Source organism: Streptomyces sp. PH9007 (assembly GCF_059813725.1).
In genome coordinates, this window is sequence record NZ_CM187440.1 from 4,597,554 (window position 1) to 4,655,224 (window position 57,671).

Here is a 57,671-nt window from a genome sequence, read left to right on the forward strand (position 1 = left end):
TGCCTCACCGCGATCCTGTGCACGACACCACATCCGCGCGGTCGGCAGCGCACACCGCTGGCCCCTTCCGCGCTCACAGAACGCGGAAGGGGCCATGGCGTCGGGTCGCCGTACGGGCGCCGGCCGTTACAGCGCGACCAGGACCTTGCCGCGGTTGCCCTCCTGGCCGGTGTACAGGGAGCGGTACGCGTCCGGGAGGGCGTCGAAGCCCTGGTGGATGGTCTGGTGGTAGGCCAGCTCACCCTTGCGGATCAGCCCGCCCACCTCCTCGTGCAGCGCGTCGACCATCTCCTCCGTGTACCACTCGTCGGCGAAGATGCCCCGGATCGTGGTGCGCGGGAACATGATGTACGGCAGCAGCCGCGGCCCGGTCCACTCCCCGTTGACCGTGGTGGCCCACTGCCAGCACACCGCCACCTGGGAGTGCACGTTGAGCATCGTGAACACCGCGTCCGTCACGGTGCCGCCCAGGTTGTCGAAGTACTTGTCGACCCCGTTGGGCGCCGCCGCCGCCAGGGCCTCGCGCACCGTGTCCGTGTCGTCGCCCTGCCGGTAGTTCACCACCGCGTCGAAGCCCAGCTGCGTCAGGTACGCGGCCTTCCCCGGCGAGGAGGTGGTGCCCACCACCCGGGCCCCGGCCCGCTTGGCGAGCTGGCCCACCAGGGTGCCCACCGTCCCGGACGCCCCGCTGATCACCACCGTGTCCTCGGAGCCCACGGTCAGGAACGTCTTCATCGCGCCGAACGCGGTGATGCCCGGGGTGCCCATCACGCCCAGCGCAGTGGACAGCGGCAGCGCCTCGTCGTACCGCCGCGGGTCCAGCTTGCGGAACGGGGGCAACTGGACGGCGAACTCGGCGCCGTCGTCGTCCCACCCGCTGGGCCCCCCGGTGGACACCAGATGGCTGCACCAGCCGCCGTACCCCTGCACCAGGTCCCCGACCTGGAAGCGGGCGCGCGGCCCCGCCACGGCCACCTCCATGATCGAGTCACCGCGCACGGTGTCCCCGATCGGCGTCTGGAGCGAGAGCCCCACCAGATACGGGTCCACCGACACGTACCGGGTGCGCAGCAGCATCTGATCGTCCGCCAGCGAGGCGGGATCGAACTCCCGCGTCACCTTCCGGTAGATCCGGTCGGTGTCCGGGACCCCCGGGATGTGCTCGGCGATCACCCATGTGTGTACCTGCACTACACGCTCCTCGACGATGTGACGGTGTTGTTGGCGCCGGTGGCGGTGTCGCCGCCGGTGGTCTGGGCGGGGAACCCGGCCGCCAGATCCGGCACGCCCGGCTGCTTGCCCACCGCGATGGCGACCTGGGTGGGCGGCGGCGCGCTCTCGTCGACGCTGGCCGTGAACTCCCGCCCGTCGTCCCGGCAGATCACCTGCGTGACCTGCCGGCCCGAGGCCACCGCCCGGATCAGTCCGCCGACGGTGACCCACACCCCGGCCAGATAGAAGTTGGAGAGCCCCGGCAGCACCGGGCCGTTCTTGTTGATCTCCACCTCCACGGTCTCGCCGCCGTCCACGAACGGCTGCCAGCCGGGGAACCCGCCGTTGTAGGTGCCCGTGTAGCGCACCTGCGTCAGCGGCGTGGACACGTCCCGCACGGCGACCGCGTCCTTGAGACCGGGGAACCGCTCGTCCAGGAAGTTCTCGATGGTGATCCGCGCCTGCCGCTTGGCCTGGGTGTACGCCTTGCCGTGCTTCACCGGCAGGGTGTGCAGCACCTGACCGCGCCGCACCCGGCCCGCCTGCTCCGGCACGTCGTCGCGCAGCGCCCGCCACGGCTCGGCCTCCGAGAAGTACGTGGCGAAGATGACCGTGGTTTCGCGCGGCGACAGCTCCGGGTAGTGGCAGCTGCGGAACTGCACGTTCATGCTGGGATGCCGCATGCCGGTGAGCTTCGCCGCCATGCTGTCCTCCAGCACGTACGTCGTGCACGGCTCGCCCTCGGGGAACGGCCGGCGCAGCCCCAGGAACAGCGAGACATAGCCGGGGGAGATCGTGCCCACCTCGTTGATCGTCTCGGTGAGCAGCTTGCGCCAGGTGTCGTTGAGGTACCGGCCGCCGAGCATCTCCATGGCGGTGGTGTGCAGATCGGCCGCCGACACCACGATGTCCGCGCGGAACTCGCGGCCGTCGGTGAGCCGCACCCCCACCGCCTTGTCGTGCTCGACGAGGATCTTCTCCACCTTGGCGTTGTAGGTGATCTCCCCTCCGAGCCCCAGGTAGCGCCGCTCCACCGACCGGGCCAGCTCCAGCGAGCCGCCCTCGGGCACCCCCGCCGAGCCGTTGGCGTGCGAGGCCAGCTGGAACCAGAACGGCAGGACGGGGAAGTCGGCGTGCTTCTCGTACAGCACGTAGTTGAACGCCTCGCGCAGCACCGGGTGCTGGAACTTGTCGGCGTAGTCCGTCATCAGCTCGGTGATGGACTTGCGGATGGCGTTGAAGTACGGCAGGAACGAGGCCAGCATCTTCCACCGCTCCCACCGCCCCATCAGCCCCACCGGCTTGAGGAACGGATAGACCGACAGCGCCTTCTGGAAGGTGCGCACCCCCTCGCAGAAGTTCTTGATGCGGCGGGCGTCGGCCGGGGAGATCTCCAGCAGGTGCGCCTGGAGCCGGTCCGGGTCGGAGTAGAAGTACACCGGCTGGCCGCCGCGCACCCGCACGATGTTGAAGACGTCGAACTGGCGCATCTCCTTGCCCTGCAACGCCCCCAGTTCCATCCAGATCTGGTACATCTCGTTGCCGGGACCGCTGCCCAGCAGCCAGCTGACGCACCAGTCGAAGGTGAAGTCCCCGCGCTCCCAGGCGGTGCAGGAACCGCCCGGGATCTCGTGCATCTCGAAGACCCGCGTCGCGTAGCCGTTCATCTGCGCGTAGCAGCCGGTGGACAGGCCCCCCAGGCCGCCGCCGATGATGATCATCGACTGCCTGCCCGGGGTGCCGGAGGTGGTGGGGGATGACATGGCGCTGTGCTCCTTGGTGTCGACCGCCGGCTGAACGAAAGGCGTCATACCTCGCCATCACCGCCGGTGAGAATGCCGCGCGCCAGGCGCGCGTTGTGCTCGACCGTCCCCGGATCGAGCATGTCGGCGTGCCGGCCCACCCCGCGCAGCACGTCGGTTCCGGTACGGGAGGCGCCGTGCCAGCTGCCCTCGGCGCCGCTGTCGTACGCGGCCGCGTTCTCCTCGTCACTGATCACCGCGATCCGGGCACCGGTGGTGCCGGGGTTGGCGGTGCGGCCGGTGAACTCCAGGTAGTCCTTGGCCTGTTCGCGCGTCTTCTCCGCGACCAGTGCCGAGCCGGTGTGCTTGCGCAGATGCTCGGCCAGCTCGCGCTCGAAGACGGCCAGGTGCTCCGGACCCAGCTCGTAGGACTCCGTCACCCGAAGCGAGTCCATGATGACGATGTGGCGCACGGTGCGGCCGCGCCGCTCCAGCTCCTTGGCGACCTCGAAGGCGAGGTTGCCGCCCAGCGAGTAGCCGAGCAGGTCGATCTCGCCCTCCGGCCGGTGCCCGGCCACCAGGTCGGCGTACCCGCTCACCTTGTCCTCGCCCATCAGGTAGTTGAAGGCGAGGAACTCGAACTCCGGCAGCCGCGCCGCGAACTCCCGGTAGACCAGGCCGTGACCGCCGGCCGGCGGGAAGCAGAACACCGTGCCCGCCGCGGCGTTCTCGTTGAACCGCAGATACGGCAGCGACCCCTCGATCTCCCCGGTGACGATCCGCTCGACCGTCTTGGCCATGCCGTGCAGCGTCGTCACCTGGAACAGCCGGCTGACCGGGATGGAGATCCCGAACTCGGCCTGCAGGTGGTAGATCAGCTCGATCAGCCGGATGGAGCTGCCGCCGGTCTCGAAGAAGTCGTGGCCCAGACCGGGCCCGGGGGCCTCGATGCCCAGCAGCCGCTGCCAGTGCTCGGCCATCCGGGTCTCGTACAGCGTGACGGGGGGCTCGTACACCGGCCCGTCCGCGCCGTCGCCGGTGCGCGGGGCGGGCAGCGCCGCCACGTCCACCTTGCCGTTCGGGGTGAGCGGCAGGGCCGGCAGCTCGGTGAAGTGGGTGGGGATCATGAACGTCGGCAGATAGTCCGCCAGGCGCCGGCGCACCTCGCGCCACTCCAGCGTGGCGCCCGGTGCCGCCACCCCGTACGCGCACAGCACGTTCTCGCCGCCCGCGTCCGGCCGCACGGTGACCTGCGCCTGGGCCAGCTCGGGGCAGGCCGCCAGGTGCGACTCGATCTCCCCGATCTCGATGCGGTGCCCGCGCACCTTGATCTGCGAGTCGGCCCGGCCCAGCAGATGGACGGTGCCGGCCGCGTCCCAGCGCGCGAGGTCACCGGTGCGGTACAGCCGTACCGGAGCGTCGCCGGCCAGGGCGCGGGTGAGGAACCGCTCCCCGGTCAGCGCCTCGTCGCCGAGGTAGCCGAGCGCCACCCCGGTGCCGCCGATCCACAGTTCGCCGGGGACACCGGGCGGCACCGGCTCGCCGCGCGAGTCCAGGATGTACAGCGCGCTGCCCGGGAACGGCCGCCCGATGGGCACCATCCGGCCGCCCTCCAGGTCATCCGCGGGACCCTCGAACCAGGCGCTGTCGATGGTGGCCTCGGTGAGCCCGTACGAGTTCACCAGCCGCTGCGCGCCCAGCGCGCGCAGCCGCTCGTACTCCTCGGCCTTCCAGGAGTCCGAGCCCACGATCAGCAGCCGCAGGAAGTCCAGCCGGGCCCCGGTGTCCTCGCAGTGCCGCACCAGGGTGCGCACCACGGCGGGCACGAACTCGCCGCAGTCCACCTGTTCGGCGCGCATCGTCTCGTACAGCCGGGCCGTGTTGAACAGCAGCTCCCGGCCGACCAGCACCAGCGTGCCGCCCGAGCACAGGGCGCGGGTCAGGTCGCCGGTGAAGACGTCGAAGGAGGGGCTGGCCATCTGGAGATGGACCCGGATGCCGCCCTCCTCCAGACGGTAGGCGTCACGCCATCCGGCGTACACGGAGGCCAGGTTGCGGTGGCTGACCGCGACCGCCTTGGGACGCCCGGTGGAGCCCGAGGTGTAGATGACGTAGGCGGGGGAGTCGGGCCCCGGCTCGGCGTCCAGACCTGCTTCGCCGGCCTCGCCCGCGAGCAGTTCCTCCAGGGTGACCACGGTGCCCGGCAGCCCCTCGGCCGCGCCGCCCGTCCCGCCGATCACCAGCGTGGCCCCGGCGTTGCGCACCATGTACGCGAGCCGGTCGGCGGGATAGTCCGGGTCCAGCGGCAGATAGGCGCCGCCCGCCTTGAGGACCGCCAGCAGAGCGGTGATCAGCTCGGGCGACTTCTCCAGGCACAGCGCGACGACGGTGCCCTCGCGCACGCCGCGCGCCCGCAGCCGCCCGGCCAGTTCGCCGGCGCGCTCCTCCAGTTCGCCGTACGTCAGCCGGCGGGTCTCCCCGCTCTCGGCGGGCGCGGCCACCGCGATCGCCTGCGGGGTACGGTGCGCCGCCTCGGCGATCAGCCGGTGCACCGGCACCGGCGCGTCCTCCCCGCGCTGTCCTGCCCCGCTCCACTCGGTGAGGATCCGCTCCCGCTCGCCGCCCGACAGCATCCGCAGTCCACCGGTGGCGGCGTCGGCGGGCGCCGCGGTCAGCGACTTCAGCAGCTGGGTGTAGTGCCCGGCGAGCCGCCGGACCGTCTCCGCCTCGAAGAGGTCGGTGTTGTACTTGAAGACACAGTGGAACCGCCCGTCCGCCTCCTCCTCGTACGCGGACAGCGTCAGATCGAACTGGCCCTCCTCCTCGGGCAGCTCGATGTACTCCAGCTTGTAGCCGTACTTCTCGGTGGCTACCTTGTGGTGCAGCAGGATGAACATCGCCTGGAAGACCGCCGACCGGCTCGGGTCGTGGGCCAGCCCCAGCTGCTCCACCAGCAGCGTGAACGGGTACTCCTGGTGGTCCAGGCCGCCCAGCACCGTGGTGCGCACCTGGTCCAGCAACTCGGCGACCGTGGGGTCACCGGCCAGCGAGGCGTGCAGCGGCAGCGGGTTCACGAAGTACCCGTAGACGGAGCCGAACTCCTCCTGGGTGCGGCCGGTGACGGGGGAGCCGACGATGATGTCGTCCTGCCCCGAATAGCGGTGCAGCAGAAGGTAGTACGCGCTCAGCAGCACCATGAAGACGGTGACGTTGTGCTCCCGCGCCAGCGCGTGCACCCGGGCGCTCAACTCCGCGTCCAGCGCGAAGAACTCGGACGCCCCATTGTGGGTGAGCACCGCCGGGCGCGGTTTGTCGGTGGGCAGCGCCAGCACCGGCACCTCGTCCGGCAGCTGCCCCCGCCAGTACGCGAGCATCTTCTGCGCCTCGCGGCCGGCCAGGAACGCGTTCTGCCAGTTGAGGAAGTCCAGGTAGCGGGCGGACACCGGCGGCAGTTCGACGTCGTGGCCCTGCCGCAGCCCCTCGTACAGGGACAGCAGTTCCTCGATGAAGGTGAAGGTGGAGATGGCGTCCGAGATGATGTGGTGGACGGCCTTGGTGATGACCCAGCGGTCCGGGCCGCGCCGGAAGAGGCGGAACCGGATCAGCGGATCGGTCGCCAGGTCGTACGGCTTGCGGTACTCCTCGATGATCATCCGGTAGATGTCGTCCCACGCGCGGTCCTCGACATCGAAGAGCGCGATGTCCTCCTTGATCTCCGGGGAGATCCGCTGCACCGCCTGCCCCTCCACCAGCAGGAAGTTCGCCCGCAGCACGGGATGCCGGGCCAGCAGCCGGCGGAACGCCTCGAACATCAGGTCCGGGTCCAGCTCGACCCGCACCTCGACGGCGCCGCCGATGTTGTACGCGAAGCCGTCCGGGTTCAGCTGCTTCAGGAACCACAGCGCCTTCTGGTTCTGCGTCAGCGGGAACTCGGCCTCGTCCTCGAAGCGCTCCACCGCCGTCACCGCGGCGCCGCTGCCCTCCTCGGCCAGCAACTCCTCCAGGCCCTCGTGCAACTGGGTGATCAGGTCCCCGGCCGGCGCGCTGGACAGCAGCGCCACCACCGGCAGCGCGATGCCCACCTCGGCCACCACCCGGGCCCGCAGCTCCATCGCCAGCAGCGAGTCGAGCCCCAGCAGGTTCAGGCTGACCGCCGGATCCACCTGCTCGGCCCGCACCCGCAGCACACCCGCCACCAGCGTCGTGAACCGCTCGGTCAGCAGCAGCCGCCGCTTGTCCGCGGTCGCCTCCCGGAACGCGTCCAGGAAACTGCCGTCGCCCTCGGACCCCGGGCCCTGGGCGGTGGCCGCCAGCTCCGTGACCAGCCGCGGCGGCGCCGCGTACCAGGACATGAACACCGGCCAGTCCACGACCGTGGCCACCAGCAGCTGCGCCCGGTCCTGCCCGATGACCCGCTCCAGCACCGCCATGCCCGCCTCGGGCGCCAGCGAGGACATGCCCCGGCTGTTGCGGTAGTGGTCGATCAGGCCCAGTTCCTCGATCATGCCGGTCGCCCACGGGCCCCAGTCCAGCGCCAGCGCCGGCAGCCCCTGCGCGCGGCGGTGGTGCGCCAGCGCGTCCAGGAAGGCGTTCCCCGCCGCGTAGTTGGTCTGCCCGGCCGTCGTCAGCCAGGCCGCGACCGAGGCGAACAGCACGAAGTGCTCCAGCGGTTCGCCGCTCAGCTGCCGGTGCAGCAGCGCCGCGCCCACCACCTTTGGGTCGTGGACGGCGTCGAACACCTCCCGGTCCATCTCGGGCACCAGGGTGTCGCGCACCTGCCCGGCGAGATGGAACACCCCGCGGATCGGCGGCCCCTGGGCGCGCCGGTACCCGGCGAGCCAGCCGGCCAGCGCGTCCTCGTCGGTGATGTCCAGCGGCGCGAGAATCGGCTGCGCGCCCAGCGCCTCCAGCTCCTTGAGGAAGGCCACATGCCGCCCGGCGGGCGAGTGCGGGTCCTGGTCGGCCCAGCGCTCGCGCTCCGGCAGCCGGGTGCGGCCCACCAGGATCAGCCGCCGCGCCCCGCGCCTGACCAGCGTGCGGCACAGCAGCCTGCCGAGCGCGCCGAACGCGCCGGTCACCAGATAGCTGCCGTCCGGGCGCAGCCGCAGCGGCAGCGGCCTGCTCAGCCCCTCGGCGGCCACCAGCCGGCTGGTGTGCCGCTCCCCGGCGCGCAGCGCGATCTCGTCCTCGCGCTCGGCCGCGCCGGTGGGGTCGGCCAGCTCGCGCAGCAGCGCGTACGCGTCCTCCTCGACGCCGCCGTCGGGCGCCAGGTCGATCAGCTTGCCGCCGCGCCCGGCCAGTTCCTGCTGCCACAGCACCCGACCGATGCCCCAGGCGGGCGCGCCCAGCGGCTCCACCGGCTCACCGGGGACCACGCACTGGGCGGCTCTGGTGACGATGTGCACCGGGGTGCCGCCGTGCCGCTCCGGGTCGGCGAGCAGCGCCTGGGTGAGGGCGATCAGGGCGTACGCGCCGGTGGAGGCGATGTCCGCGAACCGTCCGCGCGGCGCGTCGGCCAGCGCCGGCCGGTCCAGGTTCCACAGGTGGACGACGCCGTCCACCCGGCCGAGATCGGTGAGCAACCGCCGCAGGTCATCCGCGGATCCGGGGACGACGGTGGCGGTCCTCGCCGTGCGGTCCAGGCCGTACGCGGCACCGGGCCGCACCAGATGGGCCTCGCCGCCGGCCTCGCCGATCAGCGCGGCCAGCCGCTGCGCGACCCCGCCCGCGTCGGCGAACAGTACGTGCCGCCCGGCCGCCGGCGCAGCGGACGCCGCTTCGGGCAGTGGGCACGGCACCCAGCTCGGTTCGGTGAGCCAGCTGTCGATGGTGGACAGCCCCACGGTGGTGGCGGCCTTCTCCACATCGGCGGCGCGGAAGCCGGCGACGCGGCCCAGCGGCGTACCGTCGGCGCCGTCGTACACGGCGATGTCACCGGTGAGTTCGTCCTCGTCGTCGCCGGTGACGGTGGCGTGCACCCACAGTTCGCGGTCGCCGACCGGGTCCAGCCGTACCTCGGCGATGGACAGCGGCAGTCGGATGCCGGTGCCTCCGGGCCCGGCGGGCGCGGTGAGCAACTGCGGGGTCAGCAGCGACTGGAAGCAGGAGTCGAGCAGCACCGGATGCATGTGGTGCGCCGCCGCGTCCGGGGCGAGCCCCTGCGGCGGCCGGATCCGGGCCAGGGCCTCGCCCTCGCCGATCCACACCTCCTCGATGCCCTGGAAGGCGGGGCCGTAGTGGTAGCCGAGGGCGGCCAGTTCGGCGTAGCAGTCGGGGCCGCTCAGGTGGCGGGCGGCGCGGGCCCGGACGGCGACGGTGTCCAGCGGCGCGGTCAGCCGGCGGCGCTGGGCGGCCCGTACCGTACCGGTGGCGTGCACGGTCGGCTCGGCGCCGGCGGCGCCCACGGTGGCGATGGAGAACGCGGCGGCGTCGGAGGAGAAGGACAACTGCACCGTCTGCGGCTCGCCGTCCGGCAGGAACAGCGCCTTGCGCAGCTCGATGCCGGCCAGCGCGGCGGTGCTGTGCTCACCACCGGTCAGCGAGCGCATGGCCTGCGCGGCCATCTCCAGATAGCCGGCGGCCGGGAACAGCACGGTGCCCTGGATGCGGTGGTCCTCCAGATACGGGGCGGCCTCCGCGTCCAGCTTCACCTCCCACACCGGCTCGGCGCTCGCGGTGCGGCGGCCCAGCAGCGGGTGGTCGCGGTGGCCGAGCCGGATCTGCGCGACCGGGGCCGGCTCGACCCAGTAGCGGTCGCGCCGGAACGGGTAGCGCGGCAGCTCGGCCGGGCGCCCGGCGGGGTGCAGGGCGTGCCAGTCCACGGCGAAGCCGAGGCTGTGCAGCGCGGCGAGCGACAGGGTGAGGCGTTCGCGCTCGTCGGCCTTGCGGCGGATGGAGGCCAGGGTCACGCTGTGCGCGTCGCGGGCCTCGCAGCACTCGCGCAGGGAGTGGGCGAGCACGGGGTGCGGGCCGATCTCCAGGAAGACGCCGTAGCCGTCGTCCAGCAGCCGGTCCACGGCGGCCCGGAAGTGCACGGCCTCGCGCACATTGCGCCACCAGTAGTCGGCGTCCAGCTCCGTGCCCTGCGCGACGGTGCCCGGCAGCGCGGTGAGGTACAGCGGCAACTTCGCCTGCTGCGGCTTGAGATCGGCGAGCGAGGTCAGCAGCTCGTCCTTGATCAGCTCCATGCGGGGGCTGTGGTACGGGACGCCGACCTCCAGGAAGCGGGCGAAGATGTCCTCGGCGCCCAGCTCGGCGGCGATCACCTCCAGCGCCTCGGTGTCCCCGGCCAGGGTGATGGAGGTGGGGCTGTTGACGGCGGCGATGGAGACCCGGTCGCCGTGCGGGCGCACCCGGCGGGCGGCCTCCGCCTCGGTGAGGCTGACGGCGAGCATGGAGCCGGTGCCGATGAGCTTCTGCTGGAGCCGGCTGCGGTGCACCACGATCTTCACGGCCTCGGGGAGGGTGTACACCCCGGCCTCGTAGAACGCGGCCACCTCACCGGTGCTGTGCCCGGTGACGGCGTCGGGCTGGATCCCCTTGCTGCGCCACAGGGCGGCCAGGGCGATCTGGACGGCGAAGTTGGCGGGCTGGGCGAGCCAGGTCTCGCTCATTCGGGAGTCGGCCTCGTCGGCGTTCAGCTCCTGGGTGAGGGACCAGCCGGTGAGCGCGGCGATCTCCTGGTCGCAGCGGTCGATGACCTCGCGGTAGACGGGCTCGCTCGCGTACAACTGGCGGCCCATGGCCCACCACTGCGGGCCCATTCCGGTGAAGACCCACACCAGCCTGCGGTCCAGGCCCTCGCGCTGGGTGCCGGCGACCGCACGCGGGTGGCTCTCGCCGCGGGCGACGGCGCCGAGCACCTCGTCGAGGGCCTCGGGGGAGTCGTACACGACGGACAGCCGCTGCTCCAGATGCTGCCGCCGGTGGGCGAGGGTGTAGGCGGCGTCGCCGAGCGGCAGGCCCTCGGCGAGCCGTTCGCGCAGGCCGGTGGCGATGGCGGGAAAGGCTTCGGGGTCGCGGGCGCTGAGCGGCAGTACGGAGTACCCGTCGGTGGCCGGTGGCGCGGGCTCCTCGACGGTCGGCGGTGCCTCCTGGAGCAGGACGTGGGCGTTGGTCCCGCCGAAGCCGAAGGAGTTGACGCCGGCCCGGGCCGGCCCGCTGTGCTCGGGCCAGGGGGTGGGCTCGCGGGGGATCTCGTACGGCAGGGACGCCTCGTCGATCTGCGGGTTGAGCTTCTCCAGGTTGATGTGCGGCGGGATGACCTTGTGCTTGAGGCTGAGCACCGTCTTGATCAGCCCGGCGATGCCGGCGGCGGACTCGGTGTGCCCGATGTTGGTCTTCACCGAGCCGACGTACGTCCTGGCGCCCGGCTCGCGGCCGATGGAGAGCGCGCGGCCGAGGGCGTTGGCCTCCAGCGGGTCGCCGACGGGGGTGGAGGTGCCGTGCGCCTCGACGTACTGCAGGCTGCCGGGGGTGACGCCGGCGGCGGCGCAGACCCGCTCGATCAGGGCGACCTGCGCGTCGGGGTTGGGCACGGTGATGCCGTTGGTGCGGCCGTCCTGGTTGACGCCGCTGCCGATGATGACGGCGTGGATGGGGTCGCCGTCGCGCTGCGCGTCCGTGAGGCGCTTGATGGCGACCATGCCGACGCCCTCGGCGCGTACATAGCCGTTGGCGGAGGCGTCCAGGGCGCGGGAGCGGCCGTCGGGGGAGAGGAACCCGCCCTTGGTCTCGGCGATGGTGTACTGCGGCGCCATGTGCAGCAGGGTGCCGCCGGCCAGGGCGACGGAGGTCTCGCCGCGGCGCAGGCTCTGGCAGGCGAGGTGGACGGCGACCAGGGAGCCGCTGCACGCGGTGTCGACGGAGACCGAGGGTCCGCGGAAGTCGAAGCAGTACGAGATCCGGTTGGACACCATCGTCATCATGGTGCCGGTGGCGGTGTGCGCGGCCAGGGTCTCGAAGCCGAGGTCGGCGAACTGCAGGATCTTGTAGTCGAGGGTGAACGCCCCGACGTACACCCCGACATCGGTGCCGGCCAGCTCGGCGGGCTTGAGGCCGCCGTCCTCCAGCGCCTCCCAGGCGACCTCCAGGAGCTTCCGCTGCTGGGGGTCCATGTGCTCGGCCTCGCGCGGGCTGATGCCGAAGAAGGCGGGGTCGAACTCGTCGAAGCCGTCGATGTATCCACCGCGTCCGCCGACCAGCCGGCCGGGCTTGGCCTTGTCGCCGCTGCCCAGGGTGTGGGTGTCGTAGCGGTCGGCGGGGGTGTCGGTGATGCAGTCCTTGCCGTCGAGGAGGTTGCGCCAGAAGGTCCGGTAGTCGCTGGCGCCGCCGGGCAGCCGGCAGCCGATGCCGACGATGGCGAACGCGTCGTCCTGGGACGGGACGGGCGCGGGGACTTCGGGTACGGGGACGGGGGCAGGGTGGTGCATGGAATCCATCGTGAGAATCCTTGGGTGATGGCGCGTGGGGGCGGATCAGGCGATTCGAGCGGGAATCCCGGTCAGCCCGTTGGGGGACAGCGCCGCGGTAAGGACAGAAAAATCTGAAGAACAGATATGCGAATGCCGATGACGAACGGCATGGTGGAACGCGGAACGAGAACCCCCCTTGTGGACAGGCGCAGGCCGATGACAGCCCCGTAGGTGTTTATGGGGATTGTGTGTTGCGGCTGCGCGGTTGAAGCCTGCCTTATGAAGATCGAATAGGCCAATAGGGTTACGCGGGGGGCGCGCGGAGCACCTTTGCGCGCTACCGGTCATACAAAAGGGGTGGGCGTTCCGGATTTCGGATCGCCCACCCCTCGGGTGCGAATATCAGTTCAGAAGTTCGGTCATCTGATCGATTTCAGCGGACTGGGAGGAGATGATGTCCTGCGCCATCTCCAGGGCGGGCGCGAAGGACCCGTGCTGCTCCAGCTCCCGCGCCATCTCGACCGCGCCCTCGTGGTGCACGATCATCAGGCGCAGGAAAGCGGCGTCGAATTCCGCGCCGGAGGAGCTTTCCAGCTCTCCCATGTCCTCTTCCGACATCATGCCGGTCATGTCGTGCCCACTGTGGTCCGCCGGCTCGGCGTCCCAGTCGGACAGCCAGGACCGGAGCGTGTCGATCTCCGGCCCCTGGGCCTGTTCGATGACGGCGGCGAGATCCCGCACCGCATCCGATCCGGCGCGCTCGGCGGCGAGTTCGGACATCTCGATGGCCTGCTCGTGGTGCGGGATCATGCCCTGGACGAAGGCGAGATCCGCCGCGTTGAAGGCGTCGGAGACCGGCGCGCCACCGTGCTGGGAATGTCCGCCCGGCTCATCGGAATCGCTCCCGCAGCCGGCGGTGAACAGCAAGGCGGAGGTGACGGCGGCGGCGCTGAGCGCCCGCGCCGCGAAACGGTACGAGGTCATGGTGGAGAAACAGCTTTCTGTGCAGTGCTGAGGTGTTGGACGCGTCGGTGCACGACGCGCCTATATGCGCAGCGACTGCAGAGAACTCAGGGAAGGCGGTGCCCCATTGGGCGGTCCGCGACCGGCTGTCGGCGGCGCGACGAAGACCGGGTGCACCATGGCTGCGCCGGCTGCTTCCGCCCCGGCGCCGACCGGGATCGGCGTCCCGCCGACCCCACCCGCCACACAGTCCGGGTCCGCGTGGTCGAGATGCGCCGCGCCACCGGCGTCGTGCGCGGGCGCGGCGGCCTCCGTGTGATGCGCGGGGGAGATGACGACCCCCGGCGCGAGCGCGTGCATGGCGAACACCCCGGCGAGTACCGCCAGGATCAGCAGCGCGCCACGGACCCGGTTCACGCCCGCCATCCTACAGGGGTACCCCCGGTGGGTACCCGAGGGGATCCGGCGGAGCGGTAAGGCGTCCCGCCCGCGGTGCCGCTATACACGGGACGTATAGTTGTTCGATCGTCCGGCAGGCCCGGGCGTGGGGGAGAAGACGACCGTTCCACCTGGGGGATTCCCGTTCCATGCGACTCAACAAGCCGGCGACCGCCGTCGCGGCGGCCCTGACCCTGACCGTGACGCTCGCCCTGACCGGCTGCTCGGCGGAGCGGATATCGCCCGAGAGTGTGCGCGACAAGGCCGACGAGAAGTCCGGCGGCGCGTTCGGCTCGGTGGACTGCCGCGAGGCCAAGTGCGTCGCCCTCACCTTCGACGCCGGCCCCGGACCGTACACGGCCGAACTGCTGGACATCCTGGCCGAGGAGGAGGTCCCCGCGACGCTCTTCCTGCTCGGCAAGAAGCACATCGACACCTATCCCGAACTCGTGGTGCGCTCGGCCGAGGAAGGGCACGAGCTGGCCAACCACACCTGGACCCACCCCCGCCTCACCGAGGTGGACCGGGACGAGGTGCGCGACCAGCTGCTGCGCACCAACGAGGCCATCGAGGAACTCACCGGGCAGACCCCGACCCTCATGCGCCCGCCGCAGGGCCGCACCGACGACACGGTCGCCGAGGTCTGCGAGGAACTGGGCCTGGCGCAGGTCCTGTGGTCCGTCACGGCCAAGGACTACTCGACCAACGACTCGGACCTGATCACCGAACGCGTCCTGGACCAGGTCGACCGCGACGGCATCATCCTGCTGCACGACATCTACGAGGGCACCGTCCCGGCCGTCCCCGGCATCATCGAGGCGCTGAAGGCCGACGGGTACACCTTCGTCACCGTCTCCCAGCTGATGGCCCCGGGGGTACCCGAACCGGGCAAGGTCTACCGCTGACCGACCCGGTAAGCGCGCCGTGTCGCGGCACGCCCCGGGCCCGTAACCTCTCGCTCCGTCACGCCTCACCGCGACGAAGGAGCGACCCGATGGTCCATGGATTCCCGCGCAAGCTCACCGTCCCCGTCCTCGCCCTCGCCGCCCTGGGCCTGAGTGCCCCGGCGGCGACGGCCACCGGCCCGGCCCCGGCCGCCGCGTGGACGGCGACCCACGACACCGGCACCGCCTCGGGCACCACCACCCGTACCTCCGAGGGCATCCTCATCAGGGCGACCGTCGAGGGCGAACTGAGCAGCTCGGACGGCGCCTGCTACGCGGCCTGGATACAGGTGATCAGCGACCTGGCCCCCGGCCCGCTGATCAAGAACGCCACCGTCTGCGGCACCGACACCGCGGCGGTCGGATTCCAGGCGAGCGGGATGCCGACCACCACCTACACCCTGCGGGTCTGCCGGGGCACCGAGAACGCGACGGACTGTTCGGCGCCGGTCCGCCTGTGAGCCGAGCGGTGGCGGCCGGGGGCGGCCGGTGTCACGCTGGCTGATGAGGCTGACGTGACAAGGGAGGACTCCGTGCTGACCACCGACTTCGTCCCCGGCTCCCCCTGCTGGCTCGACCTCGGCGCCCCGGACCCGGAGACGACCGCCGCCTTCTACGGCGCGGTCCTGGGCTGGACCTTCCGGCCCATGGGTCCGGAGGCGGCGGGGTACGGGGTCCTGCAGAGCGAGGGCCGCACGGTGGCCGCCCTGGGCCGCCTCACGGAGGAGGGCGCCCGCTCGGCGTGGATGCTGTACTTCACCACCACCGACGCGGACGCCACCGCCGACGCCGTGACGAACGCGGGCGGCGCCGTCCGGGTGGCCCCCACCGGCATGGACGACGAACACCGCATGGCCCAGTTCACCGACCCCCAGGGCGGCCAGTTCGCGGTCTTCGAACCCCGCACCGATCAGGGCGTGGAAGCGGTGGACGTCCCCGGCTCCCTGTCCTGGACCGAGCTGTACACCCCGGACGGCGCGGCGGCGAAGACCTTCTACACCGCGGTCTTCGGCTGGCAGTACTCCGAGATGCCCCTGCCGGGCGACGGCGGCACGTACTCCCTGATCACCCCGCCCACGGCGGACGAGAGCCGCATGCAGGGCGGCCTGATGCAACTCCCGTCCACGGCCCTGACCCTGACGAACGGCGCGGCGTACTGGCACCCCGTCTTCACCACGACGGACTGCGACGCGGCCACGGCCACGGTCACCCAGAACGCGGGCACGGTCCAGATGGGCCCGGAGACGGCCGAGGGCGTGGGCCGCCTCTCCGTCTGCGCCGACCCCAACGGCGCGGACTTCGTGCTGCTGACCCCGGAGACCTGACCGTTCGCCCGGCCACGGCGCGGGCATTGACGATTCCCTGCCGCGCTCCTACGTTCTGATCGGCTGACCGGACTGTGGTCGGCATGTCGAACGGAATGAGGGGTCGTCATGGGAGCCACGCCGGGGCGGCGGGCCGTGCTGCGGGCCGCCGGTGGGTTGGGGGTCGCGCCGCTGGTGTCCGGCGTGGTGGGCGGGGGGCCGGCGGCGGCCGTGGGCGGGGGAGGCGCCGCGGTGCCCGACGCGTGGAGCGTGCGGCCGTTCGCGCTGGGGGATGTGGCGCTGGGGGAGGGGATCTTCGCCGATAAGCGCGCGCTGATGCTCGATCACGCGCGCGGTTACGACGTCGACCGGCTGGTGCAGGTCTTCCGGGCCAACGCCGGTCTGGACACCCGGGGGGCGGTGGCGCCCGGCGGGTGGGAGGGCCTGGACGGGGAGGCGAACGGGAATCTGCGCGGGCACTACACCGGGCACTTCCTCACCATGCTGGCGCAGGCCCACGCCGGCACCGGCGAGCGGGTGTTCGCCGACAAGGCGCGCGCCATCGTCGGAGCGCTGACCGAGGCCCGGGAGGCGCTGCGGGGCGCGCCCGCCGTGCTCAGCGTCCCGGGCAGGACCGGGGCCGCCGCGGAGAACCACCGCGGGTCCTACCAGTACATGGAACTGCCCCCCGCCGTGCTCGGCGGCGCCACCGCCGTCACCCTGGCCGCCTGGATACGGCCCGCCCACGACGGGGACTGGGCCCGGGTGTTCGACGCCGGGGAGGGCACCGACCGGTATCTCTACCTGGCGGCCCGCAACGGCGCCGGCGTGCCCCGATTCGCCCTCACCACCGGCGGGCCCGCAGGTGAGCAGGCCATCGACGGCACCGCGCCGCTGCCGCTCGGGCAGTGGAGCCACCTCGCCGTGACGATCGGTGGCGGTACGGGGGTGCTGTACGTCAACGGCGTCGAGGCCGGGCGCAACACCGCCATGACGCTCACCCCCGCCTCGCTCGGCACGGTGCGGCACGCCTGGCTGGGGCGGTCACCGTTCGCCGCCGACCCGGTGTTCGCCGGGGCGTTCGACGCCTTCGACCTCTGGTCCCGGGCGCTCACCGCCGACGAGATACGGGCCCTGCACGAGGGCACCGGCGGCGGGGACCTCGTCTCCTACGGGTTCGCCGAGACCACCGGCGGGACGTTCGCCGACGGGTCGGGGCGCGGTCTGCACGCCGAAGTGCGGCGGACCTGGGGCGGGCCCAGCCATCCGGGGTTCCTCGCGGCGTACCCCGAGACCCAGTTCATCACCCTGGAGTCCATGACGGGATCCGACTATCACACCGTCTGGGCCCCGTACTACACCGCGCACAAGATCCTCCAGGGGCTGCTCGACGCCCACGCCCACCTCGGCGACGCACGGGCGCTGGACCTCGCGGCCGGCCTGGGCGACTGGATGCACTCCCGGCTGGCCCCGCTGCCCCGCGCCACGCTCCAGCGCATGTGGGGGATCTTCTCCAGCGGCGAGTTCGGCGGCATCGTCGAGGCGATCGTCGAGCTGTACACCCGCACGGGCCGCCCCGAACACCTCGCGCTCGCCAAGCTGTTCGACCTGGACCGCCTCATCGACGCGTGTGCCGCGGACACCGACGTGCTGGACGGGCTGCACGCCAACCAGCACATCCCCATCTTCACCGGTCTGCTGCGCCTGCACGACGTCACCGGCGAGCAGCGCTACCTGGACGCCGCCCGCAACTTCTGGGGCATGGTCGTGCCCACCCGCATGTACGGGATCGGCGGCACCAGCAGCGCCGAGTTCTGGCGGGCTCCGCACGTCATCGCCGGCACGCTCGGCGAGAGCACCGCCGAGACGTGCTGCGCGTACAACCTGCTCAAGCTGAGCCGCGCGCTGTTCCTCCACGACCAGGACCCGCGCTACATGGACTACTACGAGCGCGCCCTGTACAACCAGATCCTCGGCTCCAAGCAGGACCGGCCCGACGCCGAGAAGCCGCTGGTCACCTACTTCATCGGCCTCACCCCCGGCCACGCCCGCGACTACACCCCCAAGCAGGGCACCACCTGCTGCGAGGGCACCGGCATCGAGAGCGCCACCAAGTACCAGGACACGGTGTACTTCGGCAGCGCCGACGGCGGCGACCTCTACGTCAACCTCTACCTCGCCTCCACCCTGGAGTGGGCCGAGCGCGGCGTCGCCCTCACCCAGACCACCGGCTATCCCCGCGAACAGGGCTCCACCCTCACCGTCACCCGGGGCGCGGTCACCTTCCGGCTGCTGCTGCGGGTGCCCTCCTGGGCCGGCCCCGGCTTCCGCGTCACCGTCAACGGCGCCGAGGCGGCCGGCACCCCCGAGCCCGGCGGCTACTTCGCCGTCTCCCGCACCTGGAGCCAGGGCGACACGGTACGGATCGACATCCCGTTCCGGCTGCGGACCGAGAGCACCCCCGACGATCCGGGGCTCCAGAGCCTGTTCCTCGGACCGGTCAACCTCGTCGCCCGCGACGACCGGACAAGTGAACTGCCCGTCGGCCTGTACCGCGACGCGGCGCTCTCCGGCGACCTGCTGCCCACCCTCACGCCGGTGCCCGGCACGCCGCTCCACCACACCCTGGACGGCGTCGCGCTGGTGCCCTTCCACGAGGGGACCCAGGACCGGACCCACGCCTATCTGCGGCGCCACGAACCCCGGCTGTTCTTCGGCGGCACCGACTCGGGCGTCGCCAACCCGGCCCGCCCCGACGGCAGCACCCTGCTCGACGAGATCTGGGCCGGCGCCCCGTTCCCCGACAAGAACGCGCTGGTGGAACGGGTACGGGCCGCCGTGGACGGCGCCGTGCGCGAGGGACTGCTGAGCGCGGCGGATGGAGCGCGCGCGGTGGCGACCGCCGAGGGCGCCACGTACGTGCCCTGAGCCGCCCGCGCCTCACTCCTCGCGCTCGGCCTCCCGCAGCGCGACCTCTTCCTCGTGCAGGCGCACGGCGCGCTCCGCCGCCGCCTCGTAGATCTCCGTCACCAAGGTCCGCGCGCGCTGCTCGTCAATGGTCCCGTTCGACCACTCGATCAACCGCGCGGCCCATGAGCCGATGAAATCACCCATGCCCCCATTGCACCCCGGGCACGAGGTTCTCGCAGGTTGGTGCTCCCGCCGGTGACCGCGCGCGCCGGGCCGCCGACCGGGGACGGGCCGGGCCTGCGGCGCCGTAGGGATGGACGGGGCCGCGGGCGGCCACCCGGGTGAGCCGCCCACCGGCGCGGTCCACCGAGAGGCCCGGCGGAGCGCGCCACCGCACCCGCGGGAGCGCCGGAACGTACGCGACCGCCCTGCACGATGCTGCCGTTCGGCTGCAGCCTCGTGCCATCCCCGAGCCGCCCACGGGCTCACCCGGCACGGGATCGTCTTGTCGGCGGCGGACAGGCCGCCGCCGACAAGACGGAGGAGGATCCCCATGGCGGGACCCAGCCTTGCGAGACAGTGGGCCCATCTCGGCCCGCTGCACGAGAATTCCCCGGGGGAGGTCGGAGGGGCGGCCTCGCCCGTCCTGGCCACGCCGTCCGCGTTCGCGGCCGGCATGGGCATCGTCGTCGGCGCGTACGTCGTGGGCCGCATGATCGGCAGCGAGACCGAGCCGGTGATCCAGTGACCGCCGCCGACCGTGTCCCGGCGCTGCGGGACCTCAGCCCCCTGACCGAGAACTCCCCCGGCCAGGCGCCCGGCAGTGCGACGGCCGTACTGGCCACGCCGACCCCGGTGGCCATGATCGTGATCGCGTACGCCGCGTACGAGGTCGGCCGGATGGTGTGCGGCACCACCGAGCCGGTGATCCAGTGACGGCCACCGACCGGATCCCCGCCGTCCTGGCGGAGATCGGCGAGCTGACCGAGGAGGACGGGGGCCGGGCGAGCGCGCCGCGCGCCGTCGTGCTCTGCCTGCACACCTCGGCCTACATCGCCGTGTCCGTGGTGGGCGACACCGAACCCTCGCTCCCCTCGCTGTGACCGGTCAGGCCGGTCAGGAAGGACATCGCATCCCCATGTCGCGCATCGCCGCCTATCTGGATGACTCGCCCGTGCTGGCCGCCATCCCGGTGCTCGACCGGACCGGCAGGCTCTCGCCCGCCCGGCCCGTGCTGGCCACCCCGGTGACCATCGTCGCGTTCGGAGCGGGGGTGGCGGCGGGCAGCGCCATCGTCGCCGCCTTCGAGGCGGGACGCACCGCCGCCGGCGGCACCACCGAACCGATCATGACCTGACCGTTCCGACACCAGGTCGTGCCCCGGCCGGGCCGGTGCCCCGTGGCCCCCGCCCGGCCGGGCCCCTCCACCCCCGGAAGGCCCTGATGAGCTGATGAGACTCCCCTCCACCAAGCCGAAGAAACTGTTCGCCTCACTGCTGGGGCCCGTCACCGTCGGACGCCGGCGGGCGATGGGTCTGTCGGAACGGCTGTCCGCGGCCACCACCCTGGTCGCCTCGCTCGAATTCCTCAGCGACCGCCGCCACCACCGGCGCGGCGGGCTGAGCGACTGGTCGATCAACCGCGAGCTGTACGCGGACTGTTCGCGCCCCACCCGCAAAATGCTCGACGTCCTCGCCCACGAGCGGACGACCACCGCCCTGTACGCCGCCCGCGCCGCCGCCAGCGCCGCGCTGATGCTGCCCGGCGAGGGGCGCTGGCGCGGCGCCGCCAACCTCTTCCTCGGGCTGTCCGGTGCCGCCATGTACCCGCTGCACCGGCTCGGTTCGGACGGCTCGGACCAGGCGTCCGGCATGGTCCAGACGGCCACCGGGCTCGCGCGGCTCGCCACCTCCGAGCGGACCCAGGACGCGTTGCTGTGGTACGTGGCGCTCCAGTCCAATATGTCCTACCTGGTCTCCGGCTGGGTCAAGCTGCTCGGCGCCGACTGGCGCAGCGGCACGGCGCTCGGCGGCGTCCTGCGCACCAGGACGTACGGCGAGGAACACCTGTGGCGGCTCACCCAGCGCTACCCGCGCACCGGCCGGGCCCTGGCCCACGGGGTGCTCGCCCTGGAGTGCCTGTTCCCGGTGATCTACTTGAAGGGCGGCGTGCTGGCCCGGCCCGTGCTGGCCGCCACCGTCTCCTTCCACGTCGCCAACGGCTTCGTCATGGGCCTCGGCCGGTTCGTCACCGCCTTCGCCGCCATGCACCCGATGGTCGCCTACACGAGCGCCCCCAAGGACCACCCCGCCATCGCCGGCCGCGACGACCGCGTGCTGCGCGCCGTCGCCGCGGTGGCCGCCGGCGGTGTCGCCGTCGCGGGCGCGCTCGCCGCCACCCGCCGCATGCGCGTCACCGACGGCTGGTACGGCACCCGTACGGTCCGCACCCGGCACGGCAACACCCTCGCCTACGACACCACCATCACCCCCGGGGGCAGCGGCCCCGTGGTGGTCTTCGTGCACGGACTGACCGCGCTACCCGAGCACTTCGGCTGGCTCACCCAGGCGCTGCGCACCCGCGGCGGACCGCAACTGCTCACGTACAGCAGGGCGGGCTACGGGCCCAGCCGGTACGCGGGCGCCCGCCCGTACACCCTCCAGGAGTCCGTCGAGGACCTGCTGGACCTGATCGACCAGACGGTGCCGGACGGCCGCCCCGTGGTCCTCGCCGGGCACTCGCTGGGCGGCGAACTCGCCCGCCGCGCCGCCACCACGCTGGGCGGACGGCTGCACGCCCTGGTCTATCTGGACAGTTCGCACCCGGGGGAGCTGTCCCGCTCCGAGCAGCAGAGCGAGTCCGCCGAGCGGCTCACCAGCGCCATCCGGACGTTCACCGTCAGCCTGCGGGCCGGTCTCGGGGTGCTGCTGACCCGCCCGGAGTGGGTGGACCACCTGCCGCGCCCGTTCCGGGCCAAGGCCATGCACAGTTACGCCGACGCCCGGATGTGGACCGCCGGGATGCGCGAATGGCGGGCGACCGAGGAGGACTTCCGCGGCCACGAGGGAGGGTTGCCGCCCCTGGCCGCGCACGCCCTGGTGGTCTCCGCGCAGCAGACCGTGGACCGCGATCCGGAACAGCTGCTCATGCACCGCGAGCTGGCCGACGCGCACCGGGGTGCCGGGCGCGTCGTCCGCGAGCTGGTGATCGAGGGATCCGACCACGACACCCTGCTGACGAAGGCGGAGTTCGCGCTGCGGGCCGGGGACCACCTGCTCGACTTCCTGCGCGAGACCGCCCCGGATCCGGGTCTGGCTCCGGCCGCCGTCCGCGCCGACGCCGCCCGGGAGCTGTCATGAGAGCGGCGGACGGCGCGGTCCGGGTCGCCGTGGGCCTCATGCTGCTGGGCACCCTGGCCAGCCAGCACCCGCACATGTCCTTCCACCGGGTGATGAGCAAGGACCGGTTCAGCTCCGCGTTCCCCAACTGGCGCTTCTTCGCCCCCAACCCCGCCCAGCACGACTTCGAGTTCTTCTACCGCACGCTCGACGAGGCGGGGGAGACCTCCTCCTGGCAGCCGGTGGACGTCATCCAGGGCCGCCACCCGCGGCAGATCGTGTGGTTCCCCGGGCGGCGCCCGGAGAAGGCGGTCTTCGACGTCGGCAGCGAGATCATGATGGCGCTCGACAAGGGATTCGACGTGGTCACCCGGCAGCCCGCCTACCGGCTGCTGAGCGCCTTCTTCCGGGACCGGATCGAACGCTCGGCCCAGGCGGACACCGTCAAGGGTTTCCAGTTCACGATGGTCCGGGTGGCCGGGTACGACGAGGCGGAGGAGCCGGACATCGTCTTCGTCTCCCCCTACAACCCCCTGCGGGACAGCCGGGAGGCGGCACGATGACGAGCACGGCCGAGCACGGACCCGGCGGCGGCACCGACAACAGCCTCGCGTACGGGCGGGCCTTCGCCCACTTCTACGACCGGATCTTCCCCAAGGACCCGTACGCCGCCCTCAGCGCCCAGGTCCTGGCGGGCTGGCACCCCGGCGGCGGCGCCCTGGAGTTCGGGGTGGGCACCGGACGGATCGCCATCCCCCTGGCGGCCCTCGCCGGACCCGTCACCGGGGTGGACTCCTCGCCCGAGATGCTGGCCCTGCTGCGCGCCGCCGTCAACGAGCGCGGCGTGCCCGTCACCGGGGTGCCCGGCGACATCAGGACCTACACCGACGAACGCCGGTACGGGCTGGTCTACTGCGTGTGCGCCACCCTCTCGATCCTGCTGACACCCGAGCAGCAGCGGGCGGCCGTCGCCCGCGCGGCGCAGCGGCTGGCACCCGGCGGCACGCTGGTGGTGGAGACCCACAACCCGGCGTACGTGCATGCCCTGCACGAGGGCCGCCGTTCCACCTCCTGGTTCACGCCCTACCCGGAGCCCGACACGGGACTCCAGACGTACTCCACCCTCGTCCCCGGCAGTTCGCTGTGGCAGGCCCAGCATCTGTGGCACGAGCCGAGCGGCACCCGGGTGGGCACCGAGATCAGCCGGCTGACGACGCCGGAGGAGACCGACGGGTACGCCGCAGCCGCCGGACTGGTGCCCGCCGGACGGCAGGCCGACTGGCTTGGTGGCCCGTTCCGCGAGGACAGCCCGCTGTGCATCAGCCGCTACGTGCACGACGACCGGGGAACGGGTGGTGCGGATCATGACGACCGTCAGCACGGCTGAGCCCACGACGGGGCCCGCCACGGAACCCGCGACAGCACCCGCCGCCGAGCGCGCCACCGCCGGGCCGGGACCCGGCACCATCTGGGGCATCGCCCGCCGCCACCGGCTGCTGCTCGGCGCCGGCGTGCTGCTGGGCGTGGTGGGCGTCGCCTCCACCCTCGCCCAGCCGGTGATCGTCTCCGACCTCATCGAGGCGGCCGGAGCCGGCGAGGCGGTGGCCTTCCTCATCGTGCTGCTCGGCGCCCTGCTGCTGGCGGACGCCGCGCTCTCCGCCACCCAGGGCTATCTGATCGGCCGGGCGGGCGAGAACATCGTGCGCGACTCCCGCACCTTCCTCACCGGCCGGGTTCTGCGCGCCGACCTGGCGGCGTACCAGGCCAGACGGCAGGGCGACGTCCACACCCGGCTGGTGTCCGACACCTCCCTGGTGAAGATCGCGCTGTCGCAGAGCCTGGCCCAGATCATCGTCAACGGCCTGGTGGTCATCGGCTGCGTGGTGATGATGGCGTGGATCGACATCTGGCTGCTGCTCATCGCCCTGGGCTGCATCGGCGTGGCCAGCGCCGTCTCCCTGTGGCTGGCCCGCAGACTGCGGGTGGCCGCCGTGCGCAACCGGGAGGACACCGGGGACTTCGGCGCCGACCTGCACCGGGTGCTCGGCGCCCTGACCACGGTGAAGGCGGCCCGCGCCGAGGACCGCGAGCAGCACCGCATCGGCCTGCTGACGGAGCGGGCGCGCGGCTCGGGGATCCGGGTGACCGCATACGCCTCGGTGCTCACCCCCACCATGAACGTCGGGCTCCAGGCCTCGCTGGCCGCCGTGGTCGGCGCCGGCATGGCGCGCGCGGCGACCGGCTCGCTGGGCCTGGCCGACTTCACCGCGTTCGTGATGTACCTCTTCTATCTGGTGTCGCCGCTGGTGCTGGTGTTCATGAGCATCGGCGCCTACCAGCAGGGCCGGGCCGCGATGGCCCGCGTCGACGAACTCGTCCACCTGCCGCAGGAGGACGGCCCCGCCACGGCCCCGGAAGCGGCCGCGGGGCCCGACCCGCTCACCGGTACGGCACCCCCCGCCGTGGAATTCCGCGCCGTGCGCTTCGGATACGGCGAGGACGGCCGGGACGTGCTGGACGGCGTCTCCTTCGCCGTCCCGCCGCGCGGACTGACCGCCCTGGTCGGCCCGTCGGGCGCCGGCAAGACCACCGCCTTCCAGCTGATCGAGCGCTTCTACCGGCCGCGCGGCGGCGCCGTCCTGGTGGACGGCCGCGACATCGCCACCCTCCCGCTGTCCGCCGTCCGTGGCCGGGTCGGCTACGTGCAGCAGGACAGCGCCGCGATGCGCGGCACCCTGCGCGAGAACATCACCTACGCCGCCCCCGACGCCACCGAGGCCGAACTGTGGGACGCCGTGGAGATGGCGGGCCTGGGCCAGGTGGTCGCGGACCTGCCCGAGGGCCTGGACACCGTCCTGGGCGACGGCGGCACCGGGCTCTCCGGCGGGCAGCGGCAGCGGGTGTGCATCGCCCGCGCGCTGCTCCAGCGGCCCGCCGTGATGCTGCTCGACGAGGCCACCTCGCACCTCGACTCGGACACCGAGGCGGCGCTGCGCGAGGTGCTGGCCCGGGTCGCCGAACGGTGCGCGGTGATCGCCATCGCCCACCGCATCTCCACCGTGGTGGACGCCGGCCACATCGTGGTCCTGGAGGGCGGACGGGTCCGCGATCGCGGCACCCACCCGGAGCTGATGGCCCGCGATGAGCTGTACCGGCGGCTGGCCACCACCCAGTTGGTCGCGGAAGCGGCACCGGCGGCCGGACGACAGGATCCTGCGGGGCGGGTGCAGTGAGTTGCCAGCCCGCGCCTCCCCGGCGCCGTCCGGCGCGTGACAGATTCACCGGGTGCGCACGAACGCGGCGCACCGACAGCACAGTTGAGGAGGTCGGTAGATGAACGCCACACCGCACCGGCGGCGTACGGCCGCACGCGTCACGGCACTCGCCGTGGCCGTACTGCTGGCGGCCGGCGGAACGGCCGCGACGGCGACGGCGTACGAGGGCGGCGGTGGGAGCAGCGGGGGCGGCGGCGCCTCCGGTGGCTGGGCGCAGGTCGCCGGCACGGCGTTCACCGACCCCGCCGACCGGCTCGTCCCCGAGCCCGGCACCCCCCGGCCGCCGCAGCCGGACCCGGAGAAGTGCAACCGCGAGGACTGGCAGCAGCCCTGCGCCAACGGCTGGCAGTGAGGCCCCGCGCGTGAACGGGGCGAAGGGGGGCGGCGGCGCGGGCCCGTCCGCCCCCGCCCGGGCCGCCCTGCCCGGCACGGGGGGCCGATGACGGACGGGGAGGGGCACGGGGACGGGCGGGACGGGGAGGGTCACGGGGAGGGGGAGATCGCACTGACACTGACCGCCGCGCACGCCCGCGACGGCGAGATCGCCCTCGTCCGGCTGCTGAGCCTGCTGCCCGGCCACTGGACGTACCGGCACCGGGTGTCCGCCTCCCGCATCCTGCTGTGGGTCCGCGCCCCGGCGGGCGGGCGGCCCGCACCACGGGCGGCCGTGCACGCCGCGCTCCGGGCGGCGCTGGCCGACCCCGCGCTGCGCGGGTGGCGGCCGGACGGCGGCTGACGGGGCCGCGGCCGGTTCAGATCCAGCCGCGGTCGCGCGCCAGCAGCGCCGCGTGCGCGCGGTTCTCCGCCGCCAGCAACTGCATCAGGTCGGCGATGTGCCGCCGGTAGGTGCGCAGCGACACGCCCACCTCCCGGGCCCCCGTCTCGTCCTTGCTGACGGTGCACATCCGCTGCAGCACCTGCCGCTGCGCCTCGGAGAGTTCGGGGTTCTGCCGGTCGGGGGAGTCCACCAGCGCGCCGAAGTCCTGCGCGGCGTCCCACAGCCGCTCGAAGAGCGTGATGATGTTGCCGACCAGGGCGCTCTCGCGGGCGCACAGCGCGCCGCGCGAGGTGTTGTCCGGGTCGATCGGGACCAGCGCGGTGTGCCGGTCGTAGACCAGGATCAGCTCCGAGAAGTCCTCCGCGATGCGGATCTGCGCCCCGTGGGCGGTGAGTTCCCGCAGATAGCTCAGGGTGGGGGCGTCCCGCAGCGCCTCGGCCCGCACCAGGTTCCTGATCCGCACCCCGCGCCGCAGGCAGCGCAGGTCCAACGGCCGCGCGTGCTCGATGTTCTCCTTGGTCAGCGCGGTGTACGGCTCGGCCGAGAGCACCTCGGAGTGCGCGAAGAACGACAGATCGTCGATGCGGCTGCGCACCAGCCGCAGATCCTCCAGCCGTTCGATGCCGCCCGCCGCCGTGTCCGGCGCCGCGGGCACCGGCCGTTCGCGGTGCAGCGAGTCGACGATGGTCCTGGTCTGGGTCAGATGCCGCATCTCCTGGTGGAGCCGCTCCAGGCGGTCCTCGGCGAGCCGGGGCACCGCGCTGTCCGGCTCGGCGGCCCAGGTGTGCTCGTCATCACCGAGCAGCAGCCGCAGTTCACGCAGCCGGTCCACCGCTTCCTGCGCCTCGCTCCGGCCGGCGCGCAGCACGATGTGGATCTCACGCGGTGAGGTGCGGGGGTTGCGAAGGAAGTGCCGGTAGATCTCTTCCTCGGCCGCCGACAGCCCGAGCACCGACATCGCGTATGCGTGCAATACGCCCTCCCCGTGAACGTTCGGCGCAAGATGCGTTCGAGTCGCGAGCGACAGAGCGAAGCCTATGGTGCGAGGGTCGCCTTGCGAAGTGGATCAGAGGAACAAATAACGGCGCTCCGGGACGGCGCCGACCGCCCCCCCGGGCCCGCCGTCCGCCGACCCGGGCCCGGGACGACGGCCCCCGGTGCCGCGAGACCGCCGGCCGCCGGACCGCGTGCCCGGCCGGGACACGGCCCGGGGTGGAACGTTTCGGCGGGCACCGTACGGCGCAGGCGTCAATTCCGTTCTGCACTACGATATTTCACCGGGCCGTGGGAAAACTGCGTGTCGGACCGGAAGTGTGCGCACACCGCTTCATACTTCCTGGCAGGCGCGGAAATGCGTGATTCCCCGACATGGCCGCCTCCGTGCCGGCGCACCGTCATCGCTTCCGAACGGAGAACCCATGCCGAACTGGACCGCGCGAGTCCACGGAGATCACCACACCAAAGAAGTGCTCCGGGTCGAGAGATTTCTTCAGCTCAACGACATCGCCTACGAACTCCGGGAACCGCAGGGGCAGGAGAAGGTCGTCGTCGACCTTCTCCAGGACGGTGACGTCGTCGCCACGGTCAAGGGCGAGGGAGTGATCGCCGAACTCATCGCGAAGCTGGGGCTGTCCACGCGCAAGGAGAACCAGAAGTACTACGACCTCATTGTGGTGGGAGGCGGCCCGGCGGGCATGTCCGCGGCGCTGAACGCCAGGACGCTGTACAACTGGGAGACGCTCATCGTCGAGAACAACGCCCCCGGCGGCACCGCCGGCACCGTTCTCAATCCCATCGACAACTACCTCGGCGTTCCCCCGGACGACAAGAGCGGCCATGGGCCGCTCGGAGCCGAGCTCGCGCACACCTGGATGCGGCAGATCAACGACTGGGGCATCCAGTGGCTCCCCGGCTACGAGGTCACCGAGCTGGCCCACGCCGACGCGGACCACCGTGAGCCGGACGACCCCGCCTCCCTGTACGCCGAGTACAAGGTGACCATCGCCTCCCGCGACGGGCGGACCACCGAAGAACTCCACGCCGGAATGGTGCTCATCGCCACCGGCCGCAAGCCCAGGCTGCTCAACTGCCCCGGCGAGGAGCAGTTCCTGGGCCGCGGGGTCTACTACGGAGCCCTGTACGCCGATGTCGAGCAGGCCGCGGCGGCGGACGGCCCCGTGGGAATCGTCGGCGGAGGGGACACCGCCGCCGTCGCGGCGACCCTGTTCGCCCAGCAGAAGGAGAAGCTCGGGGACGCCTACCACCAGGTCATCATGTTCGTGCGCAGTTATCTCGCGAAGGACATGGTCCGGGCGAACCTGGACAACGTCAAGAAATACGCGGACCTCGGGATCATCGACGTCCGCGAGGGAAAGGCCGTCTATGAATGCGTGGAGTACGAGGGGAAATTCGACGGGGTGAGATTCGGGGACGCCGACCCGAAACCCCCCGAGGACTTGCTCGAACCGTGCAGCCTGTCCTCCCTCTACGTCCTGATCGGCGCCGATCCCGATCTCGGCTGGCTGAAGGGCGTCCCGGAGGTCACCCTGGAGGACGGATATGTGCGGACCGGTGAAACGGGACTGACCTATACCGGGGCACCCGGAATCCACGCCGTCGGAGACATCCGTTACGGAAGCACCCGGCGGATCTCGGCCGCGGTCGGCGAGGGAGGAGCGGGAGCCATCGAGATGCACGAAAGGCTCAAGCTCGTCTGGGATACGGCGATCAAGCCGCAGACCGCCATGTACGAGTACTACAAAGCGCTGGCGAACGAGAAGAAATGAACCGGGGGCGCCGGCCGCGGCACCGCGCCGGGGCCCTCACCCGCTCGCGCGGGGCGCCGCTCCCCGCACGCGGCGGTGGGGGGCGAGCACGAGAAAAGGCCAGCACTCTCGGTGCTGACCTTTCACACGCTGTGCCCCCGGCAGGACTCGAACCTGCGCACACGGCTCCGGAGGCCGATGCTCTATCCGCTGAGCTACGGGGGCTTGGCGTCGCCTTGGCGACATCGAGAACATTACCAGCTCCCCGGCGGACCTCCGTACCGGGCCCCACGGGGTGGGAGTTTGCGAAAGGGCCGGACGGGGACCGGGGTACGCGCTTACCCTGGCGGGGTGCCAGGCGCTACCGGCCGGGTCCTCGTCGTCGACGACAGCCAGGTCATCCGGCAGCTCATCAGGGTCAACCTCGAACTCGACGGCTTCGAGGTCATGACCGCGTCCGACGGCGCCGAGTGCCTGGAGACCGTGCACCGATTCCGGCCGCACGTCATCACCCTCGATGTGGCCATGCCCCGTCTGGACGGGCTGCGCACCGTCTCCCGGCTGCGGACCGACCCGCGCACCGGGCACATCCCGCTGGTGCTCGTCAGCGCCAGCACGGATCAGGAACCGCCCGCCGAGGTGGACGCCGTGCTGGGCAAGCCCTTCGAGCCGACCGCGCTGGTCCGCGAGGTACGGCGGCTGCGCGACGAGGGGCGGGGGCACCGGGCGCCCGCCTCCTCTCGTACCCTGACCAGGTGACTCCCGACCAGCTGTCCCGCGTCGTGCTGCGCTGTGTGCGCCGGGCCGTCGAGAGCGGTCAGCTGCCGGGTGCCGCCGTCCCCGCGCGGGTGGTGGTCCGGCGCGCCCCGCACGGGGAGCCGGGATGGTCCACCGCCGTCGCCCACCAGCTCGCCCGCCCCACCGGGCGGCCCGCCGCCGAGGTCGCCGCGCTGCTGCGGGACGCCCTGCTGGCGCAGGACGGGATCACCGGCGCGTCGGTACGCGACGGGTTTCTCACCGTCCAGCTGCACGGGGACGGTGACACCGCCCTGCTGCGCGCGCTGACCGCCGATCCGGCACCCGATTCCGTACCCGAGGACACCGGGCGCGACATCGCGCGCTGGAGCGAGGCCACCGGCGGCGACCGGGCCGCGCTGCTCGTGCAGCGGGTGGAGAACCCGCTGTTCCGGGTCCGGTACGCGCACGCCAGGTGCCACCACCTGCTGCGGCACTCCGCACGGTTCGGGCTGAGCGCCGAGCCCGCCCCCGCCGCGCACCCCGCCGAGCGCACCCTGCTCGACGCCCTCGGGGAGTGGGCCGCCGCCGGGAACAGCCCGCAGCGGCTGGTCGCCATAGCCGGCGCCTGGCTGGAGGCGGAGTCCGTACGGGCCACCCTGCCCGTCGGGGACGAGAAACCCGGGACCGCCCACCGCGCGCGGCTGGCCCTCGCCCAGGCCACCGCGACGGTGCTCGCCGGCGGTCTGTCCCGGCTGGGTGTCAGTGCCCCCCGTCATCTTTAGCTCTCGCACCACCAGAGGTCTTCCATGAGCCGTTCCGCCCACCCCGCCGGGCCCCGCCACGCCGATGTGCTGCCCGAGGGCCACTACAGCGCCCCGCCCACCGATCTCAACGCCCTGGACCCCAAGGTCTGGGCCCACTCCGTGCGGCGCGGCGAGGACGGCGTGGTCACCGTCGCCGGCGTCGGCGTCGACCGGCTCGCCGACACCCACGGAACGCCCGCGTACATCCTGGACGAGGGCGATTTCCGGGCGCGTTGCCGTGCCTGGCGGCAGGCGTTCGGCGACGGCGCCGACGTGTTCTACGCCGGCAAGGCGTTCCTGTCCCGGGCCGTGGTGCGCTGGCTGCGCGAGGAGGGGCTCAACCTCGACGTCTGCTCGGGCGGCGAACTGGCCACGGCCCTGGCGGCCGGGATGCCCGCGGCGTCCATCGCCTTCCACGGCAACAACAAGTCCGAGCACGAGATCCGCCGGGCCGTCGAGTCCCGCGTGGGGCGCATCGTCGTCGACTCCTGCGACGAGATCGACCGCGTCGCGCGCATCGCCGGCGAGCACGGCGTACGGCAGCCGGTGCTCGTGCGTGTGACCGTCGGCGTCGAGGCGCACACCCACGAGTTCATCGCCACCGCCCACGAGGACCAGAAGTTCGGCCTCGCGCTGGCCGGCGGCGCCGCCCTGGACGGCGTGCGCCGCGTTCTGGCCGAGCCCCAGAGCCTGGAACTGCTGGGCGTGCACTCCCACATCGGCTCGCAGATCTTCGACCTCGCCGGGTTCGAGGTCTCCGCGCGCCGCGTCGTGCAGCTGCTGGCCACCGTCCGCGACGAGTTCGGGGTGAACCTGCCCGAGATCGACCTCGGCGGCGGCCTCGGCATCGCGTACACCTCCACCGACGACCCGCTGGAGCCCTTCGACATCGCCAGGACGCTGCGCGACATCGTCGAGCGCGAGTGCGCGGCGGCCGGCCTGGACGCCCCCCGGCTGTCCGTCGAGCCCGGGCGCGCGATCATCGGGCCCTCCGCGTTCACCCTCTACGAGGTCGGCACCGTCAAGCCGCTGGAGGGGCTGCGGACGTACGTCAGCGTCGACGGCGGGATGTCCGACAACATCCGCACCGCCCTGTACGACGCCGAGTACTCGGTGGCGCTGGTCTCCCGGAACTCGGACGCGCTGCCCATGCTGAGCCGCGTCGTCGGCAAGCACTGTGAGAGTGGCGACATCGTGGTGCGCGACGCGTACCTCCCCGCCGACCTGGCGCCGGGCGATCTGATCGCCGTCGCCGCCACCGGCGCGTACTGCCGCTCCATGGCGAGCAACTACAACCACGTGCCCCGCCCGCCCGTCGTCGCCGTCACCGACGGTGAGGACCGGGTGATCGTCCGGCGGGAGACCGAGGAAGATCTGCTGCGGCTCGACGTTGGCTGAGTCCACCGCCGAGTCCGCATACTGAACGCAGGCGGGGGCCGGCCCCCGCCTGCATAAGACTGAGGACCGGAAGACACATGGAAAGGCGAGGTCGAATGGTGCGTACGCGTCCGCTGAAGGTGGCACTGCTGGGCTGCGGCGTGGTCGGCTCCCAGGTGGCTCGCCTGATGACGACGCACGCCGAGGATCTCGCCGCCCGGATCGGCGCCCCGCTCGAACTCGCCGGGGTGGCCGTGCGCCGCCCCGACCGGGTCCGGGCCGGCATCGACCCGGCGCTGGTCACCACGGACGCCGAGGGCCTGGTCACCCGGGACGACGTCGACGTGGTCGTGGAGATGATCGGCGGCATCGAGCCCGCCCGCGGGCTCATCGAGGCCGCGTTCAAGAACGGCGCCTCGGTCGTCACCGCCAACAAGGCGCTGCTCGCCCAGGACGGCCCGGCCCTGCACGCCATAGCCGCCGAGCACGGCGCCGACCTCTACTACGAGGCCGCCGTCGCCGGGGCCATCCCGCTGCTGCGCCCGCTGCGCGAGTCGCTGGCCGGGGACACCGTCAACCGCGTGCTCGGCATCGTCAACGGCACGACCAACTTCATCCTGGACCGGATGGAGTCCTCGGGTGCCGGCTACGGCGAGGCCCTGGACGAGGCCACCGCCCTCGGGTACGCCGAGGCCGACCCGACCGCCGACGTGGAGGGCTTCGACGCCGCAGCCAAGGCCGCCATCCTCGCCGGGATCGCCTTCCACACCCGGGTGCGGCTGGACGACGTGCACCGGCAGGGCATCACCGAGGTCACCGCCGCGGACATCGCCTCCGCCCGCCGGATGGGCTGCACCGTCAAGCTGCTGGCCATCTGCGAGCGCGCCGGGGACGGCCGTTCGGTGACCGCCCGGGTGCATCCGGCGATGATCCCGCTCAGCCACCCGCTGGCCTCCGTCAAGGGCGCCTACAACGCCGTGTTCGTCGAGGCCGACGCGGCCGGGCAGCTGATGTTCTACGGCCCCGGCGCGGGTGGCGCCCCCACCGCGTCCGCCGTGCTCGGCGACCTGGTCGCGGTGTGCCGCAACAAGCTGGGCGGCGGGCGCGGGCCGGGCGAGTCCGCGTACACCCAGCTGCCGGTGAGCCCGATGGGCGATGTTGTCACCCGCTACCACATCAGCCTGGACGTGGCGGACAAACCGGGTGTACTGGCCCAGTGCGCCCTGGTCTTCGCCGACCACGGCGTCTCCATCGACACCGTCCGGCAGTCCGGCAAGGACGGCGAGGCCTCGCTGGTCGTCGTCACCCACCGGGCCCCGGACGCCGCGCTGACCGCCACCGTCGCGGCCCTGCGCGAGCTGGACACCGTGCATGATGTGGCGAGCATCATGCGCGTCGAGGGCGAGTAGCCGCCTCTTTTCCGCAAGTGAACAGGACACGACCGTGAGCATCTTGGACGCGACCAGCACCAGCCGTCAGTGGCGTGGGGTCATCGAGGAGTACCGCGACCGGCTGCCGGTCACCGCGGCGACGCCCGTGGTGACGCTGCGCGAGGGCGGCACGCCGCTCGTACCCGCGCAGGTGCTGTCCGAGCGCACGGGCTGCGAGGTGCATCTGAAGGTCGAGGGTGCCAACCCGACCGGTTCGTTCAAGGACCGCGGGATGACCATGGCCATCTCCAAGGCCAAGGAGGACGGCGCGCAGGCCGTCATCTGTGCCTCCACGGGCAACACCTCCGCCTCTGCGGCCGCCTACGCGGTCCGGGCGGGCATGGTGAGCGCGGTGCTGGTCCCGCAGGGCAAGATCGCGCTGGGCAAGATGGGCCAGGCCCTCGTCCACGGGGCGAAGATCCTCCAGGTCGACGGCAACTTCGACGACTGTCTGGAGCTGGCCCGCGGGCTGTCCGAGAAGTACCCGGTGGCGCTGGTCAATTCGGTGAACCCGGTGCGCATCGAGGGGCAGAAGACCGCTGCCTTCGAGATCGTCGACATGCTGGGCGACGCCCCCGACATCCACGTCCTGCCGGTCGGCAACGCCGGCAACATCACCGCGTACTGGAAGGGTTATCAGGAGTACGCGGCCGACGGGCCGGCCTCCCGCACCCCCCGGATGTGGGGCTTCCAGGCCTCCGGCTCGGCGCCGATCGTGCGCGGCGCGCCGGTACGGAACCCGACCACCATCGCCACCGCGATCCGCATCGGCAACCCGGCCTCCTGGGCGTTCGCCGAGCGGGCCAGGGACGAGTCCGGCGGGTTCATCGACGAGGTCACCGACCGTCAGATCCTGTCCGCCTACCGGCTGTTGGCCGCCGGTGAGGGCGTGTTCGTCGAGCCGGCCTCGGCCGCCTCGGTCGCCGGTCTGCTCAAGGCCGCCGAGCAGGGCAAGGTCGATCCGGGGCAGCGCATCGTGTGCACGGTCACCGGCAACGGCCTGAAGGACCCGGACTGGGCGGTGGCCGGCGCGCCGCAGCCGGTCACGGTGCCGGTGGACGCGGACGCCGCCGCCGAACGGCTCGGGCTGGCCTGATTCCGCGCGGGCCGGGGCCGGGTTCCGCCCGGCTTCCGGCCCGTGGCCGTCACGCACCGTACATCCCGGGGGCGACACTTCCGCCTCCCTGTATCGCGTCTGAACCTTCCTTCGATAGGCTGGTATTCAACCCCGTGCAGCGCGATCGCGAGACAGGTCGGCCTCCGGGGCATGCCGCACATCTCACCAAGGAGAGTCATCGAGCGATGGCCCATCCCGCCTTCCGCGCCGCCGCCGTCCGGGTCAGGGTCCCGGCGACCAGCGCCAATCTCGGCCCCGGATTCGACGCCCTCGGACTGGCCCTGGGGCTGTACGACGACGTGGTCGTCCGGGTGGCGGAGTCCGGGCTGCACATCGACATCGCCGGGGAGGGCGCCGACACGCTGCCCCGCGACGAGCGGCATCTGCTGGTCCGCTCGCTGCGCACCGCGTTCGAGGCGCTCGGTGGCCAGCCGCGCGGCCTGGAGGTGGTGTGCGCCAACCGCATCCCGCACGGCCGGGGCCTCGGCTCGTCCTCGGCCGCGATCTGCGCCGGTCTGATGGCGGCGCGGGCGGTGACCTCCGGCGGTGAGAGCCGGCTGGACGACGCCGCGCTGCTGGAACTGGCCACCGAGATCGAGGGCCACCCGGACAACGTCGCCGCCTGCCTGCTGGGCGGTTTCACGCTGGCCTGGGGCGACACCGGCGCGGTGCGGGCGATCCGCATGGAGCCGGCGAAGGACCTGGTGCCGGTGGTGTTCGTTCCGTCGAAGCCGCTGCTGACGGCCACCGCGCGCGGTCTGCTGCCGCGCACGGTGCCGCACGCGGACGCCGCGCTCAACGCGGGGCGCGCCGCGCTGCTGGTCGAGGCGCTGACCCGGCGCCCCGAGCTGCTGCTGCCCGCCACCGAGGACCGGCTGCACCAGGAGTACCGCGCGCCCGCCATGAGCGAGAGCATGGAACTGGTGCAGCGATTGCGCGCCGACGGCGTCGCCGCGGTGATCTCGGGCGCCGGGCCGACCGTACTCGCCCTGGTGGGGGACGAGGCGGCGGACAAGACGGCGCGGCTGGCCGGTGCGGGCTGGACGGCGAACCGGCTGGCCCTGGATCTGTCGGGGGCCAGTGTGCTGCCGCTCGCCGGATCCGCCGGGCCCGAGCGGTGACGGACGCCGGGCACGGGATTTCCGTACCAGGAGTGGGGGAATGAAGGCAGTATCCGGTAGTGTTAATCTCAAGTCTGCACGTACCGTCCCGATGGATTTCTCCAGGGGCACGGTATTCCGGGGTCCCGTCCACGGGACCATCCGATTCTTCCGGGAGCCTTCACTCATCTGCCTGAGCAGCCTGCCGGGCATGTCGAGTCCGCTCCGGAATGGGTGCGGCGTCGTTTCGCGGCGATTCCCCGTGCTTCTCCGTGATTCCCCCGCATCGCACGTTGCATTGATTCCTTCCGCCATGTCGCATCGGCGGAACCACCGCCCGGCCGGCCCGCGCCAAGGGGACCGCAGCCGGACAGCACAACCGGTCGCCGAGCCAGACAGGCCGACGCCCGCTCCAGGGAAGGACCCTTCGTGAGCGACACCACCGATCTGATGGGTGTGAGTGCCGACAGCGCCGGCAAGACCGCCGGTGATGCCACAGCCTCCGCCACGGACGCTCCCGCCGCCTCCGCCGCGCCCCGGCGCCGGCGTTCCGGCACCGGCCTCGACGGCATGGTGCTGGCCGAGTTGCAGCAGGTTGCCTCGGGCCTCGGGATCAGGGGCACCGCGCGGATGCGCAAGAGCCAGCTGATCGAGGTCATCAAGGAGAAGCAGGCCGCCTCCTCGGGCGGCGGCGCCCCCGCCTCCGCCCCCGCGGCGGAGGCCAAGCAGGCCGACACCGCGTCCGACGCCAACGGCACGGACAAGCCCAAGCGCCGCACCACCTCGCGGGCGCGTACGGGTGAGGCCGCCGAGGCGCAGCGGCAGCAGCAGATCGACATCCCCGGCCAGGCCGAGGGCTCCGCCGCCACCGCGGACAGCGGCAACGGCGGCGGCAAGAGCGGCCGTACCGCTCCCGCCAAGGACGCCGACACCGCGGGCAAGGACGACAGCTCCGGCGGTGAGCGCCCCGCCAAGCGGGAGCGCGAGCGCCGCGGCAAGAACAGCGGCGGCCAGGGCCAGCAGGGGCAGAACCAGGGCCAGAGCCAGGGTCAGGGCCAGAGCGGCGGCCGGGGCAACCGGGATCGCGACCGTGACCGTGACGGCGGTGGCCGTGGCGACGGCGGGCGCGGCGACGGCAACCGTGACCGCGACCGAGACAACCGCGGTGGCGGCGACGACGACTTCGACGGCGGGCGGCGCGGGCGCCGCGGCCGCTACCGCGACCGGCGCGGCCGGCGCGGCGGGCGCGAGGAGTCCGGCTTCAACGAGCCGCAGGTCGCCGACGACGATGTGCTGATCCCCGTCGCGGGCATCCTCGACATCCTCGACAACTACGCCTTCGTGCGGACCTCCGGCTACCTGCCCGGGCCCAACGACGTGTACGTCTCCCTCGCCCAGGTCCGCAAGAACGGCCTGCGCAAGGGCGACCACGTCACCGGCGCGGTCCGCCAGCCCCGCGACGGTGAGCGGCGCGAGAAGTTCAACGCGCTGGTGCGGCTGGACTCGGTCAACGGCATGGCCGCCGAACACGGCCGCGCCCGCTCCGAGTTCAACAAGCTGACCCCGCTCTACCCGCAGGACAGGCTGCGTCTGGAGACCGAGCCGGGCCAGCTGATCACCCGGATCATCGACCTGGTCTCGCCCATCGGCAAGGGCCAGCGTGGTCTGATCGTGGCCCCGCCGCGCACCGGCAAGACCACGATCATGCAGGCGGTGGCGAACGCCATCACCCGCAACAACCCCGAGTGCCATCTGATGGTCGTGCTCGTCGACGAGCGCCCCGAAGAGGTCACCGACATGCAGCGGGCCGTCAAGGGCGAGGTCATCTCCTCGACCTTCGACCGCCCCGCCGAGGACCACACCACCCTCGCCGAGCTCGCCATCGAGCGCGCCAAGCGGCTGGTGGAGCTGGGGCACGACGTGGTGGTGCTGCTCGACAACATCACCCGTCTGGGCCGCGCCTACAACCAGGCGGCGCCCGCCTCCGGCCGCATCCTGTCCGGTGGTGTCGACTCCGCGGCGCTGTACCCGCCGAAGAAGTTCTTCGGCGCGGCCCGCAACATCGAGGACGGCGGCTCGCTGACCATCCTGGCCACCGCGCTGGTCGAGACCGGCTCGCGGATGGACGAGGTGATCTTCGAGGAGTTCAAGGGCACCGGCAACATGGAGCTCAAGCTCGACCGCAAGCTCTCCGACAAGCGGATCTTCCCGGCGGTGGACGTGGACGCGTCCGGCACCCGCAAGGAGGACCTGCTGATGGGCAGCGACGAGCTGGCCATCGTGTGGAAGCTGCGCCGGGTGCTGCACGCCCTGGACTCCCAGGCCGGCGTGGAACTGCTGCTGGACAAGATGAAGCAGACCAAGTCCAACGCCGAGTTCCTGCTCCAGATCCAGAAGACGACCCCGACCCCCAACGGTCAGGACTGACCCGGATCCGGATCCCCCGCGTAAGGGCCGCATCACCCATTGTGGTGATGCGGCCCTCGCCGTATCGGGTGAAACTGGGGCAATGGCGGATGACTCCGCGGATGACGCTCTGCCGCCCGGCGCGTCGGCCCTGACCGCACACACGCGCCGCAGGCGCCGCAGGCTGCGCGTCGCGGCCCTCACCACCGCCGCGGCGCTCACCGTGACCACCGCGGCGGGGGTCGCCCTGTACGTGAAGTTCGACGGCAACATCGCCGGCCTCGACATCGACTCCGCACTGGGCGGGGACCGGCCCGAGGACGCCCCGCACGGCTCCCTGGACATCCTCGTCCTGGGCTCGGACTCCCGGGCGGGCGGGAACGGCGTCTACGGCTCCGAGGACGGCGCCCGCGCCGACACCGCGATGATCGTGCACATCAACGAGGAGCACGACGCCGCCACCCTGGTGTCCATCCCCCGCGACACCCTGGTCACCCGGCCCGCCTGCGACCGGGCCGACGGCACCACCGTCCCCGAGGCCCCGCGCACCATGTACAACGAGGCGTACGAGATCGGCGGGCCCGCCTGCGCCGTCAAGACCACCGAGTCGCTGACCGGCATCAGGATGGACCACTACATCGAGATCGACTTCAAGGGCTTCGAGAAGATCATCGACACCCTGGGTGGCGTCGAGATCACCACCCGCGAGGATCTGCACGACCCCGACAGCCGCCTCGACCTCGCCGCCGGCACCCACACCCTGGACGGGGCGCAGGCCCTGGCCCTGGTCCGCACCCGGCACGCCATCGGCGACGGCAGCGACCTGGGACGCATCCGGCTCCAGCACACCTTCGTCCGCGCCCTGGCCGAACAGGTGGGCAGCATCGGCCTGTTCGGCAACCCGAAGAAGCTGTACGACCTGGCCGACGCCGCCACCTCCTCCCTCACCACCGACTCCGCCCTGGCCTCCGTCTCCGAGCTGACCGGCCTGGCCCGTACCCTCAAGAACATCGGGCCCGACCAACTGGACATGATCACGCTGCCGGTCGCCCACGACGAGCACGACCCCAACCGGGTGGTGCCCCTGTCGCCGCAGGGCGAGCAGCTGTGGGAGGCGCTCCGGCGGGACGAGCCGGTGCCGCAGGCCGCCCGCGAGGGCTCCGCGGCCGAGCAGGAGCCGCCCGCCACCCAGGTCACCCCGGGGGCGCCGGGGGGCGGGGAATAACGGTCCCGGCACCCTCGTTTTGGACGGAGCGGACAGTGCTGGCAGACTGAGCCGCTGGCTCCGGTTCACGGCACGCATCGGGCGTGCCGACCCGGCGCCCTCCAGAACGCAAGGAGAGACCATGAAGCGCGACATTCACCCGGAGTACGTCGAGACCCAGGTCAGCTGTACCTGTGGGGCGTCTTTCACCACCCGCAGCACCATGACCGAGGGCAACATCCGTGCCGACGTCTGCTCCGAGTGCCACCCGTTCTACACCGGCAAGCAGAAGATCCTCGACACCGGTGGCCGCGTGGCCCGCTTCGAGGCGCGCTTCGGCAAGAACGCCGGGGCCGCGAAGAAGTAGCCCCACCCCTGGCGCCGGGCCCGGTCACACCCCCTCGCGGAGGCGGCCGGACCGGCGCCTTTCATGTCTCCGCTCCACCCGCTGTCCCCCGGTCCCATCCTTCTCCCAGGAGTACACGATGTTCGAGGCGGTCGAGGAACTGATCGGCGAGCACGCCGACCTCGAACGGCGGCTCGCCGACCCCGCGGTGCACGCCGATCAGGCCACCGCGCGCAAGCTGAGCAAGCGGTACGCCGAGCTGACTCCGATCATCGCGGCGTACCACTCCTGGAAGCAGTACGGCGAGGACATCGAGACCGCCCGGGAACTCGCCCAGGAGGATCCGGAGTTCGCCGCCGAGGTCAAGGAACTGACCGCCGCCCGCGAGGCCGTCACCGAACGGCTGCGGCTGCTGCTGGTGCCCCGCGACCCCAGCGACGACAAGGACGTCATCCTGGAGATCAAGGCGGGTGAGGGCGGCGACGAGTCGGCCCTGTTCGCCGGCGATCTGCTGCGCATGTATCTGCGCTACGCCGAGCGCGTGGGCTGGAAGACCGAGCTGATCGACGCCAACGAGTCCGACCTCGGCGGCTACAAGGACGTCTCGGTCGCCGTCAAGACCAAGGGCAACGCCGAGCCCGGCACCGGCGTGTGGGCCCGCCTGAAGTACGAGGGCGGGGTGCACCGCGTGCAGCGGGTGCCCGCCACCGAGTCCCAGGGCCGCATCCACACCTCGGCGGCCGGCGTGCTGGTGCTGCCCGAGGCCGAGGACGTCGACGTGGAGATCAACCCCAACGAGCTGCGCATCGACGTCTACCGCTCCTCGGGGCCCGGCGGCCAGTCCGTCAACACCACGGACTCCGCCGTGCGCATCACGCACCTGCCCACCGGCATCGTCGTCTCCTGCCAGAACGAGAAGAGCCAGCTGCAGAACAAGGACCAGGCGCTGCGCATCCTGCGCGCCCGGCTGCTGGCCGCCGCCCAGGAGGAGGCCGACAAGGAGGCCTCGGACGCCCGGCGCAGCCAGGTGCGCACCGTGGACCGTTCCGAGCGGGTCCGCACCTACAACTTCCCCGAGAACCGCATCTCCGACCACCGCGTGGGCTTCAAGGCGTACAACCTCGACCAGGTCCTGGACGGCGAGCTCGACGCCGTCATCCAGGCCTGCGTCGATGCCGACTCCGCCGCCAAGCTCGCGGCGGCGCAGTGATCGTAGGGTGGGGAACGTGACGTCATCATCCGGGTCATCCGCCACCGGGCCTTCCTCCTACCCCCGTTCCCTGCTGCTCGCCGAGGTGGCCCGTGCCACCCAGCGGCTGGCCGACGCCGGGGTGCCCTCACCACGCTTCGACGCCGAGGAACTGGCGGCGTACGTGCACGGCACCGAGCGTTCCCGGCTGCACCTGGTCGCGGACGCCGAGTTCGACGCCCGCTACTGGGAGGCGATCGCCCGCCGCGAGGCGCGCGAGCCGCTCCAGCACATCACCGGGCGGGCGTTCTTCCGGTACCTGGAACTCCAGGTGGGGCCCGGGGTGTTCGTGCCGCGCCCGGAGACCGAGTCGGTGGTGGGCTGGGCGATAGACGCGGTACGGGCCATGGATGTCGCCGAGCCGCTGATCGTCGATCTGTGCACCGGTTCCGGAGCGATCGCGCTGGCGCTGGCCCAGGAGGTGCCGCGCTCCCGGGTGCACGGCGTGGAGCTGGACGAACGGGCCCTGGGATACGCGCGGCGCAACGCCGAGGGGTCCCGGGTCGTCCTGCACCAGGGGGACGCCCTGAGCGCCCTGCCGCAGCTCGGCGGCCAGGTCGATCTGGTGATCTCCAACCCGCCCTACATCCCGCTCACCGAGTGGGAGCACGTGGCGCCCGAGGCGCGCGACCACGACCCGCAGCTGGCGCTGTTCTCCGGCGAGGACGGCCTGGACACCATCAGGGGCCTGGAGCGCACCGCGCACCGGCTGCTGCGGCCGGGCGGCATCGTGGTCATCGAGCACGCCGACACCCAGGGCGGTCAGGTGCCGTGGATCTTCACCGAGGACCGCGGCTGGGCGGACGCCGCCGACCACCCCGATCTCAACAACAGGCCGCGGTTCGCCACCGCCCGCAGGGTCAATCGATGACCAAGGAGGACGTTCACTGATGGCACGGCGATACGACTGCACGGACGTGGTCGACCGCAAGCACGGGCTGCGCGAGGCGGCTTCCGCCGTGCGGCGCGGCGATCTCGTCGTCCTGCCGACGGACACGGTGTACGGGATCGGCGCGGACGCGTTCAGCACCACCGCGGTGGGCGATCTGCTGGAGGCCAAGGGCCGTGGCCGCGGGGTGCCCTCCCCGGTGCTGGTCGGCTCCCCGAACACGCTGCACGGCCTGGTCACCGACTTCTCCGAGCAGGCGTGGGAGCTGGTGGACGCCTTCTGGCCGGGCGCGCTGACCATCGTGGCCCGCCACCAGCCGTCCCTCACCTGGGACCTGGGGGAGACCCGCGGGACGGTGGCGGTGCGGATGCCGCTGCACCCGGTCGCCCTCGAACTGCTCAAGGACTTCGGCCCGATGGCGGTCTCCTCCGCCAATCTCACCGGCCACCCGGCGCCCCAGAACTGCGACGCCGCCCAGGAGATGCTGGGCGACTCGGTCGCGGTCTACCTGGACGGCGGCCCGACGCCCGACATCGTGCCCTCGTCGATCATCGATGTCACCCGGCCGGTTCCCCGGCTGCTGCGCGCCGGTGCGGTGAGCGAGGAGGAACTGCGCAAAGTCGTGCCCGACCTGGAGATCTCCCATTGACCGCGCTTGCGGACAGTGGCATACGGCAGCCGGAGCCGACCGAGCCGGCCGGCGGGGTCCGCCCGGTCTTCCGGATACTGCATGTCAGTACGGGGAATGTGTGCCGCTCACCGATCACCGAACGCCTCACCCGGCAGGCGCTCGACCAGCGCCTGGGCGGGTTCGGCGACTCCCTGGTGGTGGAGAGCGCGGGCACGTGGGGGCACGAGGGTGCCCCGATGGAGGAGCACGCCGCTCAGGTGCTGTCCGAGTACGGGGCGGACGCCGCGGGGTTCTTCGGCCGTGAGCTGCTGGACGAACACGTCATCCACGCCGATCTGGTGCTGACCGCCACGCGTGATCACCGGCAGCAGGTGATCGCCATGGGGCACTCGGCGGGCCTGCGTACGTTCACGCTCAAGGAGTTCACCCGGCTGGTGCGGGCGATCGACGTCAGCACGCTGCCCGCCGGCGGGTCGCCGGAGGCGCTGGTGCACCGTGCGCGGGCGCTGTCCAGCGCGGCGGCGGCGCTGCGCGGCTGGCTGCTGGCGCCGACGGCGGAGGCGGACGAGGTGCAGGATCCTTATGGCGCCCCGATCCCGTACTTCCGTAGCATCGGCGAGGAGATCAGGGCCGCGCTGGATCCGGTGGTCACCGCGCTGACCGGGGTCCCGGCCCCGTAGGACGGGCCCTGAGCGCCGGAGGAGGTCAGCGGGCATGAGAAGGTATGGCGCTGAGGACCGGCGAGACTTCTGGGGCAGCCTGTGCGTGAATATCTCCTGACGCTCTGTGTCGCGGCTGCGGTCACGTATCTGCTGACCGGACCGGTACGGAAGTTCGCCATCGCGGCGGGTGCGATGCCCGAGGTGCGCGCGCGTGACGTGCACCGGGAGCCGACACCGCGGCTGGGCGGCATCGCGATGTTCGGCGGGCTGTGCGCGGGGCTGCTGGTCGCCTCCCAGCTGTCGAACACCTCCGAGGTGTTCCGGCTGTCGGACGAGCCGCGGGCGCTGCTGTCCGCGGCGGCGCTGATCTGGCTGCTGGGGGTGCTGGACGACAAGTGGGGCGTGGATGCCCTGGTCAAGCTGGGCGTGCAGATGGTCGCGGCCGGGGTGATGGTCCTCCAGGGGCTGACGATCCTGTGGCTGCCGGTGCCGGGCGTCGGGGTGGTGGCGCTGACCCCGTTGCAGGGCACGCTGCTGACCGTGGCGCTGGTGGTGGTGACCATCAACGCGGTGAACTTCGTGGACGGCCTGGACGGTCTCGCGGCGGGCATGGTGTGCATCGCGGCGGCGGCGTTCTTCCTGTACGCGTACCGGGTCTGGTACGGCTACGCGATCGAGGCGGCGGCGCCCGCCACGCTGTTCGCGGCGGTGCTGATGGGCATGTGTCTGGGCTTCCTGCCGCACAATCTCCATCCGGCGCGGATCTTCATGGGTGACTCCGGGTCGATGCTGCTGGGGCTGATCCTGGCGGCCGGCGCGGTCTCCATCACCGGCCAGGTGGACCCGGACGCGATGAAGCTGTTCACCGGCTCGGTGCGCGGCGCGGTCCACGAGATGGTGCCGGTCTACATTCCGCTGCTGCTGCCGCTGACGATCATCGCGGTGCCGTTCGCGGACCTGGTGCTGGCGATCGTGCGCCGCACCTGGAACGGGCATTCGCCGTTCGCCGCCGACCGGGGGCATCTGCACCACCGGCTGCTGGAGATCGGCCACTCGCACCGCCGTGCGGTGCTGGTCATGTACTTCTGGTCGGGCCTGATCGCCTTCGGCGTGGTGGGGTTCTCGGTGCAGGGGGTCGGCGCGTGGATCGTGCCGGGTGTGGTGGGGCTGAGCGCGCTCGGGCTGATCGTGCTGCTGCTGCCCCGGTTCCCGCTCAAGCCGCCGGCGCGGTGGCGGCGTCCGGAGCCGGCGGGTGCCGTCTCACCGGCTCCCCGGGGCGGCGAGGGCGAGGCCGGCGCCGCGGTGGCGGGCCCGCAGACGCCGGGCGCGGAAGCGGCGGGTTCGGACGAGCCGGGCGCGGCTCCGGTCGCCGAGGGCTCCGCGGTGGCCACGGCGACCCGCGAGCACGGTCTGAACGGGGCCACCGCGGTGGGTGAGCGGCAGCGTTTCGCACGGCGCCGCAAGATCGATACCAGGTTTTGACCCCACACAGACGTGGTCAAGTGGAGAGTGCCCGATTCACCCACTTGTGTGAGGCCCTACACACGAAATGAGTAAAGACCTCATCAAAAAGTTTGTGATAGCGTTCACGAGTACTCGGCCCGAGCACTCTGTGTCCGGGACGGGACGTTCGCTCACTCGTCAATGACGACAGTCCCTGAAGCCCCCGCCGGAGAACATTTCCATGCAGTCCAACGACGCCCGGATACTCCGAGGCGCCGCGGTTCCCACTGCCGTGGCCGGAGTACTGGCCACCGCGACAGGAGCCTTTCTCTCAGGGGCGGAAGGCGCGTACAGCGTCGCCCTGGGGGTCTTCATCGCCGCCGCCTTCTTCGCTCTGGGGCTGCTGGCCCTGGGCTATGTCAACCACCGCTGGCCCGAGTTGTTCTTCGGCGCCGCCATGGTGATATACACATCGCAGATGGGCGTGCTGTTCGTGGTGCTCATACTGCTCCGGGACGCGGCCTTCCTGCACGGGCGGGCCTTCGCGGCGGGAGTGCTGGTCGGAACGGCCGTGTGGCTGGCCGGCCAGGTGCGCGCGCACATGAATCTCAAGATCCTTTATGTGGTACCGGAATCCTCCTCGTCGTCATCCGGCGGTCCGATGTGATCTCCGGTGCCGTACGGCAGTCCGGTCAAACCGGGGGCGGCATACGGGCTGTCATCGTGGACTGCTATCGTCCCTCGCCGAGAGCTGAGTGGATCGCGGTGTGCCGGCTGTGCGGGACAGCCGAGCACTTCGCCCTGAATCCCGCCGGACCGCGCGGACCCCGCCGGACCGGTCTCTCTCCCGTCCCCACCAGTCCAGTGCCGTCCTGTGGCCTGCGGTCACGCCGACACACCGAGGTTGCCGTATCCATGCGTCACGCCGAAGGAGCTCACGGTGATGAATGACCAGGTGCTCGCCTTCGAGACCGACTGTCACCTTTTCCAGGAATGCGGCTTCCCCGCTCCGTCCGTGTGGTCGTTCATCTTCGATCCGCTCTTCAGCGTCGGGCCGATCGAGTTCAACAAGGCCATGCTGCTCGCGCTGCTCGGCACCGTGGCGATCCTCTCCTTCTTCTGGGCGGCCTTCGCCCGGCCGAAGGTCGTGCCCGGCAAGCTGCAGATGGTGGCGGAGGCGGGGTACGACTTCGTCCGCAAGGGCGTCGCCCGCGAGATCATGGGCAAGAAGGGCGAGCCGTACGTCCCGCTGCTGGTCTCGCTGTTCTTCTTCGTCTGGGTCATGAACCTGTGGGCGGTCGTGCCGCTCGCGCAGTTCCCGGTGACCTCGGCCATCGCGTTCCCCGCCGGCCTCGCCGTCGTGGTGTGGGTCACCTACATGACGGTGACCTTCAAGACGAACGGTTTCGTCGGCGGCCTGCGCAATCTGTGTGTGCCCAGTGGGCTGCCCAAGGGGATCTACGTGATCCTCACGCCCATTGAGTTCATCTCCAACGTCTTTCTGCGGCCCTTCACGATGGCGGTCCGGCTCTTCGCGAACATGTTCGCGGGCCACCTGCTGCTGCTGCTGTTCATCATCGGCACCTGGTACACGCTGGGCACCGTCGTCGGCACGTTCTACTCGATCACGTCGTTCGCCCTGGCGCTGGTCCTCACGGTCTTCGAGATGTTCATCCAGGCCCTGCAGGCCTACGTGTTCGTCGTGCTGACCGCCACCTACCTCTCCCAGGCGCTCGAAGAAGCGCACTGAGAGCACACAGACCCTCACGACCGACCGCATGACACCGGTGGACACACCTCCGCCGGCCCACCACAGAGAAGGAACCAACGGACATGTCCGCAGCTTTCGACACCCTCGCCGCCGTCAACGGCAACATCAACACCATCGGCTTCGGTATCGCGGCGATCGGCCCCGGTGTCGGCGTCGGTATCGTCTTCGGTAACGGTGTCCAGGCGATCGCCCGCCAGCCCGAGGCCGCCGGCCTCATCCGGCAGAACATGCTGCTGGGCTTCGCCGTCATCGAGGCGCTGGCGCTGATGGGCTTCGTGCTGGCGTTCGCCCTCAGCTGAGCGTCCCATCGAAGCCCTTACCGACGAGAGGTCCACAATCATGATCAACATGGCTGCCGAGGGGCCCCAGAGCCCCTTGCTGCCGGTGTGGCCCGAGGTCTTCATCGGACTGTTCTGCTTCGGCATCATCTTCTTCGCCTTCTACAAGAAGCTCCTCCCCTCCATCAACAAGGTGCTGGACGAGCGTCGCGAGGCGATTGAAGGCGGCATGGAGAAGGCCGAGGCCACCCAGGCCGAGGCCCGCCAGACGCTGGAGAGCTACAAGGAGCAGCTGGCCGAGGCGCGTCACGACGCCGCCCGGCTGCGCCAGGAGGCCAAGGAGCAGGGCGCCGCGCTCATCGCCGAGATGCGCGAGGAGGGTCAGCGCCAGCGCGAGGAGATCATCGCCGCGGGGCACGCCCAGATCGCGGCGGACCGCAAGCAGGCCTCCGAGCTGCTGCGCCAGGATGTCGGACGGCTCGCGACCGAGCTGGCCGGCCGGCTGGTCGGCGAGGCGCTGGAGGACAACGCCCGGCAGAGCCGTACCATCGACCGCTTCCTGGAGGAGCTGGAGGGCAAGGCCGCCGCGGCTCCCTCCGGTGACGCCGCCGGAGCCGCGCGGTGATCGGCGCCAGCCGGGAGGCCCTGGAGGGCGGCCGGGAGCGGCTGAACGTACTGACCGACAGTACGGCCACCGATCCCGCCGCCCTGGCCGAAGACCTGGCCGCCGTCACCGCGCTGCTGAACCGCGAGGTCTCGCTGCGCCGTGTCCTCACCGACCCGGCCCAGCCGGGCGAGGGCAAGGCCGACCTGGTGACCCGCCTGCTGAGCGGACAGGTCGGCGGCCCCACCGTCGACCTGGTGTCCGGCCTGGTGCGGTCCCGCTGGTCCGCCTCCCGGGACCTGGTGGACGCGGTCGAGGAGCTGGCGGACTCCGCCGACCTCATCGCGGCCGACCGGGCGGGCCACCTGGACACGGTCGAGGACGAGCTCTTCCGGTTCAGCCGGATCCTGTCCGGCTCCCCGGAGCTGCGCGCCGCGATCGCCACGAAGGACGAGCGGTCCCTCACGGCCAAGAAGGAGCTGGTGCGCCGGCTGCTGGGCGGCCGGGCCGACCAGGTCACCGAGCGGCTGATCCTCCGCCTCGTGGAACATCCGCGGGGACGTAGCCTGGACCAGGGGCTGGAGGCGCTCTACACGCTCGCCGCCGCCCGCCGCAACCGTTCGGTCGCGGTCGTCACCTCGGCGGTGCCGCTGAGTGACACCCAGCGGGACCGGCTCGGCCGGGCGCTGGCGAAGCTGTACGGGCGCGAGGTCCAGCTGAACCTCGACGTCGACCCGGCGGTCCTCGGCGGGATCTCGATCAGGATCGGGGACGAGGCCATCCAGGGCACCGTCGCCGACCGTCTGGACGAGGTCACCCGGCGGCTGGGCGGCTGACTCCGCCGCGGGCGCCCGGCGCCCGTGGCACACCACCAACTCAAGAAGCATGACGAGCGGCCCGAGTTGGGCCGTAGCGCACGAACTTACGGGCCCAACAAGGAGAGCAGGGAACCCAGATGGCGGAGCTCACGATCCGGCCGGATGAGATCCGGAGCGCACTGGAGGATTTCGTCCAGTCGTACACCCCGGACGCGGCCTCGCGGGAAGAGGTCGGGACGGTCAGCGTTGCCGGTGACGGCATCGCGAAGGTCGAGGGCCTGCCCTCGGCCATGGCGAACGAACTGCTGGAGTTCGAGGACGGCACCCTCGGCCTCGCCCTCAACCTTGAGGAGCGGGAGATCGGCGCCGTCGTCCTCGGCGAGTTCAGTGGCATCGAGGAGGGCCAGCCGGTGCGCCGCACCGGTGAGGTGCTCTCCGTCGCCGTCGGCGAGGGCTACCTGGGCCGGGTCGTCGACCCGCTCGGCAACGCCATCGACGGCCTCGGCGAGATCGAGACCTCGGGCCGCCGTGCCCTGGAACTGCGGGCGCCCGACGTCATGCAGCGCAAGTCGGTGCACGAGCCCATGGAGACCGGCTACAAGGCCGTCGACACCATGACCCCGATCGGCCGCGGCCAGCGTCAGCTGATCATCGGCGACCGGCAGACCGGCAAGACCGCTCTGGCGATCGACACGATCATCAACCAGCGCGACAACTGGCGCTCCGGCGACCCGAAGAAGCAGGTCCGCTGCATCTACGTCGCCATCGGCCAGAAGGGCTCCACCATCGCCTCCGTGCGCGGCGCCCTGGAGGAGGCCGGCGCGCTGGAGTACACGACGATCGTCGCCGCTCCCGCGTCCGACCCGGCCGGCTTCAAGTACATCGCCCCCTACACCGGCTCGGCCATCGGCCAGCAGTGGATGTACGAGGGCAAGCACGTCCTGATCATCTTCGACGACCTGTCGAAGCAGGCCGACGCCTACCGCGCCGTCTCGCTGCTGCTGCGCCGCCCGCCGGGGCGCGAGGCGTACCCCGGTGACGTCTTCTACCTGCACTCCCGGCTGCTGGAGCGCTGCGCCAAGCTGTCCGACGAGATGGGCTCCGGCTCCATGACCGGCCTGCCGATCGTGGAGACCAAGGCGAACGACGTGTCGGCGTTCATCCCGACCAACGTCATCTCCATCACCGACGGCCAGTGCTTCCTGGAGTCCGACCTGTTCAACGCGGGCCAGCGGCCGGCGCTGAACGTCGGTATCTCCGTCTCCCGTGTCGGTGGCTCCGCGCAGCACAAGGCGATCCGCCAGGTCACCGGTTCGCTCCGGGTGGACCTCGCGCAGTACCGCGAACTGGAGGCGTTCGCCGCCTTCGGTTCCGACCTGGACGCTGCCTCCAAGGCCGCCCTGGAGCGCGGTAAGCGCATGGTCGAGCTGATCAAGCAGGAGCAGTACAACCCGTACCCGACCGAGCACCAGGTCGTCTCCATCTGGGCCGGTACCAACGGTCTGATGGACGACATCCCGGTGGAGGACATCCGCCGCTTCGAGCGTGAGCTGCTGGACTGGCTCGGCCGCGAGAAGAAGGATCTGCTGACCTCCATCCGTGAGGGCGGCAAGATGAGCAACGACACGCTCCAGGCGATCGCCGGCGCCGTGTCCTCCTTCAAGCAGCAGTTCGAGACCTCGGGCGGCAAGCTGCTGGGCGAGGGCTGATCATGGGCGCTCAGATTCGTGTCCTCAAGCGCCGGATCAAGTCCGTCACCGCCACCAAGAAGATCACCCGGGCGATGGAGATGATCGCCGCCTCGCGCATCGTCAAGGCGCAGCGCAAGGTGGCGGCGTCCGCGCCGTACGCAGACGAGCTGACCAACGCGGTCACCGCCGTGGCGCACAGCTCGGACGTCAAGCACCCGCTGACGACCGAGGTGGAGCGCCCGCGACGGGCCGCGGTCCTGCTGATCACCAGCGACCGCGGTCTGGCAGGCGGATACTCCTCGAACGCCATCAAGGCCGGGGAGCATCTGACCAGCGAACTGGTGAGTGAGGGCAAGGAGGTCGACACGTACATCGTCGGCCGCAAGGGTGTGGCGTACTACGGATTCCGGGAGCGGGCCATCGCCGACTCCTGGACCGGCTTCACCGACAGCCCGACGTACGCCGACGCCAAGATGATCGCGGAGCCGCTCATCGAGGCCATCGAGCGGGACTCCGACAAGGGTGGGGTCGACGAGCTGCACATCGTCTTCACCGAGTTCGTGTCGATGATGACGCAGACCCCCGTCGAGCGGCGGATGCTTCCGCTGACCTTCGAGAAGTCTGCGGAGGAGTCCGCGGCGGTCTTCGCCAAGGGCGCGCAGGCGCACGCCCTGTACGACTTCGAGCCCACGGCCGAGAAGGTGCTTGACGCCCTTCTCCCGCGGTACGTCGAGAGCCGTATCTACAACGCCCTCCTCCAGGCCGCCGCGTCCAAGCACGCGGCGACCCGGCGGGCGATGAAGTCGGCGACCGACAACGCGGAGGAGCTCATCAAGTCGCTGTCGCGGCTTGCCAACGCGGCCCGTCAGGCCGAAATCACCCAGGAAATCACCGAGATCGTCGGTGGCGCGAGCGCCTTGGCCGACGCGACCGCGGGAAGTGACCGATAATCATGACTACTGCTGCTGAGGCGGCCCCCCAGCAGGGCACCGCCACGGGACGGGTCGCACGGGTCATCGGCCCGGTCGTCGACGTGGAGTTCCCCGTCGACGCGATTCCCGACATCTACAACGCGCTGACCGTCGAGGTCGAGGACCCCGCGATCAAGGGCACCACCAACACCCTCACCCTCGAGGTCGCCCAGCACCTCGGCGAGGGCATGGTGCGCACCATCGCGCTCGGCCCGGCCGACGGTCTGGTCCGCCAGTCCCCGGTGACCGACACCGGCAAGGGCATCACCGTGCCCGTCGGTGAGGTCACCAAGGGCCGGGTGTTCAACACCCTGGGCCACATCCTGAACGAGCCCGAGGCCGAGGCCGAGGTCACCGACCGGTGGGAGATCCACCGCAAGGCGCCGGCGTTCGACCAGCTCGAGTCGAAGACCGAGATGTTCGAGACGGGCCTGAAGGTCGTCGACCTGCTGACCCCGTACGTCAAGGGCGGCAAGATCGGTCTGTTCGGTGGTGCCGGTGTCGGCAAGACCGTGCTGATCCAGGAAATGATCATGCGTGTGGCGAAGCTGCACGAGGGTGTTTCCGTGTTCGCCGGTGTCGGTGAGCGTACCCGTGAGGGCAACGACCTCATCGAGGAAATGGCCGACTCGGGCGTGCTGCCGCAGACCGCGCTGGTCTTCGGTCAGATGGACGAGCCGCCGGGGACCCGGCTGCGCGTCGCGCTGGCCGGTCTGACCATGGCGGAGTACTTCCGCGATGTGCAGAAGCAGGACGTGCTGTTCTTCATCGACAACATCTTCCGCTTCACCCAGGCCGGCTCCGAGGTGTCCACCCTGCTGGGCCGGATGCCGTCGGCCGTGGGCTACCAGCCGAACCTGGCGGACGAGATGGGTGTGCTCCAGGAGCGCATCACCTCGACCCGTGGTCACTCCATCACCTCGATGCAGGCGATCTACGTGCCCGCGGACGACCTGACGGACCCGGCGCCGGCCACCACCTTCGCCCACCTGGACGCCACCACGGTGCTGTCCCGGCCCATTTCCGAGAAGGGCATCTACCCGGCGGTGGACCCGCTGGACTCGACGTCCCGGATTCTGGACCCGCGCTACATCTCGCAGGACCACTACGACACCGCCATGCGGGTCAAGGGGATCCTCCAGAAGTACAAGGACCTCCAGGACATCATCGCCATTCTCGGTATGGACGAGCTGGGCGAGGAGGACAAGCTCACCGTCAGCCGCGCGCGGCGGATCGAGCGCTTCCTGTCGCAGAACACCCACGCGGCGAAGCAGTTCACCGGCATGGACGGGTCGGACGTCTCGCTGGACGAGTCGATCGCCGCGTTCAACGGCATCGCCGACGGTGACTACGACCACTTCCCCGAGCAGGCGTTCTTCATGTGCGGTGGTCTGGACGACCTGAAGGCGAAGGCCAAGGAGCTGGGCGTCTCCTGATTGGTACGCCCGTGGTGCGCACGGAGGCGGGGGGTGCCCCCGCCTCCGGTGCACCGGCCATCTATTCTTCACATATCCAGGGGATGAGGAGCCATCGTGGCTGAGCTGCACGTCGAGTTGGTCGCCGCGGACCGCAAGGTCTGGTCGGGCGAGGCCAGCCTGGTCGTCGCGCGCACCACTTCGGGTGACATCGGGATCATGCCCGGGCATCAGCCGGTGCTCAGTGTGCTGCAATCGGGCCCGGTGACCATCCGTACCACGGGTGAGAGCGGGACCGGCACGGTCGTCGCGGCGGTGCACGGCGGATTCCTGTCGTACACCGACGGTAAGCTGTCGCTGCTCGCGGAGATCGCGGAGCTTGCGGACGAGATCGACGTCGAGCGTGCGGAGCGTTCCCTGGAGCAGGCCAAGGCGGACGCGGACGCCCACGCCGAACGGCGCGCGGATGTCCGGCTGCGTACCGTGGCGGCGGGGCGCTGATCCGCACAACGGACACACAACGGGGCGAGGAGGTCGGTTGAGATGGTCCTCGCGTTGGTTGTGGTCGGCGCCGTGCTGGCGCTGGTTGTGCTGGGACTGCTCGGTTTCGGGGTGCGCAGGCGGCTGATTCAGCGGCTGGGTGGCACCTTCGACTGTTCGGCGCGCTTCCGGGCGCCGAAACCGGGCCAGTCCCTGGGCAAGGGCTGGATTTATGGGGTCGCACGCTACAACGGAGACCGGGTCGAGTGGTTCCGGGTCTTCTCGTACGCGGTGCGGCCCCGTCGTGCTCTGCAGCGCGACCGCATCCAGGTGCGGGAACGGCGCGAGCCGCAGGGCGAGGAGGAGCTGGCGCTGCTCTCGGGCGCCGTGGTGCTCTCCTGCCGGCACGACGGGGACGATGTCGAGCTGGCGATGAGCGAGGACGCGCTGACCGGCTTCCTCGCCTGGCTGGAGGCGGCGCCGCCCGGCCAGCGGGTGAACGTCGCGTAGGACCCGGCACGAGCGGCCGGGGGAACGGAGATCCGTTCCCCCGGCCGCTTTGTGCGCCTGCCGTGCCGGTGGGTCAGTTCAGGCCGGTGTGGATGGCGTCGACCAGCGCGCCGTCCGCGGAGTCACCGGAGAACTCCCAGAAGAACGCGCCGCCCAGGCCCTGGTCCTTGGCCCAGCCCATCTTGTCGGTGACGGTCTGCGGGGTGTCGTAGCTCCACCACTGGCTGCCGCAGTGCGCGTACGCGGTGCCGGCGACCGTTCCGGTGGCGGGGCAGTTGGCGGCCAGCACCTTGTAGTCCTCGATGCCGGCCTCGTAGGTGCCGGGTGCGGCGCCCGAGGCGGTGCCGCCGGGTGCCGCCTGGCTCACGCCGGTCCAGCCGCGGCCGTAGAAGCCGATGCCCAGCAGCAGTTTCTCGCTGGGCACGCCCTGGGCCTTGAGCTTGGCGATGGCGTCGGCGCTGTTGAAGCCGTCCTGCGGGATGCCGTCGTAGCTCTCCAGCGGGGAGTGCGGGGCGGTGGGTCCGGTGGCCGCCCAGGCGCCGAAGAAGTCGTAGGTCATGACGGCGAGGTAGTCGGCGTACTCGGCGCCGGTCGCGTAGTCGGCGGCGTCGATCTTGCCGCCGTCGGAGGCGTCCGCGGTGATGGCGGCGGTGACCAGCTGGTCGCCGAAGACGCCGCGGAAGGCCCGCATCATGTCGCCGAAGACGGCGGGGCCGCTGGTGTCGCAGCTGTCACCGCAGGCGTTGGGGTACTCCCAGTCCAGGTCGATGCCGTCGAAGACACCTTCCCAGCGGGGGTCGTTGACCAGGTTGTAGCAGGACTGGGCGAACCGCTCGGGGTTCTGCATGGCCTCGCCGAAGCCCTTGGACCAGGTCCAGCCGCCGAAGGACCACAGCACCTTGAGGTCGGGGTTGAGTTCCTTGAGCTGGAGCAGCTGGTTGAAGTTGCCGCGCAGGGCACCGGTGTCCCAGGTGTCCGCCTCACCGGAGACGGATTCGGCGGCGCTGTAGAAGCGGTCGTAGGCGGCGTAGGAGTCGCCGATCGTACATTCGCCGTTCTGCACGTTGCCGAAGGCGTAGTTGATGTGGGTGATCTTGTCGGCGGAGCCGGAGTCCACGATGTTCTTGACGTGGTAGTTGCGGTTGTAGACGCCCCACTCGGCGAAGTAGCCGAGCTTGACGTCACCCGCGGTGGTCTCGGCGACGGGGGTGGGGGTCCTGTCCTCCTCCGCCTGGGAGGTGGAGGCGAAGGCCAGCATGCCTCCCAGGGGGAGGGTGAGCGCCGCCGTGATGGCGACGACCTTGCGCTTGGTGCTGCTCAGGGTGCGGTGTAGCCCCTTGCTCACGGGTCGCTCCTTGGTCGCGGAGAGGTGGGGGGAACTGAGCAGGGAGCGTAGAGAGGTCTGGACCAGTGGTCAATGGGGTCCGTACCAAAGAAAGTCTGGCTTGCGGTGCCCTTAAGTCTGCGTTGAGGAGGGCCGGTCGGGGGCGGCCGGGTGAATCCCGGACTCCCGCGCGAGCACCGCCACGTCCGAGGGGCCGGGAGGACGGATCACCGTCCACCCGGCCGCGTTCATGTCGGGTGCTCGGTGGGTCAGCCGTTCAGACCGGTGTGAATGGCGTTCACGAGGGCGCCGTCCGCGCTGTCACCGGAGAAGTCCCAGAAGGAGGCCCCGCCCAGGTCCTGCTCCTTGGCCCAGGCCATCTTGTCGGTGACGGTCTGCGGGGTGTCGTAGCTCCACCACTGGCTGCCGCAGTGCGCGTAGGCGGTGCCGGCGATCGTGCCGGTGGCGGGGCAGGTGGCGGCGAGCACCTTGTAGTCCTCGATGCCGGCCTGGCGCGTACTGGGTGCGGGCCCGGAGGCGGCGCCGCCCGGTGCGGCGTCGCTCACGCCGGTCCAGCCCCGGCCGTGGAAGCTGATGCCCAGCAGCAGCTTCTCGGAGGGCACACCCTGGGCCTTCAGCTTGCTGATGGCGGCGGCGCCGTTGAAGCCGTCCACCGGAATGCCGTCGTAGCTCTCCAGCGGGGAGTGCGGTGCGGTGGGCCCGGTGGGGGACCAGTCGCCGAAGTAGTCGTACGTCTTCACGGTGAGGTAGTCGGCGTACTCGGCGCCGGCCGCGTAGTCGGTGGCGTCGATCTTGCCGCCGTCGGAGGCGTCGGCGGTGATGGCGGCGGTGACCAGCTGGTCGCCGAAGACGTTGCGGAAGGCGTGCATCATGTCGGCGAAGGCGTCAGGGTCTGACGCGTCGCAGTTGTCACGGCAGGCGTTGGGGAACTCCCAGCCGAGGTCGATGCCGTCGAAGACACCGTGCCAGTACGGGTCGTTGACCAGGTTGTAGCAGGACTGGGCGAACCGGTCCGGGTTCTGCATGGCCTCGCCGATGTTCTTGGACCAGGTAAAGCCGCCGAAGGACCACAGCACCTTCAGGTCCGGGTTGACCTCCTTGAGCTGGCGCAGCTGGTTGATGTTGCCGCGCAGGGCGCCGGTGTCGTCCTCGCCCGAGACGGACTCGGCGGCGCTGTAGGAGCGTTCGTGGGCGGCGTATTCGTCACCCATCCTGCATTCGCCGTGCTGCACGTAGCCGAAGGCGTAGTTGAGGTGGGTGATCTTGTCGGCCGAGCCGGAGTCCACGATGTTCTTGACGTGGTAGCCGCGGTAGACGTCCCACTCGGTGAAGTAGCCGACGTTGATGGCGCCGGCCGCGGTGGTGCCGGTGTCGTCCGTGACGGTGGGGGTGGTGGGATCCTCGCCGGCCTGGGAGGTGGAGGCGAAGGCCAGCATGCCGCCCAGCGGGAGGGTCAGGGCCGCCGTGATGGCGACGACCTTGCGCTTGGTGCTGCTCAGGGTGCGGTGTAACCCCTTGCTCACAGGTCGCTCCTTGAAGAGGGAGAAGTGGGGGGAACTGAGCAGGGAGCGTAGGAAGGTCTGGACCAGTGGTCAAGGGGACCCGTACCTGGCGAAAGCCGAGGCTGCGTGCCCCTAAGACCGCGGTGAGGACGGCGGGTTGGGGCCGGGGCGGAGGGCCGATTCCTGGGCCAGTACGGCGGCCTGCACCCGGCTGCGCAGCCCGAGTTTGCCGAGCAGCCGGCTGACATGGGTCTTCACGGTGGCTTCGGCCAGCCGCAGCTCGGCGGCGATCTCGGCGTTGGAACGGCCCGCGCCGAGCTGCGCCAGCACCTCGCGCTCGCGGCGGGTGAGAGAGGCCAGCGCCGCCGGGTCCACGGAAGGACCGCGCGGGGGCTCGCCGGACCGGGCGAACTCGCTGATGAGGCGCCGGGTGACGGCCGGGGCGATCATGCCCTCGCCCGCCCGTACGGTGCGCACCGCCTCGATGAGCGTGGCGGCGTCGCTGTCCTTGAGCAGAAAACCGGCCGCGCCGGCCCGCAGCGCGCCGAAGACGTAGGCGTCGAGGTCGAAGGTGGTGAGCACCAGGACGTCCGAGGTGCCCTCGGTGGTGATCTCCCGGGTCGCCGACACCCCGTCCAGGCGCGGCATCTGGATGTCCATCAGCACCACGTCGGGGCGTAGTTCGCGGGCCAGGCGGACGGCCTCCACACCGTCCGGCGCCTCACCGACCACCTCGATGTCGGGGGCGGAGCGCAGAATGAGCACGAGGCCCAGGCGGACGGCCGCCTGGTCCTCGGCGATGACGACCCGGATGGTCACGCGGTGGTGGTCCCTTCGGTGAGCGGAAGACGGGCCAGCACCTGCCAGCGGTCACCCTCGCCGTACGGACCCGCGCTGAACGTGCCGCCCAGCAGGGCCACGCGTTCCCGCATCCCGGTCAGCCCGGCACCCGACCCCGGCGCGCGGGGGCGGGAGGTGTCCTGGCCGGCGGCGGCGTTGGGGCTGGTGACACACACCGTCAGGGACTGTGCGTCGTCCTGGTCGAGCCGGACCCGGACCTCGCCGGGCGTGGCGTGCTTGAGCGCGTTGGTGAGCGACTCCTGGACGATACGGTACGCGGCCAGGTCCACCGGCGCGGGCGGCCGGGGACGGTCCGCCCGCCGGTCCTCGGCCGTGACGCGCAGCCGGCCGGCGGCGCTGCGGGCGGCGCGGGCGATCAGCGCGTCGAGCGAGTCGAGTCCGGGCAGCGCCTCGGGGGCCGCCTCCGGGTCGTCCGCCCGCAGGATGCCGATCAGCCGGCGCATCTCGGCCAGGCCCTGGGTGCTGTTCTCCCGGATGATCGTCAGCGCGTCGCGGCCGGCGTCCGGATCGTCCAGGGTGAGGGCGGCGGTGGAGTGGATGGCGATGGCCGAGAGATGGTTGGCGACCACGTCGTGCAGTTCGCGGGCCATCCGGGCGCGTTCGTCGGTGATGGCCTGCACCCGGTCCATCTCGGCCAGCAGCGCCGTCTGTTCGGCCCGGAGCCGGGCGTGGGCCGCGCTCTCGCGGTGGCCGCGGACGATGGCGGCGGTCCAGGCCGGGGTGGCGGTGACCGCGGCGGCCAGCACCCCCAGCGCCAGCGCCTGCGGGTCACGCAGCCAGGCCAGGGCGCCCACCGTGACGGCGACGGTGAGGGCGACGCTGCCGCGCAGCACCGCCCGGCTCAGCCGCGGTCCGCCGTACAGCACGGCGGCGTACACCACGTCCGTGAACATCAGCAGCACCGCCAGCAGTCCGCCCGTCAGGGAGTCCCACAGCACGGCGGCGGCG

At 71.5% G+C, this 57,671-nt stretch carries 50 protein-coding genes and 1 tRNA gene (1 of these 51 only partly in view); 39 read left to right on the top strand and 12 right to left on the bottom strand.

The genetic code is table 11. The features are described 5' to 3' along the window. Window positions 1–126: 126 nt before the first annotated feature. The 5 genes from ACTFAP_RS21325 to ACTFAP_RS21345 form a co-directional block, all read right to left on the bottom strand. Window positions 127–1,191, bottom strand: a complete 1,065-nt coding sequence (locus tag ACTFAP_RS21325) for an MDR family NADP-dependent oxidoreductase (RefSeq protein WP_500467149.1) — start codon at window positions 1,189–1,191, stop codon at window positions 127–129. After that, a complete protein-coding gene (locus ACTFAP_RS21330) occupies window positions 1,191–2,975 on the bottom strand; it encodes an FAD-dependent oxidoreductase (RefSeq protein ID WP_495681947.1) in 1,785 nt (594 codons plus the stop codon). The genes ACTFAP_RS21325 and ACTFAP_RS21330 overlap by 1 nt, the downstream gene beginning before the upstream one ends. 44 nt (window positions 2,976–3,019) lie before the next feature. Further along, complete coding sequence (locus ACTFAP_RS21335; RefSeq protein ID WP_500467150.1) at window positions 3,020–12,385, bottom strand: amino acid adenylation domain-containing protein; 9,366 nt, start codon at window positions 12,383–12,385, stop codon at window positions 3,020–3,022. Window positions 12,386–12,769: 384 nt separating this feature from the next. Beyond that, a complete protein-coding gene (locus ACTFAP_RS21340) occupies window positions 12,770–13,351 on the bottom strand; it encodes a DUF305 domain-containing protein (RefSeq protein ID WP_495681949.1) in 582 nt (193 codons plus the stop codon). 60 nt (window positions 13,352–13,411) lie between these two features. Beyond that, window positions 13,412–13,747 carry a DUF6153 family protein gene (locus ACTFAP_RS21345; protein ID WP_400010698.1) on the bottom strand — a complete coding sequence of 112 codons (336 nt, stop codon included), beginning with the start codon at window positions 13,745–13,747 and terminating at the stop codon, window positions 13,412–13,414. A 170-nt stretch (window positions 13,748–13,917) separates the two neighbouring features. Here ACTFAP_RS21345 and ACTFAP_RS21350 point away from each other — a divergent pair, with 170 nt between their 5' ends. From ACTFAP_RS21350 to ACTFAP_RS21365, 4 genes are all read left to right on the top strand, one after another. After that, on the top strand, window positions 13,918–14,673 hold the full coding sequence (locus tag ACTFAP_RS21350; protein WP_030733543.1) for a polysaccharide deacetylase family protein: 756 nt from the start codon (window positions 13,918–13,920) through the stop codon (window positions 14,671–14,673). Between the two features lie 89 nt (window positions 14,674–14,762). Next, window positions 14,763–15,173, top strand: a complete 411-nt coding sequence (locus ACTFAP_RS21355; RefSeq protein ID WP_500467151.1) for a hypothetical protein — start codon at window positions 14,763–14,765, stop codon at window positions 15,171–15,173. 72 nt (window positions 15,174–15,245) lie between these two features. Further along, window positions 15,246–16,037, top strand: a complete 792-nt coding sequence (locus tag ACTFAP_RS21360; RefSeq protein ID WP_500469530.1) for a VOC family protein — start codon at window positions 15,246–15,248, stop codon at window positions 16,035–16,037. Window positions 16,038–16,145: 108 nt separating this feature from the next. Then, entirely contained in the window at window positions 16,146–18,944 is a 2,799-nt protein-coding gene (locus ACTFAP_RS21365; RefSeq protein ID WP_500467152.1) for a beta-L-arabinofuranosidase domain-containing protein, read from the top strand. A 12-nt stretch (window positions 18,945–18,956) separates the two neighbouring features. On the opposite strand, the gene ACTFAP_RS21370 is transcribed toward ACTFAP_RS21365, so the two are convergent. Beyond that, window positions 18,957–19,130, bottom strand: a complete 174-nt coding sequence (locus tag ACTFAP_RS21370; RefSeq protein WP_453856504.1) for a hypothetical protein — start codon at window positions 19,128–19,130, stop codon at window positions 18,957–18,959. Between the two features lie 349 nt (window positions 19,131–19,479). On the opposite strand from ACTFAP_RS21370, the gene ACTFAP_RS21375 reads away from it, so the two are divergent. The 10 genes from ACTFAP_RS21375 (at window position 19,480) to ACTFAP_RS21420 (ending at window position 26,275) form a co-directional block, all read left to right on the top strand. Next, a complete protein-coding gene (locus ACTFAP_RS21375; protein ID WP_436978711.1) occupies window positions 19,480–19,674 on the top strand; it encodes a hypothetical protein in 195 nt (64 codons plus the stop codon). Then, window positions 19,671–19,862: a hypothetical protein gene (locus ACTFAP_RS21380; protein WP_495681952.1), complete on the top strand. Its 192-nt coding sequence runs from the start codon at window positions 19,671–19,673 to the stop codon at window positions 19,860–19,862. Before ACTFAP_RS21375 ends, ACTFAP_RS21380 begins: the two co-directional genes overlap by 4 nt. Next, the gene (locus ACTFAP_RS21385) at window positions 19,859–20,029 is read left to right on the top strand and encodes a hypothetical protein (protein WP_495681953.1); all 171 of its coding nucleotides are present in this window, start codon (window positions 19,859–19,861) and stop codon (window positions 20,027–20,029) included. Before ACTFAP_RS21380 ends, ACTFAP_RS21385 begins: the two co-directional genes overlap by 4 nt. Before the next feature lie 35 nt (window positions 20,030–20,064). Then, entirely contained in the window at window positions 20,065–20,283 is a 219-nt protein-coding gene (locus tag ACTFAP_RS21390; protein ID WP_495681954.1) for a hypothetical protein, read from the top strand. Window positions 20,284–20,377: 94 nt separating this feature from the next. After that, window positions 20,378–22,285: an alpha/beta fold hydrolase gene (locus tag ACTFAP_RS21395; protein WP_495681955.1), complete on the top strand. Its 1,908-nt coding sequence runs from the start codon at window positions 20,378–20,380 to the stop codon at window positions 22,283–22,285. Next, entirely contained in the window at window positions 22,282–22,827 is a 546-nt protein-coding gene (locus tag ACTFAP_RS21400) for a hypothetical protein (RefSeq protein ID WP_500467153.1), read from the top strand. The genes ACTFAP_RS21395 and ACTFAP_RS21400 overlap by 4 nt, the downstream gene beginning before the upstream one ends. After that, a complete protein-coding gene (locus tag ACTFAP_RS21405; RefSeq protein ID WP_500467154.1) occupies window positions 22,824–23,651 on the top strand; it encodes a class I SAM-dependent methyltransferase in 828 nt (275 codons plus the stop codon). The genes ACTFAP_RS21400 and ACTFAP_RS21405 overlap by 4 nt, the downstream gene beginning before the upstream one ends. Next, window positions 23,629–25,497 (top strand): ABC transporter transmembrane domain-containing protein, encoded by a 1,869-nt coding sequence (locus tag ACTFAP_RS21410; RefSeq protein WP_495681958.1) that lies wholly within the window; start codon window positions 23,629–23,631, stop codon window positions 25,495–25,497. Before ACTFAP_RS21405 ends, ACTFAP_RS21410 begins: the two co-directional genes overlap by 23 nt. A gap of 100 nt (window positions 25,498–25,597) precedes the next feature. Next, window positions 25,598–25,891, top strand: a complete 294-nt coding sequence (locus ACTFAP_RS21415) for a hypothetical protein (protein ID WP_495681959.1) — start codon at window positions 25,598–25,600, stop codon at window positions 25,889–25,891. Between the two features lie 87 nt (window positions 25,892–25,978). Further along, window positions 25,979–26,275, top strand: coding sequence for a hypothetical protein (locus ACTFAP_RS21420; protein WP_495681960.1), 297 nt, complete (start codon window positions 25,979–25,981; stop codon window positions 26,273–26,275). Window positions 26,276–26,291: 16 nt separating this feature from the next. Here the strand turns inward: ACTFAP_RS21420 and ACTFAP_RS21425 are convergent, their stop codons facing one another. Then, the gene (locus tag ACTFAP_RS21425) at window positions 26,292–27,275 is read right to left on the bottom strand and encodes a helix-turn-helix transcriptional regulator (RefSeq protein ID WP_495681961.1); all 984 of its coding nucleotides are present in this window, start codon (window positions 27,273–27,275) and stop codon (window positions 26,292–26,294) included. A gap of 460 nt (window positions 27,276–27,735) precedes the next feature. Here ACTFAP_RS21425 and ACTFAP_RS21430 point away from each other — a divergent pair, with 460 nt between their 5' ends. Next, window positions 27,736–29,103: an FAD-dependent oxidoreductase gene (locus tag ACTFAP_RS21430; protein ID WP_495681962.1), complete on the top strand. Its 1,368-nt coding sequence runs from the start codon at window positions 27,736–27,738 to the stop codon at window positions 29,101–29,103. A 132-nt stretch (window positions 29,104–29,235) separates the two neighbouring features. Here the strand turns inward: ACTFAP_RS21430 and ACTFAP_RS21435 are convergent. Then, window positions 29,236–29,307: transfer RNA gene (locus ACTFAP_RS21435), tRNA-Arg, on the bottom strand. Between the two features lie 126 nt (window positions 29,308–29,433). Here ACTFAP_RS21435 and ACTFAP_RS21440 point away from each other — a divergent pair. The 24 genes from ACTFAP_RS21440 to ACTFAP_RS21555 all read left to right on the top strand — a co-directional run bounded on the left by ACTFAP_RS21440 (window position 29,434) and on the right by ACTFAP_RS21555 (window position 53,015). Next, on the top strand, window positions 29,434–29,841 hold the full coding sequence (locus ACTFAP_RS21440; RefSeq protein ID WP_390121401.1) for a response regulator: 408 nt from the start codon (window positions 29,434–29,436) through the stop codon (window positions 29,839–29,841). Next, window positions 29,838–30,602: a DALR anticodon-binding domain-containing protein gene (locus ACTFAP_RS21445; RefSeq protein WP_500467155.1), complete on the top strand. Its 765-nt coding sequence runs from the start codon at window positions 29,838–29,840 to the stop codon at window positions 30,600–30,602. The genes ACTFAP_RS21440 and ACTFAP_RS21445 overlap by 4 nt, the downstream gene beginning before the upstream one ends. A 24-nt stretch (window positions 30,603–30,626) precedes the next feature. After that, on the top strand, window positions 30,627–32,021 hold the full coding sequence (gene lysA / locus ACTFAP_RS21450) for a diaminopimelate decarboxylase (protein WP_500467156.1): 1,395 nt from the start codon (window positions 30,627–30,629) through the stop codon (window positions 32,019–32,021). A gap of 95 nt (window positions 32,022–32,116) precedes the next feature. Then, window positions 32,117–33,409 carry a homoserine dehydrogenase gene (locus ACTFAP_RS21455; RefSeq protein ID WP_500467158.1) on the top strand — a complete coding sequence of 431 codons (1,293 nt, stop codon included), beginning with the start codon at window positions 32,117–32,119 and terminating at the stop codon, window positions 33,407–33,409. Between the two features lie 43 nt (window positions 33,410–33,452). Beyond that, complete coding sequence (gene thrC / locus ACTFAP_RS21460; RefSeq protein WP_500469532.1) at window positions 33,453–34,526, top strand: threonine synthase; 1,074 nt, start codon at window positions 33,453–33,455, stop codon at window positions 34,524–34,526. 206 nt (window positions 34,527–34,732) lie between these two features. Next, a complete protein-coding gene (gene thrB, locus ACTFAP_RS21465; protein ID WP_390121397.1) occupies window positions 34,733–35,668 on the top strand; it encodes a homoserine kinase in 936 nt (311 codons plus the stop codon). A 408-nt stretch (window positions 35,669–36,076) separates the two neighbouring features. Next, complete coding sequence (gene rho / locus ACTFAP_RS21470; protein WP_500467159.1) at window positions 36,077–38,074, top strand: transcription termination factor Rho; 1,998 nt, start codon at window positions 36,077–36,079, stop codon at window positions 38,072–38,074. Between the two features lie 82 nt (window positions 38,075–38,156). Beyond that, window positions 38,157–39,278 carry an LCP family glycopolymer transferase gene (locus ACTFAP_RS21475; RefSeq protein WP_495681967.1) on the top strand — a complete coding sequence of 374 codons (1,122 nt, stop codon included), beginning with the start codon at window positions 38,157–38,159 and terminating at the stop codon, window positions 39,276–39,278. A gap of 121 nt (window positions 39,279–39,399) precedes the next feature. Beyond that, window positions 39,400–39,624 (top strand): 50S ribosomal protein L31, encoded by a 225-nt coding sequence (gene rpmE, locus ACTFAP_RS21480; RefSeq protein WP_030733572.1) that lies wholly within the window; start codon window positions 39,400–39,402, stop codon window positions 39,622–39,624. Between the two features lie 118 nt (window positions 39,625–39,742). After that, window positions 39,743–40,813, top strand: a complete 1,071-nt coding sequence (prfA, locus tag ACTFAP_RS21485; protein WP_453856523.1) for a peptide chain release factor 1 — start codon at window positions 39,743–39,745, stop codon at window positions 40,811–40,813. 16 nt (window positions 40,814–40,829) lie between these two features. Then, the gene (gene prmC, locus ACTFAP_RS21490) at window positions 40,830–41,723 is read left to right on the top strand and encodes a peptide chain release factor N(5)-glutamine methyltransferase (RefSeq protein ID WP_495681968.1); all 894 of its coding nucleotides are present in this window, start codon (window positions 40,830–40,832) and stop codon (window positions 41,721–41,723) included. Window positions 41,724–41,742: 19 nt separating this feature from the next. After that, a complete protein-coding gene (locus ACTFAP_RS21495; protein WP_030733576.1) occupies window positions 41,743–42,390 on the top strand; it encodes an L-threonylcarbamoyladenylate synthase in 648 nt (215 codons plus the stop codon). After that, complete coding sequence (locus ACTFAP_RS21500) at window positions 42,387–43,052, top strand: arsenate reductase/protein-tyrosine-phosphatase family protein (RefSeq protein WP_390121392.1); 666 nt, start codon at window positions 42,387–42,389, stop codon at window positions 43,050–43,052. The genes ACTFAP_RS21495 and ACTFAP_RS21500 overlap by 4 nt, the downstream gene beginning before the upstream one ends. A 69-nt stretch (window positions 43,053–43,121) precedes the next feature. Continuing rightward, on the top strand, window positions 43,122–44,516 hold the full coding sequence (locus ACTFAP_RS21505) for an MraY family glycosyltransferase (protein ID WP_500469533.1): 1,395 nt from the start codon (window positions 43,122–43,124) through the stop codon (window positions 44,514–44,516). A 202-nt stretch (window positions 44,517–44,718) separates the two neighbouring features. Then, window positions 44,719–45,144 (top strand): Cg1360 family ATP-synthase-associated protein, encoded by a 426-nt coding sequence (locus tag ACTFAP_RS21510; protein WP_030733580.1) that lies wholly within the window; start codon window positions 44,719–44,721, stop codon window positions 45,142–45,144. Window positions 45,145–45,420: 276 nt separating this feature from the next. Continuing rightward, window positions 45,421–46,227: a F0F1 ATP synthase subunit A gene (gene atpB / locus ACTFAP_RS21515; protein ID WP_390121390.1), complete on the top strand. Its 807-nt coding sequence runs from the start codon at window positions 45,421–45,423 to the stop codon at window positions 46,225–46,227. Window positions 46,228–46,310: 83 nt separating this feature from the next. After that, window positions 46,311–46,547, top strand: coding sequence for an ATP synthase F0 subunit C (gene atpE / locus ACTFAP_RS21520; RefSeq protein ID WP_019435880.1), 237 nt, complete (start codon window positions 46,311–46,313; stop codon window positions 46,545–46,547). 40 nt (window positions 46,548–46,587) lie between these two features. Next, on the top strand, window positions 46,588–47,151 hold the full coding sequence (locus ACTFAP_RS21525) for a F0F1 ATP synthase subunit B (protein WP_030733583.1): 564 nt from the start codon (window positions 46,588–46,590) through the stop codon (window positions 47,149–47,151). Further along, entirely contained in the window at window positions 47,148–47,966 is an 819-nt protein-coding gene (locus ACTFAP_RS21530; RefSeq protein WP_495681969.1) for a F0F1 ATP synthase subunit delta, read from the top strand. The genes ACTFAP_RS21525 and ACTFAP_RS21530 overlap by 4 nt, the downstream gene beginning before the upstream one ends. A 119-nt stretch (window positions 47,967–48,085) precedes the next feature. Continuing rightward, window positions 48,086–49,657 (top strand): F0F1 ATP synthase subunit alpha, encoded by a 1,572-nt coding sequence (gene atpA / locus ACTFAP_RS21535; protein WP_390121388.1) that lies wholly within the window; start codon window positions 48,086–48,088, stop codon window positions 49,655–49,657. A 2-nt stretch (window positions 49,658–49,659) separates the two neighbouring features. Next, window positions 49,660–50,589 carry a F0F1 ATP synthase subunit gamma gene (locus ACTFAP_RS21540; RefSeq protein ID WP_495681970.1) on the top strand — a complete coding sequence of 310 codons (930 nt, stop codon included), beginning with the start codon at window positions 49,660–49,662 and terminating at the stop codon, window positions 50,587–50,589. 2 nt (window positions 50,590–50,591) lie between these two features. Then, window positions 50,592–52,046: a F0F1 ATP synthase subunit beta gene (gene atpD / locus ACTFAP_RS21545; protein WP_390121386.1), complete on the top strand. Its 1,455-nt coding sequence runs from the start codon at window positions 50,592–50,594 to the stop codon at window positions 52,044–52,046. Between the two features lie 96 nt (window positions 52,047–52,142). After that, the gene (locus ACTFAP_RS21550; RefSeq protein WP_390121385.1) at window positions 52,143–52,526 is read left to right on the top strand and encodes a F0F1 ATP synthase subunit epsilon; all 384 of its coding nucleotides are present in this window, start codon (window positions 52,143–52,145) and stop codon (window positions 52,524–52,526) included. 42 nt (window positions 52,527–52,568) lie between these two features. Further along, complete coding sequence (locus ACTFAP_RS21555; RefSeq protein ID WP_030733591.1) at window positions 52,569–53,015, top strand: DUF2550 domain-containing protein; 447 nt, start codon at window positions 52,569–52,571, stop codon at window positions 53,013–53,015. Window positions 53,016–53,088: 73 nt separating this feature from the next. Here ACTFAP_RS21555 and ACTFAP_RS21560 read toward each other — a convergent pair whose 3' ends face one another. From ACTFAP_RS21560 to ACTFAP_RS21575, 4 genes are all read right to left on the bottom strand, one after another. Continuing rightward, window positions 53,089–54,360 (bottom strand): glycoside hydrolase family 18 protein, encoded by a 1,272-nt coding sequence (locus ACTFAP_RS21560; protein WP_500467160.1) that lies wholly within the window; start codon window positions 54,358–54,360, stop codon window positions 53,089–53,091. 248 nt (window positions 54,361–54,608) lie between these two features. Further along, on the bottom strand, window positions 54,609–55,883 hold the full coding sequence (locus tag ACTFAP_RS21565) for a glycoside hydrolase family 18 protein (RefSeq protein WP_500467161.1): 1,275 nt from the start codon (window positions 55,881–55,883) through the stop codon (window positions 54,609–54,611). A gap of 111 nt (window positions 55,884–55,994) precedes the next feature. After that, window positions 55,995–56,681: a response regulator gene (locus ACTFAP_RS21570; protein ID WP_500467162.1), complete on the bottom strand. Its 687-nt coding sequence runs from the start codon at window positions 56,679–56,681 to the stop codon at window positions 55,995–55,997. After that, on the bottom strand, window positions 56,678–57,671 hold the 3' portion of the coding sequence (locus ACTFAP_RS21575) for a sensor histidine kinase (RefSeq protein ID WP_500467163.1). It continues 206 nt past the right edge of the window; only the last 994 of its 1,200 coding nucleotides appear in the window; the start codon falls outside the window, past its right edge — the gene reads right to left on this strand; it ends in the stop codon at window positions 56,678–56,680. Before ACTFAP_RS21575 ends, ACTFAP_RS21570 begins: the two co-directional genes overlap by 4 nt.

Excerpts from the sequence above, each read along its gene's own strand:
- ACTFAP_RS21330 (WP_495681947.1), bottom strand. The coding sequence starts at position 2,975 with ATGTCATCCCCCACCACCTCCGGCACCCCGGGCAGGCAGTCGATGATC.
- ACTFAP_RS21335 (WP_500467150.1), bottom strand. The coding sequence starts at position 12,385 with ATGCACCACCCTGCCCCCGTCCCCGTACCCGAAGTCCCCGCGCCCGTC.
- ACTFAP_RS21340 (WP_495681949.1), bottom strand. The coding sequence starts at position 13,351 with ATGACCTCGTACCGTTTCGCGGCGCGGGCGCTCAGCGCCGCCGCCGTC.
- ACTFAP_RS21350 (WP_030733543.1), top strand. The coding sequence starts at position 13,918 with ATGCGACTCAACAAGCCGGCGACCGCCGTCGCGGCGGCCCTGACCCTG.
- ACTFAP_RS21355 (WP_500467151.1), top strand. The coding sequence starts at position 14,763 with ATGGTCCATGGATTCCCGCGCAAGCTCACCGTCCCCGTCCTCGCCCTC.
- ACTFAP_RS21365 (WP_500467152.1), top strand. The coding sequence starts at position 16,146 with ATGGGAGCCACGCCGGGGCGGCGGGCCGTGCTGCGGGCCGCCGGTGGG.
- ACTFAP_RS21370 (WP_453856504.1), bottom strand. The coding sequence starts at position 19,130 with ATGGGTGATTTCATCGGCTCATGGGCCGCGCGGTTGATCGAGTGGTCG.
- ACTFAP_RS21375 (WP_436978711.1), top strand. The coding sequence starts at position 19,480 with ATGGCGGGACCCAGCCTTGCGAGACAGTGGGCCCATCTCGGCCCGCTG.
- ACTFAP_RS21390 (WP_495681954.1), top strand. The coding sequence starts at position 20,065 with ATGTCGCGCATCGCCGCCTATCTGGATGACTCGCCCGTGCTGGCCGCC.
- ACTFAP_RS21395 (WP_495681955.1), top strand. The coding sequence starts at position 20,378 with ATGAGACTCCCCTCCACCAAGCCGAAGAAACTGTTCGCCTCACTGCTG.
- ACTFAP_RS21400 (WP_500467153.1), top strand. The coding sequence starts at position 22,282 with ATGAGAGCGGCGGACGGCGCGGTCCGGGTCGCCGTGGGCCTCATGCTG.
- ACTFAP_RS21405 (WP_500467154.1), top strand. The coding sequence starts at position 22,824 with ATGACGAGCACGGCCGAGCACGGACCCGGCGGCGGCACCGACAACAGC.
- ACTFAP_RS21410 (WP_495681958.1), top strand. The coding sequence starts at position 23,629 with ATGACGACCGTCAGCACGGCTGAGCCCACGACGGGGCCCGCCACGGAA.
- ACTFAP_RS21415 (WP_495681959.1), top strand. The coding sequence starts at position 25,598 with ATGAACGCCACACCGCACCGGCGGCGTACGGCCGCACGCGTCACGGCA.
- ACTFAP_RS21420 (WP_495681960.1), top strand. The coding sequence starts at position 25,979 with ATGACGGACGGGGAGGGGCACGGGGACGGGCGGGACGGGGAGGGTCAC.
- ACTFAP_RS21425 (WP_495681961.1), bottom strand. The coding sequence starts at position 27,275 with ATGTCGGTGCTCGGGCTGTCGGCGGCCGAGGAAGAGATCTACCGGCAC.
- ACTFAP_RS21430 (WP_495681962.1), top strand. The coding sequence starts at position 27,736 with ATGCCGAACTGGACCGCGCGAGTCCACGGAGATCACCACACCAAAGAA.
- lysA (WP_500467156.1), top strand. The coding sequence starts at position 30,627 with ATGAGCCGTTCCGCCCACCCCGCCGGGCCCCGCCACGCCGATGTGCTG.
- ACTFAP_RS21455 (WP_500467158.1), top strand. The coding sequence starts at position 32,117 with ATGGTGCGTACGCGTCCGCTGAAGGTGGCACTGCTGGGCTGCGGCGTG.
- thrB (WP_390121397.1), top strand. The coding sequence starts at position 34,733 with ATGGCCCATCCCGCCTTCCGCGCCGCCGCCGTCCGGGTCAGGGTCCCG.
- ACTFAP_RS21475 (WP_495681967.1), top strand. The coding sequence starts at position 38,157 with ATGGCGGATGACTCCGCGGATGACGCTCTGCCGCCCGGCGCGTCGGCC.
- rpmE (WP_030733572.1), top strand. The coding sequence starts at position 39,400 with ATGAAGCGCGACATTCACCCGGAGTACGTCGAGACCCAGGTCAGCTGT.
- prfA (WP_453856523.1), top strand. The coding sequence starts at position 39,743 with ATGTTCGAGGCGGTCGAGGAACTGATCGGCGAGCACGCCGACCTCGAA.
- ACTFAP_RS21495 (WP_030733576.1), top strand. The coding sequence starts at position 41,743 with ATGGCACGGCGATACGACTGCACGGACGTGGTCGACCGCAAGCACGGG.
- ACTFAP_RS21510 (WP_030733580.1), top strand. The coding sequence starts at position 44,719 with ATGCAGTCCAACGACGCCCGGATACTCCGAGGCGCCGCGGTTCCCACT.
- atpB (WP_390121390.1), top strand. The coding sequence starts at position 45,421 with ATGAATGACCAGGTGCTCGCCTTCGAGACCGACTGTCACCTTTTCCAG.
- atpE (WP_019435880.1), top strand. The coding sequence starts at position 46,311 with ATGTCCGCAGCTTTCGACACCCTCGCCGCCGTCAACGGCAACATCAAC.
- ACTFAP_RS21525 (WP_030733583.1), top strand. The coding sequence starts at position 46,588 with ATGATCAACATGGCTGCCGAGGGGCCCCAGAGCCCCTTGCTGCCGGTG.
- atpA (WP_390121388.1), top strand. The coding sequence starts at position 48,086 with ATGGCGGAGCTCACGATCCGGCCGGATGAGATCCGGAGCGCACTGGAG.
- ACTFAP_RS21540 (WP_495681970.1), top strand. The coding sequence starts at position 49,660 with ATGGGCGCTCAGATTCGTGTCCTCAAGCGCCGGATCAAGTCCGTCACC.
- atpD (WP_390121386.1), top strand. The coding sequence starts at position 50,592 with ATGACTACTGCTGCTGAGGCGGCCCCCCAGCAGGGCACCGCCACGGGA.
- ACTFAP_RS21555 (WP_030733591.1), top strand. The coding sequence starts at position 52,569 with ATGGTCCTCGCGTTGGTTGTGGTCGGCGCCGTGCTGGCGCTGGTTGTG.